Source organism: Amycolatopsis deserti (assembly GCF_014653945.1).
In the GTDB taxonomy this organism is placed as follows: domain Bacteria; phylum Actinomycetota; class Actinomycetes; order Mycobacteriales; family Pseudonocardiaceae; genus Amycolatopsis_E; species Amycolatopsis_E deserti.
Genome location: NZ_BNAU01000008.1, coordinates 280897 through 335802 on the forward strand (window position 1 = coordinate 280897; position 54906 = coordinate 335802).

56 protein-coding genes (1 of these 56 only partly in view) are annotated in these 54906 nt (G+C 72.7%); 32 read left to right on the top strand and 24 right to left on the bottom strand.

Annotation, left to right across the window (positions count from 1 at the left end; all coding sequences use genetic code 11):
- Positions 1-5 precede the first annotated feature (5 nt).
- Positions 6-437 carry a DUF6292 family protein gene (locus IE290_RS30575; RefSeq protein ID WP_191248171.1) on the bottom strand — a complete coding sequence of 144 codons (432 nt, stop codon included), beginning with the start codon at positions 435-437 and terminating at the stop codon, positions 6-8.
- A gap of 122 nt (positions 438-559) precedes the next feature.
- Between IE290_RS30575 and IE290_RS30580 the strand changes: the two genes are divergently transcribed.
- The 3 genes from IE290_RS30580 to IE290_RS30590 all read left to right on the top strand — a co-directional run bounded on the left by IE290_RS30580 (position 560) and on the right by IE290_RS30590 (position 1763).
- Positions 560-844: a helix-turn-helix domain-containing protein gene (locus IE290_RS30580; protein ID WP_191248259.1), complete on the top strand. Its 285-nt coding sequence runs from the start codon at positions 560-562 to the stop codon at positions 842-844.
- A gap of 3 nt (positions 845-847) precedes the next feature.
- On the top strand, positions 848-1264 hold the full coding sequence (locus IE290_RS30585) for a hypothetical protein (RefSeq protein WP_191248172.1): 417 nt from the start codon (positions 848-850) through the stop codon (positions 1262-1264).
- A 205-nt stretch (positions 1265-1469) separates the two neighbouring features.
- Positions 1470-1763 (top strand): hypothetical protein, encoded by a 294-nt coding sequence (locus IE290_RS30590; protein WP_191248173.1) that lies wholly within the window; start codon positions 1470-1472, stop codon positions 1761-1763.
- Here the strand turns inward: IE290_RS30590 and IE290_RS30595 are convergent.
- The 5 genes from IE290_RS30595 to IE290_RS30615 form a co-directional block, all read right to left on the bottom strand.
- Positions 1747-3033 carry an MFS transporter gene (locus tag IE290_RS30595; RefSeq protein WP_229874818.1) on the bottom strand — a complete coding sequence of 429 codons (1287 nt, stop codon included), beginning with the start codon at positions 3031-3033 and terminating at the stop codon, positions 1747-1749. The two genes, IE290_RS30590 and IE290_RS30595, sit on opposite strands and share 17 nt — an antisense overlap.
- Positions 3034-3239: 206 nt before the next feature.
- Positions 3240-3980, bottom strand: a complete 741-nt coding sequence (locus IE290_RS30600) for an IclR family transcriptional regulator (RefSeq protein WP_191248174.1) — start codon at positions 3978-3980, stop codon at positions 3240-3242.
- A 1-nt stretch (position 3981) separates the two neighbouring features.
- The gene (locus IE290_RS30605) at positions 3982-4353 is read right to left on the bottom strand and encodes a nuclear transport factor 2 family protein (RefSeq protein ID WP_229874819.1); all 372 of its coding nucleotides are present in this window, start codon (positions 4351-4353) and stop codon (positions 3982-3984) included.
- Positions 4350-5588 (bottom strand): DUF3500 domain-containing protein, encoded by a 1239-nt coding sequence (locus tag IE290_RS30610; RefSeq protein WP_229874820.1) that lies wholly within the window; start codon positions 5586-5588, stop codon positions 4350-4352. Before IE290_RS30610 ends, IE290_RS30605 begins: the two co-directional genes overlap by 4 nt.
- 9 nt (positions 5589-5597) lie before the next feature.
- A complete protein-coding gene (locus IE290_RS30615) occupies positions 5598-6269 on the bottom strand; it encodes a FadR/GntR family transcriptional regulator (protein ID WP_191248175.1) in 672 nt (223 codons plus the stop codon).
- 61 nt (positions 6270-6330) lie between these two features.
- Between IE290_RS30615 and IE290_RS30620 the strand changes: the two genes are divergently transcribed.
- Together IE290_RS30620 and mhpA are read left to right on the top strand one after the other, a co-directional pair.
- Positions 6331-7197 carry a fumarylacetoacetate hydrolase family protein gene (locus IE290_RS30620; protein ID WP_191248176.1) on the top strand — a complete coding sequence of 289 codons (867 nt, stop codon included), beginning with the start codon at positions 6331-6333 and terminating at the stop codon, positions 7195-7197.
- A gap of 55 nt (positions 7198-7252) precedes the next feature.
- Positions 7253-8782 (top strand): bifunctional 3-(3-hydroxy-phenyl)propionate/3-hydroxycinnamic acid hydroxylase MhpA, encoded by a 1530-nt coding sequence (gene mhpA, locus IE290_RS30625; protein ID WP_191248177.1) that lies wholly within the window; start codon positions 7253-7255, stop codon positions 8780-8782.
- On the opposite strand, the gene IE290_RS30630 is transcribed toward mhpA, so the two are convergent.
- Positions 8716-9483, bottom strand: a complete 768-nt coding sequence (locus tag IE290_RS30630) for an IclR family transcriptional regulator (RefSeq protein WP_191248178.1) — start codon at positions 9481-9483, stop codon at positions 8716-8718. The genes mhpA and IE290_RS30630 overlap by 67 nt on opposite strands.
- A 106-nt stretch (positions 9484-9589) precedes the next feature.
- Here IE290_RS30630 and IE290_RS30635 point away from each other — a divergent pair, with 106 nt between their 5' ends.
- From IE290_RS30635 to IE290_RS30645, 3 genes are all read left to right on the top strand, one after another.
- Complete coding sequence (locus IE290_RS30635; RefSeq protein ID WP_191248179.1) at positions 9590-10390, top strand: alpha/beta hydrolase; 801 nt, start codon at positions 9590-9592, stop codon at positions 10388-10390.
- Positions 10383-11987 carry an FAD-dependent monooxygenase gene (locus tag IE290_RS30640; protein WP_229874821.1) on the top strand — a complete coding sequence of 535 codons (1605 nt, stop codon included), beginning with the start codon at positions 10383-10385 and terminating at the stop codon, positions 11985-11987. Before IE290_RS30635 ends, IE290_RS30640 begins: the two co-directional genes overlap by 8 nt.
- Before the next feature lie 294 nt (positions 11988-12281).
- Entirely contained in the window at positions 12282-13670 is a 1389-nt protein-coding gene (locus IE290_RS30645) for an MFS transporter (RefSeq protein ID WP_191248181.1), read from the top strand.
- 5 nt (positions 13671-13675) lie between these two features.
- On the opposite strand, the gene IE290_RS30650 is transcribed toward IE290_RS30645, so the two are convergent.
- A complete protein-coding gene (locus IE290_RS30650; protein ID WP_191248182.1) occupies positions 13676-14104 on the bottom strand; it encodes a MarR family winged helix-turn-helix transcriptional regulator in 429 nt (142 codons plus the stop codon).
- Between the two features lie 53 nt (positions 14105-14157).
- Between IE290_RS30650 and IE290_RS30655 the strand changes: the two genes are divergently transcribed.
- The 6 genes from IE290_RS30655 (at position 14158) to IE290_RS30680 (ending at position 20677) form a co-directional block, all read left to right on the top strand.
- Positions 14158-14718, top strand: a complete 561-nt coding sequence (locus tag IE290_RS30655; protein WP_191248183.1) for a quercetin 2,3-dioxygenase — start codon at positions 14158-14160, stop codon at positions 14716-14718.
- 66 nt (positions 14719-14784) lie between these two features.
- Complete coding sequence (locus IE290_RS30660) at positions 14785-16593, top strand: helix-turn-helix domain-containing protein (protein WP_191248184.1); 1809 nt, start codon at positions 14785-14787, stop codon at positions 16591-16593.
- A gap of 60 nt (positions 16594-16653) precedes the next feature.
- A complete protein-coding gene (locus IE290_RS30665; protein ID WP_268246423.1) occupies positions 16654-17967 on the top strand; it encodes a hydroxymethylglutaryl-CoA reductase, degradative in 1314 nt (437 codons plus the stop codon).
- 1 nt (position 17968) lies between these two features.
- Entirely contained in the window at positions 17969-18889 is a 921-nt protein-coding gene (locus IE290_RS30670) for a hydroxymethylglutaryl-CoA lyase (RefSeq protein WP_191248186.1), read from the top strand.
- A gap of 19 nt (positions 18890-18908) precedes the next feature.
- Positions 18909-19313: a hypothetical protein gene (locus IE290_RS30675; protein WP_191248187.1), complete on the top strand. Its 405-nt coding sequence runs from the start codon at positions 18909-18911 to the stop codon at positions 19311-19313.
- Positions 19310-20677: a tripartite tricarboxylate transporter permease gene (locus IE290_RS30680; RefSeq protein WP_191248188.1), complete on the top strand. Its 1368-nt coding sequence runs from the start codon at positions 19310-19312 to the stop codon at positions 20675-20677. Before IE290_RS30675 ends, IE290_RS30680 begins: the two co-directional genes overlap by 4 nt.
- Positions 20678-20786: 109 nt before the next feature.
- On the opposite strand, the gene IE290_RS30685 is transcribed toward IE290_RS30680, so the two are convergent.
- The gene (locus IE290_RS30685; protein WP_191248189.1) at positions 20787-21011 is read right to left on the bottom strand and encodes a hypothetical protein; all 225 of its coding nucleotides are present in this window, start codon (positions 21009-21011) and stop codon (positions 20787-20789) included.
- A gap of 133 nt (positions 21012-21144) precedes the next feature.
- On the opposite strand from IE290_RS30685, the gene IE290_RS30690 reads away from it, so the two are divergent.
- Entirely contained in the window at positions 21145-22119 is a 975-nt protein-coding gene (locus IE290_RS30690) for an SDR family NAD(P)-dependent oxidoreductase (protein WP_191248190.1), read from the top strand.
- A gap of 338 nt (positions 22120-22457) precedes the next feature.
- Here the strand turns inward: IE290_RS30690 and IE290_RS30695 are convergent, their stop codons facing one another.
- On the bottom strand, positions 22458-24275 hold the full coding sequence (locus IE290_RS30695; protein WP_191248191.1) for an NAD(P)/FAD-dependent oxidoreductase: 1818 nt from the start codon (positions 24273-24275) through the stop codon (positions 22458-22460).
- 148 nt (positions 24276-24423) lie between these two features.
- Here IE290_RS30695 and IE290_RS30700 point away from each other — a divergent pair, with 148 nt between their 5' ends.
- From IE290_RS30700 to IE290_RS30720, 5 genes are read left to right on the top strand one after another with little or no spacing between them, the layout of a single operon-like run.
- A complete protein-coding gene (locus IE290_RS30700; RefSeq protein ID WP_191248192.1) occupies positions 24424-25590 on the top strand; it encodes a helix-turn-helix domain-containing protein in 1167 nt (388 codons plus the stop codon).
- A gap of 37 nt (positions 25591-25627) precedes the next feature.
- Positions 25628-26038, top strand: a complete 411-nt coding sequence (locus IE290_RS30705; protein WP_191248193.1) for a PPOX class F420-dependent oxidoreductase — start codon at positions 25628-25630, stop codon at positions 26036-26038.
- 1 nt (position 26039) lies between these two features.
- The gene (locus tag IE290_RS30710; protein WP_373300562.1) at positions 26040-27014 is read left to right on the top strand and encodes a sigma-70 family RNA polymerase sigma factor; all 975 of its coding nucleotides are present in this window, start codon (positions 26040-26042) and stop codon (positions 27012-27014) included.
- Between the two features lie 11 nt (positions 27015-27025).
- Entirely contained in the window at positions 27026-27826 is an 801-nt protein-coding gene (locus IE290_RS30715; protein ID WP_229874823.1) for an alpha/beta fold hydrolase, read from the top strand.
- Positions 27827-27863: 37 nt separating this feature from the next.
- The gene (locus tag IE290_RS30720; RefSeq protein ID WP_191248195.1) at positions 27864-28592 is read left to right on the top strand and encodes a class I SAM-dependent DNA methyltransferase; all 729 of its coding nucleotides are present in this window, start codon (positions 27864-27866) and stop codon (positions 28590-28592) included.
- Position 28593: 1 nt separating this feature from the next.
- Here the strand turns inward: IE290_RS30720 and IE290_RS30725 are convergent, their stop codons facing one another.
- Positions 28594-28818 carry a hypothetical protein gene (locus IE290_RS30725; RefSeq protein ID WP_191248196.1) on the bottom strand — a complete coding sequence of 75 codons (225 nt, stop codon included), beginning with the start codon at positions 28816-28818 and terminating at the stop codon, positions 28594-28596.
- A gap of 122 nt (positions 28819-28940) precedes the next feature.
- Here IE290_RS30725 and IE290_RS30730 point away from each other — a divergent pair, with 122 nt between their 5' ends.
- Positions 28941-29318 (top strand): VOC family protein, encoded by a 378-nt coding sequence (locus IE290_RS30730; protein WP_191248197.1) that lies wholly within the window; start codon positions 28941-28943, stop codon positions 29316-29318.
- Positions 29319-29589: 271 nt separating this feature from the next.
- Entirely contained in the window at positions 29590-30453 is an 864-nt protein-coding gene (locus IE290_RS30735; RefSeq protein ID WP_191248198.1) for an SMP-30/gluconolactonase/LRE family protein, read from the top strand.
- A 563-nt stretch (positions 30454-31016) separates the two neighbouring features.
- Here IE290_RS30735 and gudD read toward each other — a convergent pair.
- The 4 genes from gudD to IE290_RS30755 are packed head-to-tail and all read right to left on the bottom strand — an operon-like array spanning position 31017 to position 36163.
- Complete coding sequence (gudD, locus tag IE290_RS30740) at positions 31017-32336, bottom strand: glucarate dehydratase (protein ID WP_191248199.1); 1320 nt, start codon at positions 32334-32336, stop codon at positions 31017-31019.
- Between the two features lie 13 nt (positions 32337-32349).
- A complete protein-coding gene (locus IE290_RS30745) occupies positions 32350-33921 on the bottom strand; it encodes an aldehyde dehydrogenase (NADP(+)) (RefSeq protein WP_191248200.1) in 1572 nt (523 codons plus the stop codon).
- Positions 33915-34832: a 5-dehydro-4-deoxyglucarate dehydratase gene (gene kdgD / locus IE290_RS30750; RefSeq protein ID WP_191248201.1), complete on the bottom strand. Its 918-nt coding sequence runs from the start codon at positions 34830-34832 to the stop codon at positions 33915-33917. The genes IE290_RS30745 and kdgD overlap by 7 nt, the downstream gene beginning before the upstream one ends.
- Positions 34829-36163, bottom strand: a complete 1335-nt coding sequence (locus tag IE290_RS30755) for an MFS transporter (protein WP_191248202.1) — start codon at positions 36161-36163, stop codon at positions 34829-34831. The genes kdgD and IE290_RS30755 overlap by 4 nt, the downstream gene beginning before the upstream one ends.
- Positions 36164-36266: 103 nt before the next feature.
- Here IE290_RS30755 and IE290_RS30760 point away from each other — a divergent pair, with 103 nt between their 5' ends.
- The 3 genes from IE290_RS30760 (at position 36267) to IE290_RS30770 (ending at position 39757) form a co-directional block, all read left to right on the top strand.
- Positions 36267-37160, top strand: a complete 894-nt coding sequence (locus tag IE290_RS30760; protein ID WP_191248203.1) for a LysR family transcriptional regulator — start codon at positions 36267-36269, stop codon at positions 37158-37160.
- Positions 37161-37259: 99 nt separating this feature from the next.
- Entirely contained in the window at positions 37260-38633 is a 1374-nt protein-coding gene (locus tag IE290_RS30765) for an MFS transporter (RefSeq protein ID WP_229874824.1), read from the top strand.
- The gene (locus IE290_RS30770; protein ID WP_191248204.1) at positions 38630-39757 is read left to right on the top strand and encodes an L-talarate/galactarate dehydratase; all 1128 of its coding nucleotides are present in this window, start codon (positions 38630-38632) and stop codon (positions 39755-39757) included. The genes IE290_RS30765 and IE290_RS30770 overlap by 4 nt, the downstream gene beginning before the upstream one ends.
- On the opposite strand, the gene IE290_RS30775 is transcribed toward IE290_RS30770, so the two are convergent.
- From IE290_RS30775 to IE290_RS30785, 3 genes are read right to left on the bottom strand one after another with little or no spacing between them, the layout of a single operon-like run.
- On the bottom strand, positions 39754-40248 hold the full coding sequence (locus IE290_RS30775; protein WP_191248205.1) for a DUF4232 domain-containing protein: 495 nt from the start codon (positions 40246-40248) through the stop codon (positions 39754-39756). The two genes, IE290_RS30770 and IE290_RS30775, sit on opposite strands and share 4 nt — an antisense overlap.
- A gap of 10 nt (positions 40249-40258) precedes the next feature.
- Positions 40259-40954 (bottom strand): SDR family oxidoreductase, encoded by a 696-nt coding sequence (locus IE290_RS30780; RefSeq protein WP_191248206.1) that lies wholly within the window; start codon positions 40952-40954, stop codon positions 40259-40261.
- Between the two features lies 1 nt (position 40955).
- Positions 40956-42164 (bottom strand): thiolase family protein, encoded by a 1209-nt coding sequence (locus IE290_RS30785; protein WP_191248207.1) that lies wholly within the window; start codon positions 42162-42164, stop codon positions 40956-40958.
- A gap of 115 nt (positions 42165-42279) precedes the next feature.
- Between IE290_RS30785 and IE290_RS30790 the strand changes: the two genes are divergently transcribed.
- The gene (locus tag IE290_RS30790; RefSeq protein ID WP_191248208.1) at positions 42280-42864 is read left to right on the top strand and encodes a TetR/AcrR family transcriptional regulator; all 585 of its coding nucleotides are present in this window, start codon (positions 42280-42282) and stop codon (positions 42862-42864) included.
- A gap of 87 nt (positions 42865-42951) precedes the next feature.
- Here IE290_RS30790 and IE290_RS30795 read toward each other — a convergent pair whose 3' ends face one another.
- Both IE290_RS30795 and IE290_RS30800 read right to left on the bottom strand, forming a co-directional pair.
- Positions 42952-43365 carry an SRPBCC family protein gene (locus tag IE290_RS30795; protein WP_191248209.1) on the bottom strand — a complete coding sequence of 138 codons (414 nt, stop codon included), beginning with the start codon at positions 43363-43365 and terminating at the stop codon, positions 42952-42954.
- The gene (locus IE290_RS30800; RefSeq protein ID WP_191248210.1) at positions 43362-43748 is read right to left on the bottom strand and encodes a YchJ family protein; all 387 of its coding nucleotides are present in this window, start codon (positions 43746-43748) and stop codon (positions 43362-43364) included. The genes IE290_RS30795 and IE290_RS30800 overlap by 4 nt, the downstream gene beginning before the upstream one ends.
- An 81-nt stretch (positions 43749-43829) precedes the next feature.
- On the opposite strand from IE290_RS30800, the gene IE290_RS30805 reads away from it, so the two are divergent.
- The 6 genes from IE290_RS30805 (at position 43830) to IE290_RS30830 (ending at position 51108) form a co-directional block, all read left to right on the top strand.
- Positions 43830-44693, top strand: a complete 864-nt coding sequence (locus IE290_RS30805; RefSeq protein ID WP_191248211.1) for a p-hydroxycinnamoyl CoA hydratase/lyase — start codon at positions 43830-43832, stop codon at positions 44691-44693.
- A complete protein-coding gene (fcs, locus tag IE290_RS30810; protein WP_191248212.1) occupies positions 44693-46168 on the top strand; it encodes a feruloyl-CoA synthase in 1476 nt (491 codons plus the stop codon). The genes IE290_RS30805 and fcs overlap by 1 nt, the downstream gene beginning before the upstream one ends.
- Before the next feature lie 41 nt (positions 46169-46209).
- Entirely contained in the window at positions 46210-47019 is an 810-nt protein-coding gene (locus tag IE290_RS30815) for an alpha/beta fold hydrolase (protein ID WP_308431393.1), read from the top strand.
- Complete coding sequence (locus IE290_RS30820; RefSeq protein ID WP_191248213.1) at positions 47016-48185, top strand: PP2C family protein-serine/threonine phosphatase; 1170 nt, start codon at positions 47016-47018, stop codon at positions 48183-48185. The genes IE290_RS30815 and IE290_RS30820 overlap by 4 nt, the downstream gene beginning before the upstream one ends.
- Positions 48186-48673: 488 nt before the next feature.
- Positions 48674-49714 carry a tryptophan dimethylallyltransferase family protein gene (locus tag IE290_RS30825; RefSeq protein ID WP_191248214.1) on the top strand — a complete coding sequence of 347 codons (1041 nt, stop codon included), beginning with the start codon at positions 48674-48676 and terminating at the stop codon, positions 49712-49714.
- 20 nt (positions 49715-49734) lie between these two features.
- Entirely contained in the window at positions 49735-51108 is a 1374-nt protein-coding gene (locus IE290_RS30830; protein WP_191248215.1) for a tryptophanase, read from the top strand.
- A gap of 533 nt (positions 51109-51641) precedes the next feature.
- On the opposite strand, the gene IE290_RS30835 is transcribed toward IE290_RS30830, so the two are convergent.
- The 4 genes in view from IE290_RS30835 to IE290_RS30850 are tightly spaced (at most 21 nt apart) and all read right to left on the bottom strand, a layout consistent with a single transcriptional unit that may run on beyond the window.
- On the bottom strand, positions 51642-52244 hold the full coding sequence (locus tag IE290_RS30835; protein WP_191248216.1) for a GTP-binding protein: 603 nt from the start codon (positions 52242-52244) through the stop codon (positions 51642-51644).
- A complete protein-coding gene (locus IE290_RS30840) occupies positions 52225-52590 on the bottom strand; it encodes a DUF742 domain-containing protein (RefSeq protein ID WP_017983332.1) in 366 nt (121 codons plus the stop codon). The genes IE290_RS30835 and IE290_RS30840 overlap by 20 nt, the downstream gene beginning before the upstream one ends.
- Positions 52590-53015, bottom strand: coding sequence for a roadblock/LC7 domain-containing protein (locus IE290_RS30845; RefSeq protein WP_017983331.1), 426 nt, complete (start codon positions 53013-53015; stop codon positions 52590-52592). The genes IE290_RS30840 and IE290_RS30845 overlap by 1 nt, the downstream gene beginning before the upstream one ends.
- Positions 53016-53036: 21 nt before the next feature.
- On the bottom strand, positions 53037-54906 hold the 3' portion of the coding sequence (locus IE290_RS30850) for a sensor histidine kinase (protein ID WP_229874828.1). 464 nt of this gene lie beyond the right edge of the window; the window shows 1870 of its 2334 coding nt (coding positions 465-2334); its start codon lies off the right edge, out of view; its stop codon occupies positions 53037-53039.

The following is a 54906-nucleotide window of genomic DNA, read 5'->3' on the forward strand; positions in this document are numbered from 1 at the left end:
GGGCGCTAGCTCGCGGCCAGCAGCTCGGGCACCGGGGCGTAGGCGGCCAGCTCGTCGTGCAGGCCGGGCGCTTCCAGGACCTCCGGTTCGGGGCTGCCGGGCAGCTCACCGCCCAGCGCGCGCCGCACGAACGCGGCCACCACGCGGGGCGCGGGGACCACCTGGCCGCCCAGGTAACCGAGGACCAGCAGGTCCTCGCCGCAGCGGGCTTCCACCGCCACGGCCCAGCCGTAGCGTTCGTCCCACAGCAGCGCCACGTCGCGGTCGGGGAACGCGGGTACGTGCCCGTCGATCGCGATGTAGGCGCTCAGCGGCGCCTCCAGTTGCACGCAGGAGCCCTGCCCGCTCAAGCCGAGCATCTCCTCGATCAATCCGATGTACCGGCGCAGGCCCCGCGCCGTTCTGCTCTGCGGGTCGAGACCCGGGTTCGGGAACACCTGCCCTCACCTCCCGCGAATATCTATAGTGAGGACTGTAGATTGAGTCAAGCAGCGAAAGCAGATAGACTCGCCAAGTGGCTGTAGACAAGCTGGATGACGAGGACTACCCCGCCTGGACGATGGGTCAGGCGGCGGACGCGCTGGACGTGCAGCCGGCGTTCCTGCGCAGCCTCGACGCCGCCGAGGTCGTCCAGGCTCACCGCTCGTCGGGCGGCCACCGCCGCTACTCGCGCCGTCAGCTGCGGCTGGCCGCGCGGGTCCGCGAGCTGTTCGACGACGGGATGACCCTCGCGGCGGCGGAGCGGATCGTCCGGCTGGAGGACCAGCTGGCCGCCACGCGCGCCGAGAACGCGGAGCTGCGGCGCCGGCTGGGCGAGCAGAGCGAGACCGAACAGGAGGTTTGAGGGATGGCGCTGGAGAACGTCTGGATCCGCACGCTGGGCGACGGGCTGGTCCGGGCCGATCAGATCATCGGGATCTCCAACCACCGCACGCCCTCCGTGACGGGCAAACCCGGGCGCTGGCTGCTGACGGTGGCCCTGCCCGTGCCGACGGGCAGCGGGAGCGCCGACGGCTGGGGGCTGACGAACCTGCACCGCACGCTGGTGCAGACCGACCAGGAGGTGGCGGGCGCGCCGGACCGCCTGGCGCGGCTGCTGGCCCAGCTGGCCGCGGTCGACACGGCGGGCGTCATCACGGCGACCCCGTGCGGCCCCGACCGCAGCGACGTGCGGTTCGAGTTCAGCCGGTTCGACGCGGAGGTGCCCCCGGCGGCGGAGCCCCAGGCGGAGCAGGCCGTACCGGACGTGGTCGGCGTCCGCTGAGTCGTTCACCCGGACCACCGCGGCGCACTCGGCGTTCCGGATCGCCGCCGTGATCCCACGTACCCGCCGGGCGATGCCTGCTGCCCGGCGGGCGGTGCTCAGCGGCCCCGCCCGGCAGGGGGCCGCTGCTCGGTGGTGCCCGCTGCGCCGGCGCCCGGCCCGGCGGGCCGTGGTTCACCCGCCTCCGCGCGGGTAGCACTCGCCCATGGCGAGGAAACCACCGCCCGCTACCGCGGCCTCGAGCACCTGGACCGACGACGACAACGTCCGCCAGCCCGCCGGCGACGCCCACGCCTGGCTGCCCGGCACCAACCAGACCCTCTGCGGCCTCCCGCTGCACCGCGCCCGCCTGGGCCGCTTCCCCCACGTGCTGTGGATCGACACGCTCTGGCTCGCCGACACCTCGGCCCACCGGATCGCCCCGTGCCGCCGCTGCGTGGCCGCCGCGGGTGGACGCTCCGGGGCCCGCCGCTGGACGCGCGTCAACCCGCGTCCCTGAGCGCCTCCGCCACCGGCGGGTGGACGTTCAGAGCGGGCCCGTCACACCGCCGGGCGCGGGCCAAGCCGGCCAGCGCGGACACCGCCACCAGGCACACCCCGGCGGCGACGGCGAACGTCCCGAACACGGCGTGCGCACCGCCCGCCCCGATCGCCACGCCGCCCAGCGTCGGACCGAAGAACGCGCCGATGAACGACGTCCCGTTCGACCAGCCGAGCGCGGCGGCGCGGGCGGGCGCCGGGAACACCGACGACGCCGTGGTGTGCACCAGGTTCATCGTCGAGTGGCCGCCGATGCCCATCAGCGCGATGCACACCGCGGCGGTCACCGGCCCGGTCGGCAGGACGAGCATCCCGGCCAGGCCCGCGATCGTGCAGGTACCGGTGGCCACGGCGATCCGCGCGCTGCCGTGCCGGTCGGCGGCCCACGCGGTGACGAACGACCCGAGCACCGCCGCGCCGGTGAGCGCGAAGGTGAACAGAAGCGCGCTGCTGAGCGAGAACCCGAGGTCGATCATCGCCTGCGCGGCCCACACGTTGAGCCCCTGCCAGGCGACCATGTTCGCGATGACGGCGCCCGCGACGGCCAGCAGGATCCACTTGCGCCGCCCCGCGACCAGGGCCGCGAGCTTGCGCCGCCCGGTCCACGCCTGGCCGGCCGCGGCCCGCGCGGGGTCGGCCGGAACGTGGATCGGCGCCAGGACGGCGAAGATCAGCACGCTCAGCCCGGCGCCGGTGAAGAACAGCGCCCGCCAGCCGAACGCGGGCAGCACCGGGATCGCGAGCAGCGCGGCGACCACCCCGCCGAGCGGGATGCCGGCCATGGTGATGGTCACGACCAGCGAGGCCCGTCGCGCGGGGGCCTGGTCGCGGGCGATCGTCATCGCGGTGGTCAGCGCGGCGCCGACGCCGAGGCCGTTGAGCAGCCGGGCGAACGCGAGCATCGTGCCGCCCGTGGCGACGGCGAAGGCCAGTGAGCCGAGCCCGAAGACCACGATGCCGGTGGCCAGGGTGGTTTTCGCGGTGGTGCGCTCGGCCAGCGCCGGGGCCAGGAGGGCGCCGAGCACCGCGCCGAGGTAGACGACCCCGCCGATGAGGCCGGTCTGGCCGCCGGTGATGCCGAGGGCCGGGTCGGCGAGCAGCAACGGCACGACCGAGCCGTAGACGATGAGGTTGTAGCCCTCGATGACGGTGACGATCATGCAGACGGCGACGACGACGCGCCGGTGTGCCGCGGACGCCCCGGTGCGGGGCGGGTTGGCCAGCTTCATCGGTGTCCTCCGGGCGGGAGTGGTGGCCGTCCCAGGGTGCGGTGGCGGGGGCCGCGGCAGAACGGGTTCGTCCCGGTTCCCGGGACAGCTCCGGTGCCGGCGGTTCCACCGGTCGTGTCCGAGACGACCGGTCGCCCTTCTGTCCTTGATCTCCAGTGCGGGAGAAACCCATGTGGCGTGGGGCAACGGCGCCCCAACGACGCAACTCACCGTTCCAGCGCGGCCACCACGTCGATCTCCGGGTTGACGCGCCGCAGGCCGCGCACCGCGGTTTCGAACTTGGCCGCGAAGTCCTGGCTCGGCATCACCACGGCGACCGCCTGCCACATGCCGCCCGCGCCGAGCCGCGCCGTCGCCACCGCGGAGATCCCGCTGTCGTGCTCCTCCCGGTCCACCGCCACCCCGGCCCGGCGCACCCGCGCCAGCTCCGCCAGCAACGCGGCCCGCTCGGTCACCGTCGCCGGGGTGAACCGGTCCAGGCGCTCCGGCAGCAGCTCCGCCACCCGCGCGTCCGGCAGCTGCGCCAGCAGCACCTTGCCGATGCAGCTGGCGTGCAGCGAGAAGCTCTTGCCCACCTGCGTCACCCCGCGCAGCCGGGCCGGGGCGGCGATCTGGTCCACCACCACGACCTCCCGCCCGCTGAAGACGGCCAGCTCGACCCGCTCCCGCACCTCCCGCGCGAGCGCCACCAGATCGGGCCGGGTGGCGGCCAGCAGCCGCAGGTGGCTGTTCATCCCGAACTTCAGCAGCGCCGGCCCGAGCACGTACCCGGGCCGGTCCGGCTCCTGCGCCCGCACCACGTACAGCTCGCGCTCCAGGCTCCGCAGCACACGGTGCACGGTGGAGCGGGGGAGCCCGGTGCGCACCGCCAGCTCGGTGACGGTCAGCCCGCCCCGGCTCTCCGCCAGGGTGTCCAGCACCAGCGTCACGCGGGCGAGGTCGGCCATCTCACCGGGTCCAGGTCCGGGTCACGGTCAGCGCACGGACCCGCCACCCGTCCTCGGCCACGACCAGTGCGTACTCACCCAACGTGTGCAGCTCGGGATACGGCCGCAACACCCACCGGGTGTAGTGCGCACGCGCCGACCACAGCCCGTCACCCGCGGGTTCCACGATCAGATTGCTCACGTCGTGCCGGTGCGGCGCAGGATCCGTCCACAAGCGACCGAACAACTCCCGCGCGCCACCAGAACCGGCGCCCGGGAACACCACCCGCGCCGCGCCCAACAGCTCCACCACCGCGTCGACGTCCTTGCGGTCGGCGATCTCCACGTAGGTGTGCAGCACGTTGGCGACGTGGTGCCGGGCGGTCGCGCTCACGCCTGCCGGTCCTGCCAGGCCCGCACGTACGCGCGCCCGTAGTCGTTGCCGTGCGGCGTGCGCAGCACGGTGTGGATGTGGAACGGCTTCGGCGTGTCGTAGTCGAGGAAGACCCCGCAGTGGTGGTCCAGCTCGGCGATCACCACCGGTGACTGCACGCGGTAGTAGAACACGTCCCCCGGCTCGTGCCCGCCGATCCAGGAAAACCACGTCTCGTCCAGGAACGACCGCACCTCCCGCATCCGCGCCGCCCGCGGCCCCGTGGGCAGCAGCGACACGAACGACTCCACGATCGCCAGCACGATCTCCCGCGCCGCGGCCGGCATCTCCGCGACCCGGACGCCCTCGACCGGGATCACCCGGTTGTCCTGGAACGCGCCCGCCAGGTGCCGCTCGTCGCCGGGGTGCACGCGGCCGGGCGGCATCGCCGGGTCCACCATCCGCTCGTACACCACCGCGGCACGGCGCTGGTCGGCGGGGAGCGCGGCCATCAGGTCGGTGCCGAGCCGGATGCGGTCGGTGTAGGCGGTGGTGCCGACGTGCGGGCCCTCGTCGATCTCGTTCGGCTCGGCGCCGAGGAACACCGGGCTGACCACCATGCGTCCCGCCACCACCAGGCAGTTGACCGCGCAGTGGTGCCCGAACAGCTGCCAGCCCCACGGCTCCACCGGGTCCGGCTCGCCGTAGAGCGCGACGTTGTAGCTGAACTCGTTGAGGATGCTCTCCAGCCCCACGACCTCGCCGAGGAAGCCGTTGATGCGCATCATGTCGTGCACCAGCCGGAACCCCTCCGGGCTCAGCGACGCCCGCACCAGCTCCAGGGCGGCGCGCTGCACATCCGGCGGCTGGAACTCCAGCCGGATCCCGGTGTCGAACTGCATGAACTCCGGGTTGGCCCAGGTCTGCCACTCGACCGCGTCCACCGCGTACCGCAGCCGGCCGCGGCTCTCCTCGTCCAGCGCCGCCTCCAGCGCCCGGGCGGCGGCGATCATCGCCTCCACCGGCGCCTCCTCACCGGGCCGGGCGGGTTCGAACGGGTGGACGTCCGGGCGCAGCGTGCCGTCCTCGGTGACGCCGCGGAACTCCTGCAGCTGCAACGGTTTCCAGCCGCGGATCAGGCCGCCGGTGAAGGGGTCCTCCTTCGCGGCCTCGCGGTAGGCGTAGGCGTCCATCCCCTTGATGCCGGTGATGCGCGGGGAGCCCGGCGGGAACAGGTAACGGCGGAACTCGGCCACGGTGCCTCCTCAGTCTGTGGTGTTGTGCCGGGCGACGGCGGCGCGGACGGCCGCCTCGTCACCGGAAGCGATGGCGTCGACCAGGTCGACGTGGACCTGCAGCCGCCGCGCCCGGTAGGCCTCGGCGTCGGTGTCGCCCAGGTGCGGTGCGGTGCTGGACAGGTGCCCGAGCGTGCCCAGGTAGACCGCGCGGGCCATGGCGTTGGGGCACAGCGCGGCGATCTCCTCGTGCAGCGCCCAGTTCGCGCGGACGAACTCCTCCCACGTGGGCGCCGCGGCCATCGCGTCGAGGCGGGCGCGCGGGCGGGGGATGTCGTCCGGCGTGCGGCAGCGGGCCGCGCCGACGTCGATCAGCTCCTCGAGGTGGTTGCGCAGCTCGACGGCGTCGGCCACGGACGAGGGGTCCTCGCGGACGCCGAGCAGCGTGTGCCGCATCCGCACCACCGGGCCCTGGTCGGCGACGAACAACCCGCCGCCGCGGCCCGGCCGGATCGCCAGCACCCCGCGGTCGCGCAGGAGCCGGATGGCCTCGCTGACGGTGGCCCGCGCCAGCCCCGACTCCCGGCGGATCTCCTCGATCGTGCCCACCGGGTCGCCCGGCGCGAGCCCGCGGATCCGCTCCTCGAGCAGGGCGGCGAGCTGCTCGGCGCGGGTGCGCCCGAGTCCCGTCAGGTTCGTCATAGTGCTATTCAACCATAAAGGTTCTAACCTTTAGGAAGTTTTCTGGACCGAAGGAGCAACGATGCGGATCGTGGGAGTGGCGCGCGGCGCCGGTGTCGAGGTCGCGAGCCTGGCCGAGGACGGGTCGGTGACCGTGATCGCCGGGCTCGAGGAGTTCTGGTCCGACCCGGAGGGCTTCCTGGCGCGCCCGCCGTCCGGCGAGACGCTGACGGACGCGCGGTTCGTGCCGCCGGTGCTGCCTGGGGCGCGGGTGATCTGCATCGGGCTGAACTATCTCGAGCACGTCGCCGAGGGCTCCTACCGCGACGCCGAGCTGCCCGAGTACCCGACGCTGTTCGCGCGCTGGACCCAGTCGCTGACCGTGGACGGCGCGGAGATCCCGGTCCCGGCGGACGAGGACGGGCTGGACTGGGAGGGGGAGATCGTCGCGTGGGTCGGCCGGCCGCTGGTCGACGCCTCGCCGGAGGAGGCGCTCGCCGCGGTGGTCGGGTACTCGGCGTTCAACGACGTCACCGCGCGGCGCGCGCAGAAGCTGACCTCGCAGTGGATCCTCGGCAAGAACGCCGACTCCTCCGGGCCACTCGGCCCGATGGTGCCGGCCGCGGAGGTCGGCGACCTGCGCGACGGGCTGCGGGTGCGCACGCGGGTCAACGGCGAGACCGTGCAGGACGGCAACACCACCGAGATGGTCTACACCGTCGGTGAGACCCTGGCGCACATCTCACGGACGTTCACCGTCCGGCCCGGCGACCTGCTCGCCACCGGCACGCCGTCGGGCGTCGGCTACGCGCGCACGCCGCGATGGCTGCTCCAGCCGGGTGACGTGGTCGAGGTCGAGGTCGACCGGCTGGGCGTCCTGCGCAACACGATCGTGGACGGCAAGCAGCGGCTGCTGTCCCGGGAACCGGGACGCGAAGGGGCCGCTTGACCCGGTCCCGCACCTATCTTCGCCCGGTCAGGTCAGAAGAGACCGGGAGGTCGACGTGGACTTCGACGTCGCAGTCATCGGCTACGGGCCGGTGGGCAAGCTGCTGGCGATCCAGCTGGGCCGGCGCGGGCACCGGGTGGTCGTCCTCGACCGCAACGAGGCCGACTACCCGCTGCCCCGCGCGGTGACGCACTGCTCGGACTTCGCGCGGATCCTGCAGTCGGTGGGGCTGCCGCCGTCGGCGATCCCGGACATCACCGAGCCCTACGACGACCTGTACGTGTGGCGCAACGGCGACGGCGAGACGCTGGTCGAGGTCGACTGGAGCGGGCGCGGCGAATCCGGCTGGTACAACACGTACTTCTTCAGCCAGCCCGCGCTGGAGGCCCGGCTGGACTCGATCATCCGCGGCCTGCCGTCGGTGCGCGTGCTGCGCGGCTGGGAGGCGACCGGCGTGGACGCGGCCACCGGGGTGGTTTCGGCGTGCCGGGGGAGCGAGCGGCTCGTGGTGTCGGCGTCCTGGGTGGTCGGCGCGGACGGGGCGAACAGCCGCGTCCGCGGGTGGGCCGGGATCGGCTGGCACGACGAGGGGTACTTCCACGACTGGCTGGTGGTCGACGTCAAACCCCGGCCGGAGCTGCGTTTCCCGCACATCGCCACGCAGTCCTGCGACGTGCGGCGGCCCTCGACGATGGTGCCGGGCGGGCCCGGGCGGCGGCGGTGGGAATTCATGCGGCTGCCGCACGAGTCCAAACAGGACCTGAACTGCGTGGAGAAGGCGTGGGAACTGCTCGCGCCGCACGGGATCACGCCCGAGAACGCCGAGCTGGACCGGCACTCGACCTACACCTTCCAGGCCGGCTGGGCGCGGCGGTGGCGGGCCGGCCGGGTGCTGCTGGCCGGGGACGCGGCGCACCTGATGCCGCCGTTCGCCGGGCAGGGGCTCGGCGCGGGGGTGCGGGACGTGATGAACCTCGGGTGGAAGCTGGACCTGGTGCTGCGCGGCCTGGCGGGGGCGGAGCTGCTGGACACCTACGGCAGTGAGCGTCTGCACCACGCACGGGCGTTCGTGCGGTTCTCGGTGGAGCTGGGGAAGGTCATCTGCATCGCCGACCCGGCGGAGGCCGCGGAACGGGACCGCCGGATGATCGCGTCCCGCGCGGCGGGCGGCAAGCCCCCGGCGCCCCCGCGGCCGGGGCTGGGGCCGGGCGTGCACACCGGCCCCGCGGGCGGCGGCCTGGCGCTGCAGGGCCGCGTGTCGGTGGGTGGCAGATCCGGCCTGTTCGACGACGTCTTCGGCGGCCCGGGAGCGCTGATCACCCGTGAACCGTGTGTGGTGGACGGCTTGGCGGAGCTGGACATCCCGGTGGTCGCGTTGAGCGAGGTGACCGATGTGGACGGCACCTACACCCGCTGGCTGTCCGAACTGGACGCTCCTGCGGTGCTGATCCGGCCGGACTTCCACGTCTTCGGCACCGGCGAACCGGAGTGGCTCGCCGCGGAGTTCGTCGCGGCGGTTCAGGGTCGCCGCAGGCCCATGCCCCGCGAGATCGCCAGCGCCGTCGCGCGCACGACCTGCTCGTAGGCCCGCGGCCGCGCCGCCCCGGCCGGCACCACCACCGACACCGCCGCGACGAGCGTGCCCGTGTGGTCGTGGATCGGCGCGGCCACCGACGACACCGGCGCCGGCTTGCGGCGGTCGAAGATCGCCATGCCCTGGCGCCGCGTGTCGGCCAGGCGACGGCGCAACTTGACGCCCTCCGCGGCGGACAGCTCCGCGAACCGCTCCTCCAGAAGCTCCGGCGGCGCGCCCGACAGCAGCACGATCCCGACCCCCGTGTCGTGCAAGGGAAGCCGCCCGCCAACCCGGTACGCGATCTCCACCGCGCCACGCGTCGACAGCCGCTCCACCAGCAGCGCCTCGGCGCCGTCCCGCACCGCGAGCAGCACGTGCTGCCGCGTCACCTCGTGCAGGTCCTCCAGGTAGGGCAGCGCGACCTCCCGCAACCCGTGACTGCGCGGCGCCAGCGACGCGATCTCGAACAGCCGCAGGCCCACCACGTACCGGCCGCGCTCGTCCCGTTCCAGCGCGCCCCACTCCCGCAACCGCGCCGCCAGCCGCACCGCGGTGCTGCGCGGCACGCCCGCCCGGCGGCTCAGGTCCGCCAGGCCCAGCGCGCGGTGCTCCTCGTCGAACGCGGCCAGCAGCGACAGCGCCCGGTCCACCACCGGCGCGCCGCTCTTCGGCCGCTTGCCACGTCGCGCGACCGGGGGTTCGCCATCCATCCGTCGAGTCTGACAGACCCAACCAATGGAACGCGCGCTGTCCCGCCGGAACCGACCGCCCGATACTGGGGCGCACCGGACCACCGCCGATCCGAACGAGGTGATCATGACCCGCCGCACACTCGAGTACGCCGCGGTCCCGGGGTTCCGGCCGCTGCTGCTGGACCTCCACCGCGGGCAGACACCGGGGCCGGCGCCCCTCGTGGTGTTCGTGCACGGCGGCGGCTGGCGCGTCGGCAGCCGGGAGAGCTTCGGCCCGATGTTCGCGGACTGGTCGCCCAGCCCGTTCGAGCGGCTCGCCGACGCCGGGTTCGCCGTGGCGAGCGTGGACTACCGGCTCACCGGCGAGGCGCCGTTCCCCGCCCAGCTCGACGACGTGTCCGCCGCCTTCGCCTGGCTACGCGACCACGCCGGCGAACTGGACCTGGACACCGACCGGATCGTCGTGTGGGGCGAGTCAGCCGGCGGGCACCTCGCCGCGCTGGCCGGGCTGCGAGAGCCGGGCGTGGTCGCGGTCGTCGACTGGTACGGCCCCGCCGACCTGACCGCGCTGGAGGCGGACCTGGCCGAGGCCGGACTGGTCGCCCAGCCCGCGCCGGGATCCATCGAGACCCGCGAGGCACTGCTGCTCCGCGACGCCTCCCCGGCCGACGCCAGCCCGGTCACGCACGTCCACACCGGAGCACCGCCTTTCCTGCTTCTGCACGGGAAATCCGACCGGTTCGTCCCGTGCGCCCAGTCGCGGCGGCTGGCCGAGGCGCTCACCGCGGCCGGCTCCGAAGTGGACCTTCGGCTGTTCGACGGCGCCGACCACATGTGGCTCGGCAATGCCGATCTCGCCGCCACCGCCTTCGACCTCTCACTCGAATTCGCCCGTACTCACTGCTTTGGGGGACACGTTGCCTGATCACTTTCCGGTTCTCATCGCGGGCGGCGGCCCCAGCGGGCTCGCCGTCGCGATCGAGCTGGGCCGCGCGGACATCCCGTGCCTGCTGGTCGAACCCCGCGAGACCGTCACCGGCGACCGGCCGCGCGCCAAGACGACCAGCGCCCGCACGATGGAGCTGCTGCGCCGCTGGGGACTGGCCGACCGGGTCCGCGCGGCCGCGCCGCTGCCCGTGTCGCACGCGCAGGACGTGGTGTTCTGCACCAGCCTCACCGGGCACGAGATCACCCGGTTCCCCAACGCGTTCGCGATGCACGCGGGGCGGCGGGACGAGTTCGCCGAGTGCGGCCAGCAGATCCCGCAGCCGATCGTGGAGCAGGTGCTGCGCGAGGCGGTCGCGGAACTGCCGTCGGTGCGGACCCGCTTCGGCTGGCGGCTGGTGTCCGCCGAGGACGGTGCCGCCGGGGTCCGGGCGTCGATCGCCGGGCCGGACGGCGCGGTCCGCGAGGTGACGGCCGACTACCTGATCGGCTGCGACGGGGCCGGCGGCATCACGCGGGACGTGATCGGCGCGCGGTACTCCGGCGGGAGCGGTGAGCTGCCCAACCTGAACATCACCTTCCGCGCGCCCGCCCTGACCGACGAGACGGTGTGCGCACGGGCGGTCCACTACTGGGTGCTCGGCGCCGAGCTCGGCGGGATCGTCGGGCGGATGGACACCGACGGCACGTGGTGGGCGATCGCGCAGGGCGTGGACGTTCGGGACGGCGACGTCGACCCGGCCGCTCTGGTGCGGCGGCTCATCGGGGCGGAGGTCGAGGTCGAGGTGCAGGCGACCGATCCCTGGGTGGCGCGGATGCTGCTGGTGGACCGGTATCGCGGGGAGCGCACGTTCCTGGTCGGCGACGCGGCGCACCTGAACCCGCCGTGGGGCGGGCACGGGTACAACACGTGCGTCGGGGACGCGGTGAACCTGGCGTGGAAGCTGGTCGCGGTGCTGCGCGGCTGGGCCGGACCGGCGCTGCTGGACAGCTACGAGCCGGAGCGGCGCCCGGTGGCGCGGCAGACGATCGCGGACGCGGCGGCGCAGGAGAACCACCTGGCGCGGGCGTTCGCGCACCCCGACATCGACGCCGCGACCCCGGCGGGCGCGGCGCGGCGGGCTCGCGTCGCCGAGGCGCTGTCCGCCAAACGCGGCGAGTTCCACAGCCTCGGCCTGGTGCTCGGCTACCACTACGCCGGCTCGCCGATCGTCGTGGACGACGGCTCGCCGGTGCCCGCGCACGAACCGCTGACCTACCACGGCTCGGCGCGCCCGGGAACGCGCCTGCCGCACCGGTGGCTGCCGGACGGTTCGTCGCTGTTCGACCACCTCGGACCGGGCTTCACCCTCCTGCGTCTGGATCCGGTGCCGGTGGAGTCCTTTGTGGAGTCGGCCCGTGCCCGTGGCCTGCCGCTGACGGTGCTGGACCTGCCCGGGCTGCCCGGCAAGGACTCCTACGGCGCCCCGCTGCTACTGATCCGCCCCGACCAGCACATAGCCTGGCGCGGCACCACCCCGACCGCCGAGGTCCTCGACATCGCCCGCGGCGCGCACGCCGCTGTGCTCAGCCGCTGATCTTCCCCCGCTCCCCGTCTCAGTGTGGAGGCACCTTGAGCATCGAACCCACCGCCGCGCGCGCAGCCTTCGGGGGCGGCTCTTTTCGTCCGGGTGCGCGCGGGCGAGATGGGCGTTCCCTGCGAGGCCGCATAGTCACGATCGCCAAGGGATGTGGGCGTTACCGCCGCACCTGCCACCCATGACGCGGCTCCGCTCGCCTGGGCCCGGCCGGCTGCGCCGCTTGCCAACCGCGCCACGTGCTTGCTCCCTCCATCCCCTCCTGTCCGCTCCCCGTCTCAGTGTGGAGGCACCTTGAGCATCGAACCCACGGCCGCGCGCGCCACCGACGCCGCGGCCCTCCTCGCCCGCGTCGAGCGGATTCCGCTGACCCGCTACCACCTCCGGGTGGCCTCGATACTGGGCGTCGGCACGTTCTTCGACTCCTTCGACGCCCTCATCCTGTCCGTCGCGCTCACCGCGGTCCTCACCACGCTCGGCGCGCCGCTCTCGGTCGCCGGGACGCTCATCGCCGTCGGGTACGTCGGCCAGATCGCCGGCGCCATCCTCTTCGGCGTCATCAGCGAACGCTACGGCCGCAAGACCGCCTTCGTCGCCGCCTCCGCCCTGTTCGGCCTCCTCGCGCTGGCCTCGGCCATCGCCTGGAACGTCGAAAGCCTGATGGCCTTCCGCCTCATCCAGGGCATCGGCCTGGGCGCCGAAGTGCCCGTCGCCGCGACGATCTTCAACGAGTTCGTCCGCGCCCGCGCCCGCGGCCGGATCGTGCTCGTCTACGAAAGCCTCTTCGTGTGGGGCATCCTCGGCGCCACGCTCGTCGGCGCGCTGTTCCTGTCCGTGTTCCCGCCCGAGGACGCCTGGCGCTGGCTGTTCGTGATCTCCGGCGTCCCGGTGCTCACCGCGGTGTGGGCGCACTTCCGCCTGCCCGAGTCGCCGCGCCACCTCATCCACCGCGGCGACCTGGCAGCCGCCACCGAGATCGTCGAGGCGATGGAGGCCAGCGCCCGCCGCGGCGGCCGCATCCTGGAAGAACCGCACAAACCCGCCGACGTGCGGCCCGAGCCGCCCACCCGCTTCGGTGAGCTGTTCTCCCGCGACTACCGCGGCCGCACGCTCACCCTGTGGTGCATCTGGTTCACCACGTTCCTGCCGCTGGGCGGGTTCACGTCCTGGATGCCGACGCTGCTGGTCCGCGTCGGCCACCTCACCCCGGCCGTCGCGTCCCTGCTCACCGGCGGCATCGTGGTCGGCAACCTCATCGCCCTCTACGTCAGCGCGTCCTCTTTGGACAAGCTGGGCCGCCGGTTCTGGTTCGCCGCCGGGTACGGGCTGGCCCTGGCCGGCAGCGTCGGCGGCGTGCTGCTCGGCTCGACCGGCTGGGTGGCGCTGTTCGTGTGCGGCGCGCTGGTGCTGTTCGGCGTGAACATCAACGCGCCACTGGCCTACCTCTACACCGCCGAGCTCTACCCGACGCGGATGCGCGCCTGGGCCACGATGGTCGGCAGCACGATGCGCAACCTCGCGTCGGTCATCGCGCCGATCACCATCGGCCTGCTGCTCGGCGCCGCCACCGGAGTCGTGTGGAGCTTCGCGCTGACCGCCGCCGTGCTGTTGATCGGGCTGCTGGTCGTGCTCCGCTTCGGCATCGAGACCAAGCAGCGGCGGCTGGAGGAGCTGGCGCGATGACCCGGTCAGGAGGGCGGGCGGTCCCAGTCGGCGTGCAGCGCCGCGCGCAGGGCCCGCACCGGTTCACGCCCGATCCGGCGCGCCAGCGCCGCCTCGGCCCGGCGCAGGATGCCGACCGCGGTCCGGTGCGTCCGCTCGCCCTCCGCGGTGCGCCGCACCAGGCGCTGCCGTCCGGACGAGGGGTCCGGCACCTGTTCCAGCAGCCCGAGCCGGGTCAGCGCCTGGACGGCCTGGTGCGCCGTCTGCCGGGTCACGCCCATGCGGCGGGCCAGTTCGGACACCGTCGTGCCGCCCGCGTCGAGCACCGCGAACAGCCCGACCTGGGTGCCCGACACCGGCGCCGCGCCCGCCCGGGCCAGCCCGGCGATCAGGGCCTCGTCGAACCACCGCCGTGCCTCGCCGAGCGACTGGGCGAGTGTGGGTTCTTGTTGCACCACAACAGGATATATGTCAGGCTGCCTGACGAAAGCACCGACCGGGAGACATCATGACGGCAGAGTTCGCCACCCCCTACCGCCGCGCGTCGCGCATCCCCGCCGAGCCGGGCAAGCCGTACTTCATCGAAAAGGGCGAGGGCGACCGCGCCCACCTCTTCGGCGACCTGTTCACCATCTACGCGGGCGGCGAGCAGACCGAGGGCACGTTCAACTTCTTCACCTGCGAGGGCCCGAAGGGCGACATCATCCCGGCCCACCTGCACCCCGACACCTACGAGGTGTTCTACGTGACGGCCGGCGCGGTGCGGCTGTTCGTCGAAGACACCGAGGGCAACCAGCAGGAGAAGCTGCTCACCCCCGGCGACTTCGGGTTCGTGCCGAAGAACTGCCCGCACGCCTACCAGATGGAACGGCACCACAGCATGGTCGTCGGCGTGGCCGCCGGTCCGGGCGGGACGTTCGAGCGGTTCTTCGAAAACCTCGGCGTCCCGGCCGAGGAACTGGGGCTGCCGAAGGTGCCCGCGGTGCCGGAGCCGCACAAGTTCGGCACCGTGCCGCAGCGCTACGACGTGAAGTTCCTCCCGGAGCACCGCTGGCACACCACGCCCTGACGGCGCCTGTACCGTGGGCCCATCCCGCGCCCGCTGCGGGTGGTCGTCCGGTCCACGAGGTGATGCATGACCCTGCCCGTCGCCGCCGTCGTCGGCCTGCTCGAAGCAGCCGAGCAGGACACCGACGTCGCTGAGCTGCTGGCCGGCCTCGACCACGCCGACGCCGAGCGGATCGCCTCCGGGATCCGGCGCCTGCGGGCCACTTCGGACCGCCTGCGGCGCCGTGGGCAGGAACTCGCCGCCCTGTTCTCCTCCGCGCGGGAGCTGGCCGAGCTGCGGGACGTCGACGAGCTGCTGGCCCGGCTGGTGGAGCGGGCCCACGACCTGGTCGGCACCGACGTCACCTACCTGTCGGAGTTCGACGTCGGCAGCCGGGAGCTGCGGGTGCGCACGACGCTGGGCACGGTCGCGCCGTCGTTCCCGGGCCTGCGCGTGCCGCCGGGGATGGGCCTGGCCAGCCAGGTGGTCGAAAGCCGCCGCCCGTGCTGGACCGCCCGCTACGACGCGATGACCCAGGCGCCGCACGACGACCGGATCGACGAGACCGTCGCCGCGGAGGGGCTCGTCTCACTGCTCGGGGTGCCGCTGCTGGCCGGGGACGAGGTCATCGGGGTGCTGTTCGCCGCCAACCGCGTCGAGCACGCGTTCTCCCCGGAGGAGATTTCGCTGCTGTCGGCGTTCGCCGACCACGCCGCCGTCGTGCTGCAGACCGCCCGGCTGCTGGCCCGCGCCAACACCGCGGCCGACGAGACCCGCCGCGCCTACGGTGAGCTGGCCCGGCACGTGGAGGCGATGGAACGCGCCAGCGAGGTGCACGGCGACCTCACCACGCTCGTCCTCCAGGGCGGCGACGCCACCGAGGTGGCCGGGGCCCTCGGCCGGGCCCTGCGCTGCCGCGTCGCGCTGCTGGACACCGATCACCTCGACGGCGGCGTGCGGGAGGCCGTCGAGCAGAGCCGCCGCAGCGGACGTTGTGTGCCGGCGGGCGAAGGCGCCTTCGTGGTCGCCGTCGTGGCGGGGCCGACGCTGCTCGGCGCGCTGCTGCTGGAACAGGGCGCCGTCGAGTTCGGACCGGTGGAGTTCCGCACCGCCGAGCGCGCCGCCCAGATCACGGCGCTGCTCAGCCTCAAACAGGACGCCCTGATCGAGGCCGAGCAGCGCGTGCGCGGGGATCTGCTCGCCGACTTGCTCTCCGCCGACGCCGACCGGCGCGCGGGTGCCGCCACCCGCGCCCGGGCCCGCGGCATCCGGCTGGACGGCCCGCGTTCGGTCGTGGTCGTCGCGGTCCCCGCCGATCTGCGCCACCAGGCGGCCCGCGCGCTGCGCCGGACCGGGGACCTGGTCGGTGAGCACGCGGACCACATCGTCGTCCTGACCCCGGCGGAGGACCCCGCCGCCGCGGCCCGGGCCGTGCACACCGCCGTCGCGCGCTCACTGGCCGCCCCGGTCCTGGCCGTCGGCGCCGCGGCCGAGGACGACCTGCGGGAACCCGTCGAGCAGGCCACCGCGTGCGTGCGCATCCTGCCCGCGCTGGGCGTGTCCGACGCGGCGGCCACCACCGACGAGTACCTGCCCTACACGGCGCTGTTCGGGCCGGGCGAGGCCCGCGTGTCCGCGTTCGTGCGCCGGGTCCTCGGGCCGGTCCTGGACTGGGACGCCGAGCACGCCGGCACCCTGCTGCCCACGCTCGCCTCCTATCTGGACAACCGCATGAGCCCGGTCGCCACCGCCCGAGCCCTGCACGTGCACAAGAACACCGTGCTGCAGCGGCTGGACCGCGCCGCCGAGCTGCTCGGGGAGGGCTGGCAGGACCCGGACCGGCTGTTCCGGCTGACCGTCGCGGTCCGGCTGACCCGCCTGGCCGAACGTCCATAACCGCGGCCCCTCGGATAGACGATCGGTCCATTCCGGCGACGAAGTGCGCGAGCTAGCGTCCTGGTCGTCACGCAGCCACACGGAAGTGGAAGGGGCGCTATGGCGCGCACCAGTCGTATCCAGGGACTCCGGGATCTGCCCGTCGAGGCCCGGCGCAAGGCCGTCGCCGAGGCGGCCGGGCTCGACCCGGCGCTGGTCGCGGCGTTCGATCCGGCCCACGGGCTCGACACCGGCGCGGCCGACCACATGATCGAGAACGTGGTCGGCATCCTCGGCGTGCCGCTGGGGGTGGCCACCAACTTCGTGGTCAACGGCGCCGAGGTGCTGGTCCCGATGGCGACCGAGGAGGCCTCGGTGGTCGCCGCCGCCAGCAACCCCGCCAAGATCGCCCGCGTCCGCGGCGGGTTCCGCACGTCCTCGACCGCGCCGATCATGCAGGCGCAGGTGCAGATCGTCGGCGTGCGCGACCCGGAGGCGGGCCGCGTCCGCCTGCTGGAGGCCCGCGACGAGCTGATCGAGCTGGCCAACGCGCAGGACGAGAAGCTCGTCGAGTTCGGCGGCGGCGTCCGGGACATCTCGGTGCGGCTGGTGCCGTCCCGCGCGGGGACCTACGTCGTCGCGCACCTGCAGGTCGACGTGCGCGACGCCATGGGCGCCAACGCGGTGAACACCATGGCCGAGGCGGTCGCCGCGCGCGCCGGGGAGATCGCCGGCGGCCGCGCGCTGCTGCGGATCCTGACCAACAAGGCCGATCTGCGGCTGTCCCGGGCCCGCGCGGTGTTCGACGCCGGATCCCTGGGCGGCCCGGCAGTCGTGGACGACATCGTGCACGCCGCCGCGTTCGCGGAGGCCGATCCCTACCGCGCCGCGACCCACAACAAGGGGATCATGAACGGCATCAGCGCGGTCGTGCTCGCCACCGGCAACGACACCCGCGCGGTCGAGGCCGGCGCCCACTCGCACGCCGTCTCCGCGCAAGGCCGGTACACGTCCTTGTCCCGCTTCGAAAAGGACGCCGACGGCAACGTGGTCGGCACGCTGGAACTGCCGATGCCGGTCGGGCTCGTCGGCGGTGCCACGCGCGTCCACCCCGTGGCGCAGGCCGCGGTCGCCCTGCTCGGCGTGCGGACCGCGACCGAGCTGGCGGAGATCATCACCGCGGTCGGGCTCGCGCAGAACTTCGCCGCCGTGCGGGCGCTGGCGACCGAGGGCATCCAGCGCGGGCACATGTCGCTGCACGCCCGCAACATCGCCACGACCGTGGGCGCGACCGCCGCAGAGGTCCCGGCGGTCGTCGCGCGGCTGGTCGCCGACCGGAAGGTCCGCGCCGACCACGCCGAGAAGGTCCTCGCCGAGCTGCGGGCGCGGGGCTGACGTGACCGCCGATCAGCTGCCCGGTCTGCCGTCCGCGGTGACGATCTGCGAGGTCGGCCCGCGCGACGGGCTGCAGAACGAATCCGCGCTCGTGCCGGCCGCGGTGAAGGTCGAGCTGGTGGAGCGGCTCGCCGACGCCGGGCACACCGTGATCGAGACGACCAGCCTGGTCCACCCGGACCGGGTGCCGCAGCTGGCCGACGCCGAGGAGGTCCTGCGCCGCCTCGACCGCCGTCCCGGCGTGCGCTACCCGGTGCTGGTGCCCAACCAGCGCGGCCTGGCGCGGGCACTGGACCTCGGCGTCACCGACATCGCCGTGTTCGCCTCGGCCACCGAGAGCTTCGCCAGGGCCAACCTCGGCCGGTCCGTCGGCGAGTCGCTGGAGATGTTCGCGCCCGTGGTGGCCCGGGCCCGCGAAGCCGGGCTCGGCGTGCGCGGCTACCTGTCGATGTGCTGGGGCGACCCGGAGGAGGGCGTGGTCCCGCTGTCGCGGGTGATCGCGGTCGCCACCCGGCTGTTCGGACTCGGCTGCACCGAACTGAGCCTCGGCGACACGATCGGCGTCGCCACCCCCGGCCGCGTCGTCGCGCTGCTCGATGGGCTCGTCGCCGCGGGCGTCCCGATCGGACGGATCGCGGTGCACTTCCACGACACCTACGGTCAGGCCCTGGCGAACACCCTCGCCGCCCTGCAGCGCGGTGTCACCACTGTCGACGCCTCCGCGGGCGGGCTGGGCGGCTGCCCGTTCGCCAACAGCGCCACCGGCAACCTCGCCACCGAAGACCTGCTGTGGCAGCTCGACGGGCTCGGCATCCACACCGGTGTCGACCTGACCAAACTCGCCGAGACCAGCGTGTGGCTGGCCGGGCACCTGGGACGGCCCAGCCCGTCCCGCGCCCTGCGCGCGCTCACCGGCGCCTGACCCCCAACGGAGGAAAACCATGGCACTCAACGAAGAGCAGCCCTACGTCGTCGTCTGGAACGACGCCGTCGACCTGCGGCACCTGGCCGCGTCGGTCGTCATCTGCGTGGCCGCCGGCCTGCCGGTCTTCCTCGGCGCGAAGGCGCTGTTCGGATCACTGGTCGACACGCCGTCGCTGGCCGGAGGCTACGCGCTGCTGGCCGGACTGGCCGCGTGCGTGCTCGCCGCCGCCGTCTGCGCCCGCCTGTTCCGTCCGAAGCGGACGTTCGGCGCCGAGCAGGCCGCGGACCGGGAGGCCGCGCTCGCAGAACTGGAACGGATGGGCGGCACCGCCGAGACCTTCGCCGAGCTGCCGCCGCGCGTGCGGGCCGAGATGACCGAGCTGGGCCTGGTCCGCGAGACCGCGCCGGAGGTGCGCGCATGACCCCGGATCTGCTGTGGGCCCTGGGCATGGGCCTGCTCGGCGCGGTCGTGTTCGCCGCGATCGGCCTGGTCTCCGGCACCGACGAGACCTCCACGCTCGCCCCGGTCACCCTGCTCGTCGTGCTGCTGGGCGTGCCGCCGGCCGGGGTGCTGACGTTCTTCATCGCCGGTGCCGTCAGCAAGCACATGACCCACGCGATCCCCACCACGCTGCTGGGCATCCCGGGCGACACGACCGCGGTGCCGCTGCTCGACGACGCGACCGCGTTGCGCCGCCTCGGCGCCCCGCACATCGCGCTGCGCAAGGCACTGGCCGGCGGGCTGGTCGCCGCGTTCATCGCGGTGCCGGTCGCGGTCGGCGTGGCGTCCCTGCTCGCCCCGCTGGCCGGGCCGATCAAGACCGTGGCGCCGTTCGTGTTCGGCGCGGCCGCGATCTTCGTCGGCTACTTCTCGCCCGGCCGGTGGGCCAGCATCGCCGCGATCGTGCCGTTCGCGTTGCTGGTGACCGGGCTCAACACGGTCGCCACCGACCAGCTGGACAAGAGCCTGTCGATCAGCTTCTTCCTCGGCATCGCGATCGGGCCGCTCGTGGTGGACCTGCTCATCGCCTCGTCCCGGAACGGGCGGCGCACCCTGGAGCGCACTGGGCCGCGCCCGTTCTGGCTCGCCCCGGACAGCGGCGCGGGACGGCGCTGGATCCCGAACCCGCTGCGGATCCTCGACCGCGGGCAGGCGGCCGCGACCGCCGCCGCGGCCGGGGTCACCTCGACGACGTTCATGCTCAGCCCGGTCGCCGCGACGGTGCTCGCGGGGGAGATCACCGGGTCCCGGATCAGGCACCCGTACCGCAGGCTGACCACGTTGATGGCGGTCAAGAACGGCACCACGGAGTCGACCTACCTGGCCGAGACGCTCATCCCGCTCGTCGCGTTCGGGTTGCCGTTGAGCCCGGTCGCCGCCGGTCCCGCCGCGGCGCTGTTCAACGCGCCGCCGGTCTACACCGTCAAGGGACCGGACGGGGGCGTGCACAACCTGCACACCCTGCTCAGCTCCTGGCAGTTCCTGGTGTTCAGCCTGATCGGGGTGGCGATCGCCGGGCTGGTGGTGTACCCGTTCGCGATGCGCTACGCGCGCGCCGCCAGTGGCTGGGTCGCGCGGCGGATCAGCCACGAGGCGCTGATCGGCGCGTTCGTGGCGCTGATCGCGGTGGTGGCGTGGTACGAGGGCGGGCCGCTCGCGCTCGCGGTGAGCCTGACCGTCGGCGCCGTCGGCGGCCTGGCGAACCGGATGCTCGGCATGACCTCCGGCGTGCAGTTCATGGCCTACTACGTGGCCGTGCTGCTGGTGCCGCTCGTCCTCGGCTGAGACGTGGAAAGCCCCGCCGCAGGGGCGGCGGGGCTCAGGAAGAGATCGCGGATGTTCCGGGAAACGATCGTTCGCGCATGTCCTCCTTTCGTCGTGGGCCACGGTTCGTTCACGCGCGCGGAGGCGAGCGCTGACGCCGCCACAGCTGGGTCACCCGCTCCGGGCCGCGTGGCCGCCCGGCGGGCTCGGGGAGTGGGATTCGCGGCGGCTGCGGTCGCGGACGCTCCGCTTCGCCGAAGTTGGCGTCGATGATCGCGGCGAACTCGTCCCGCAGCCAGTCCGGGTCGTCGCACACCAGGTCGGCGAACCCGAGCTGCTCCAGCACGTCCGGCATCGCGAATCACTCCCGGGGGAGGTCCTGCGTTCCACACCGCTGACATCGATATTTGTAGCTCGCACTGTAGATTCAGTCAAGTCCGGGAAGCAGGTTTGACCTGGAGCGCGCTCGAGCACCTAGCGTCGCCGCCATGACCACGGCACAGCACAGCATCGGATCCGGTTTCGGCGCGTCGACCACCGCCGCCGAGGTCCTGCGCGGCATCGACCTGACTGGCAAGCTCGCGATCGTCACCGGCGGCTACTCCGGCCTCGGCCTGGAAACCACGCGGGCACTGGCCGTCGCCGGCGCGCACGTCGTCGTCCCGGCCCGGCGGCCGGACGCGGCCAAGGCGGCCCTGGGCGACCTGGCCGAGGTGGACGAGCTGGACCTGGGGGACCTGGACAGCGTGCGGGCCTTCGCCGAGCGGTTCCTGGCGTCGGGGCGGCGCATCGACATCGTCATCGGCAGCGCCGCGATCATGGCCTGCCCGGAGACGCGGGTCGGGCCCGGCTGGGAGGCCCAGTTCGCGACCAACCACCTGGGCCACTTCGCGCTGGTGAACCGCCTGTGGCCGGCGATCGCGCCCGGCGCCCGGGTGGTGTCGGTGTCCTCGCGCGGCCACCACTTCTCCGGCATCCGCTGGGACGACCTGTGGTTCGAGCGCGGCTACGACAAGTGGCAGGCCTACGGCCAGGCCAAGACGGCGAACGCGTTGTTCGCGGTGCAGCTGGACAAGCTGGGGGAGCCGTCCGGGGTGCGGGCGTTCTCGGTGCACCCGGGCAGCATCCTGACCCCGTTGCAGCGGCACGTCCCGCTGGAGGAGCAGATCGCGAACGGCTGGGTGAACGAGAACGGCGAGCCGATCGCGGACTGGTTCAAGAGCCCCGAACAGGGCGCGGCGACGCAGGTGTGGGCCGCGACCTCGCCGCGGCTGGCCGGAATGGGCGGCGTGTACTGCGAGGACTGCGACATCGCCGAGCCGGCCTCCGGCGACCCGCTCCCGTCGGGCCCCGGCCGCCCGGCGATGTTCCTGGGCGTCCGCGACTGGGCGAGCGACCCGGCCCAGGCGGAACGACTGTGGACGCTGTCGGCGGAACTGACCGGGGTGAACGCGTTCGCATAGCTGGAACCCGGGTCCCGGCCGCCCCCTGATGGCCGGGCCCCGGGAGCCGAGCCAGTGGCGTGCCGCGCAGCGCCAGCCGTGGGCCGTCATCGCCAAAGTCGCGGAGCCGCGCGACCCGCCGGAGAAGACCGGCGCCTAGCGAGCGCCTCCACCCCGGTCTGTCGGCCGCGGCATCGGCCACCGGCCACGCGGGTGCAGCGCCGGTTCACCTCGGCGGAACCCGCGGCCCGGCCGCCCCCGCGCGACCGGGCCCCGGAAGCCGCGCCACGCGGAGCGGCGGTTCGCGTAGCTGGAACCCGGGTCCCGGCCGCCCCGTCGACGGCCGGGACCCGGAAGCCTCACGACAGGTGGTGCACCTCCTGCAGCCCGTACACCGGCGTCGGGATCCCCTCGTACCGCGCCTTCAGCTGCAGCGCCAGGTACAGCGAGTAGTGCCGCGACTGGTGCAGGTTCCCGCCGTGGAACCACAACCCGGGTTGCCGCGTGGGCTTCCACATGTTCCGCTGCTCGCCCTCCCACGGGCCGGGGTCCTTCGTCGTCCCCGAGCCCAGGCCCCAGCACTTGCCGACGCGGTCGGCCATCTCCTGCCCGGCGATGTCGGCGACCCACCCGTTCATCGACCCGTACCCGGTCGCGTACACCACCAGGTCGGCCTTCAGCTCCGTGCCGTCGGAGAGCACCACGGCGTCCCGCGTCAGGTGGTCGACCTGCCCGCGCACCAGCTTGATGTCACCATTGGCGACCAGCTCGGACGCGCCGACGTCGATGTAGTAGCCGGACCCGCGCCGCAGGTACTTCATGAACAGCCCGGACCCGTCGTCGCCCCAGTCGTGCAGGAAACCGGCCTTCTCCAGGCGGTCGTAGAAGTCCGCGTCACGCTGCTTGATCCGCTCGTACACCGGGATCTGGAACTGGTGCATGATCCGGTAGGGCAGCGACGCGAACACCATGTCGGCCTTGTCGGTGGTCATCCCGTTCGCCACCGCGCGCTCGGAGTACAGGTCGCCCAGGCCGATCTCCATCAGCGAGTCCGACTTCACCACGTGCGTCGAGGACCGCTGCACCATCGTCACGTCCGCGCCGTGCTCCCACAGCGCCGCGCAGATGTCGTGGGCCGAGTTGTTCGACCCGATCACCACGGCCTTCTTGCCGGCGTAGGCGTCCGGCCCCGGGTGTTGCGAAGAGTGGTGCTGGTCGCCTTCGAAGACATCCATCCCGGGGAACGACGGGATGTTCGGTTTGCCCGACATGCCGGTGGCGAACACGAGCTGTTTCGGCGTCAGCACCACGGTTTCACCCGCACGGTCGACGGTGACCGTCCACTGTGCCGTCTCCTCGTCGTAGGACGCCGACTTCACCTCCGACCGCGTCCAGTACGGCACGTCCATCACCCGGGTGTACATCTCCAGCCAGTCCGCGATCTTGTCCTTCGGCGCGAACACCGGCCAGTTGTCCGGGAACGGCAGGTAGGGCAGGTGGTCGTACCACACCGGGTCGTGCAGGCACAGGCTCTTGTACCGCTTGCGCCACTGGTCGCCGGGACGCTCGTGCCGGTCCAGCACCAGCGCCGGCACCCCGAGCTGCCGCAGCCGCGCGCCGAGCGCGATGCCGCCCTGCCCGCCGCCGATCACCACCACGTAGGGCTGGCGCTCGTAGCCCAATTCGGTGTTCTCCAGCTCGCGTTCCTCGGCCCACGACCGGCGGCCCCGGATGACACCGTGCCGCACGCCCTTCTGCCGGCGTTCGCGCTGCGGCTCCTCGAAGCCCTTCAGCTCACGCAGGCTCGTCAGGAACGTCCAGGCCCCCTCGTCGGTGAGCCGCAGGTGGCCCTTGCCGCGGCCGGTGGCGGTCTCGAACTCCAGCCACGCCTCGACGACACCGTCGGCCTCGGTGGGGGTTTCGGTGGTGCGGAAGCCCGACGGATCGGTGCCGTCCAGGCAGGCGGACAGCATGTCGGCGACGCCCTCGCGGCCCTCGACGGTCTTGATGTTCCAGGTGAACGCCACCAGGTCACGCCAGAAGCTGTCGACCGCGAACAGGCCGGCCGCCGCTTCGACGTCGCGGGCCGCGAGCGCGGCCTCGAACCGCTCCAGCCAGGCGTCGACGCGCGCCTGCGGTGACCGCGCCGGCGCCTCCCGGTCGATCGTCTGTGTCATCGCCACTCCTCCTCGCCGTTGGGGATGTAACACCGATCACAGCCGTCCGGCGGGGTGGCCGGCAACGGTTGCAGCGAATTGCACGTCTTGGCGCGGGCGTGAGCGGGACCTATGCTCGATCGTCGACGCAGTGGTGCGGAGGTGGAGCGTGAGCGTGCCCGGCGCAGTCCCGCCGGGCTGTAGCCTGCCCGCCTACGCCCGCGACCTGATCCGCATGCACGACGCCGTCATCGCCGGCGGCCGCCCGCCGCTGCGCCCGCGCGACGTCGTCTCCCGGTCCTGGTCGCGCGTGATCGGGCTCGGGCTGAAGGCCGACGGCCTCAACGCGCGCGACTGGCTGAGCGAGGACGAGCTGGCCCGGCGGCGGGAGAACTCGCCGCTGCGCGACGCGGTCGGCGACCTCAAGCAGGTGCTCGGCGCGATGCCGCACGTGCTGCTGGTGGTCACCGACGCCGACGGCGTCATCCTGTGGCGCGAGGGCACGCCGGGTGTGCGGCGCCGCGCCGACGAGCTGGGGTTCTTCGAGGGCGCGGAGTGGACCGAGGAGCGCGTCGGCACCAACGCGATCGGCACCGCGCTGGCCGAGGCCGCCCCGGTCGAACTGCTCGCGGGCGAGCACTTCGAGCAGAACCAGCACCCGTGGTACTGCACCGCGTCCCCGGTGCACGACCCGCGCACCGGCGAACTGCTCGGCGTGATCGACGTCAGCGGCCCCGCGCTCACCCTGCACCCGGCGATCGGGGCGCTGGTGGAGACCGGACGGCGGCTCGCCGAGGCGCAGATCTGGCGCTGGCACCAGCGGCGGCTCGACCGGTTGCGCCAGGTGGGTGAACCGCTGCTGGCCACCGGCCCCGCGCTGCTGGTCGACGACGACGGCTGGGTCGCGGCCGGAGCGGGTGTGTCGGTGGGTGACCGCATCGCCGCGCCGTCGGCGGGGGAGCCGATCGCGGTGCCCGGGCTCGGCGCGTGCCTGCCCGAGCGGCTGGCCGAGGGCTGGCTGATCCGCCCGGCCGGGCCGGACCGGCGCGTGACGCTCGACCTGGACCTGACGCACACGCCGCTGCTGACGCTGCAGGGCGGCGACACGGGCTGGCGGCGCAAGGTGACGCGCCGCCACACGGAAATCCTGGTGCTGCTGCACCGCGCCGGCCCCGCCGGGCTGTCGGCGGAGGCGCTGAGCCGCGCGCTGTACGGCGACGCCGAGCACGTCGTCACGGTGCGCGCGGAGGTCTCCCGCCTGCGGCGGCTGCTTGGCGCGCTGGTGGACACGCGCCCGTACCGGCTGGCCGAGGGCGTGCGGATGACGGTGCGCTGACCGATTCCTTTCCGGCTCCCCGCGAGTCGGTACCGGTATGAGATTGCCCGAAACCATCCACCACCTCGTCGGCGAGCCGCACTTCGCGATCGTCGCGACCAGCAACCCCGACGGCCACCCCCAGTCGTCCGTCGTCTTCGTCAAGTGCGACGACGATGACACGATCGTGTTCAGCACGGTCCGCGGGCGCCGGAAGACCCGCAACCTCGAGCGCGACCCGCGGCTGAGCCTCCTCGTCGTGTCCAGGGTGACCGGCCACTACGCCGAGATCCGCGGCCGTGTGGAGATCACCGCCGACCCTGGCAAGGAGCTGCCGGTGGTCATGTACCGGCTCTACATGGACGGTCGGCAACCGCCGCCGGAACCGGACGCCGAGCGCGTGATCGTGCGGATCTTCCCGGACAAGGTGACCGTGTTCCCGCCTGCCGTGGTGAGGCAGAGTGCTTGAGGTGGACCCGACCGGCGACTTCGCCCGGATGGCCGAGCCGTTCCGCGCCGAGCTGCTGGCGCACTGCTACCGGATGCTCGGCTCGCGCGACGACGCCGAGGACCTGGTGCAGGAAACGTACCTGCGCGCGTGGCGGTCCTTCGGCGCGTTCGAGGGGCGGGCGTCGGTGCGGACGTGGCTGTACCGGATCGCCACGAACGCGTGCCTGACGGCGTTGCGGGGCCGCGCTCGCCGGGTCTTGCCGTCCGGGCTGGCCCCGCCGTCGGACGACCCGGCCGGGCCGATCGGCGAGGCCCCGGGAGTGGAGTGGCTCCAGCCGTTCCCGGCCGACCCCGCTGCCGTGGCCGAGTCGCGGGCGGGGATGCGGCTGGCGCTGATCGCGAGCCTGCAGGTGCTGCCGCCGCGGCAGCGGGCGGTGCTGATCCTGCGGGACGTGCTGGCGTTTCCGGCCGCCGAGGTCGCCGGGATGCTCGACCTGAGCGTCGCGGCGGTGAAGAGCGCACTGCAGCGCGCGCGGGCGAGCCTGGCCGATCTGGACGCGCACGACGAGCTGGTGGAACCGTCCGCGCCGGAGGCCCGCGCGCTGCTGGAGCAGTACATGACGGCGTTCGAGAACGCCGACACGGCCCTGCTGGAACGCGTGCTGCGCCAGGACGCCGCCCTGGAGATGGTGGGCACGCCGACGTGGTTCGCCGGGATCCGCACCTGCCTGCCGTTCATCGCGACCCCCGCGGTGATCGGCAACCCCGGCGAGTGGCGCATGCTGGCGACGACCGCGAACAACCAGCCGGCGGCCGTGGCGTACCGGCTGGCCGGGGGCGCGTACCGCGCGTTCGGCCTCGCGGTCCTCACGGTGACCGCCACGGGCATCGCGAAGATCACCGTCTTCGGTGAACCGTCCCTGGTGCGGCGCTTCGGCTTCCCGGACGTCCTCCCGCCGAGGCCCGTTCCCCGGCACACTGGGAGCCCTCGGTGAAGGAGGACGGCATGCGGACAGTGACCTCGGCGGACGGCACGACCATCGCCTACGAACGAGACGGCAGCGGGCCGCTCGTGGTGTTCCTCGGCGGTGCCTTCAACGACCGGACGGCGTGCGCGCCGGTCGCGGAGGCGTTGCGGGACCGGTACACCGTGGTGTGCGTGGACCGGCGCGGGCGCGGCGACAGCGGCGATGCCATCCCGCCGCACGAGGCCGGGGCCTACCAGGTCCAGCGTGAGGTCGCGGACCTGGACGCGGTGATCGCGGCCGAGGGCGGGCCGGCCGCGGTGTTCGGCTTCTCCTCCGGCGGCATCCTCGCGCTGCACGCCGCCGTCGCCGGATCGGCGGTCACCCGGCTCGCGCTGTACGAACCGCCGTTCGCGCTCGGCGGGCTGGCCGGCTCGGCCAAGGACCTGCCGGGGAAGCTCGCCGCCCTGGTCGCCGAGGGCAGGCGCGGGGACGCGGTGGCGACGATGCAGATCGAGGGCATCGGGCTGCCGCCGGAGTCGGTCGAGCAGATCCGGCGCTCCCCGATGTGGCCGGGGCTGGAGGCGGTCGCGCAGAGCCTGGTCTACGACGCGAAGCTGACCGCCGCGCCCAACCTGCCCACGGACGCCATGCGCGCGCTCGACCGGGAGGTGCTCGTCCTCAGCGGCAGCGAGACCTGGCCGGGCCTGCGTTCCGCCGCCCAGGCTTTGCCCGCCCAGCTCGCCCGGGCCAGGTACGCCGAGGTGCCGGGCGGCGCCGGCCACGGCATCCCCGCGGAGGCGACGGCGAAGGTGCTCGACGAGTTCTTCGGCGGAAAATGACGGGCACGGCCGCGGCGCCGCACGCTACCGTCCGGCCATGGACGACGGCTACTTCGGCGAGGACGTCGCCGCGACCTACGACGAGTCGGAGGCGTCCGAGTTCGAGCCCGCCGTGGTGGAATCGACCGTCGGGTTCCTCGCCGGGCTGGCCGGCGACGGTGCGGCCCTCGAGCTCGGCATCGGCACCGGCCGGATCGCGTTGCCGCTGGCGGCCCGCGGCGTGCCGGTGCACGGCATCGACCTCTCCCGCGCCATGGTGGCCCGGCTGCGTGCCAAACCGGGCGGCGACGCGATCGGCGTGACCATCGGCGACTTCGCGACGACCACCGTGCCGGGGAAGTTCACGGTCGCCTACCTGGTGTTCAACACGATCATGAACCTGACCACCCAGGCGGAGCAGGTCGCGTGCTTCCGCAACGCCGCCGCGCACCTCGAACCCGGCGGGTGTTTCGTCGTCGAGGTCGGGGTGCCCGCGCTGCGGCAGCTCCCGCCGGGCCAGACCGTCGTGCCGTTCCGCGTCGGCGCGACGAGCTGGGCCTACGACGTCTACGACGTGGCCACGCAGGCGATGAGCTCGAACTACGTGGACGTCACCGGCGGCCGCGGCGCGTTCCGGTCGATCCCGTTCCGCTACGTGTGGCCCTCCGAGCTGGACCTGATGGCCGAGCTGGCCGGGATGCGGCTGCGGGAGCGGTGGGCGGGCTGGGCGCGCGAGCCGTTCACCGGGGAGAGCCGCAAGCACGTCTCGGTATGGCAGAAGCCGTGACTCACTCGCCGCGCATCGAGCGGCGGATCTCCTCCAGCTTGTCCCGCGCGGCGCGGTCCCGGTCGGCCAGCTTCTCCTCGAACTCCGCCGCCTCCGGGGTCTCGCCCGCCAGCTCGGTCGACCCGAGCGCCGTGGCGAAGCGGTTTTCGATGCGGTCGCGCACGAAGTCGAAGCTCGGCACGCCGGATTCGGTGTAGTCGCCCTCGGGCGTGGTCTCGTCGGACATGGTGTCCCCTCTCGTCGGTCTCCCCATTGTGCGCTCGATCGGCCGGCGGCGGGGCTGCGTCTACTGTGGACCTGCCCGGTCCGGGGCCGGAAATTGTCGGTGGTGCCGGTTAGCCTTCCCGCATGCTGGATCATCTTGGAGTTCAGGTGGCCGACGTCGAGGCGTCCGCCGCCCTGTATCAGCGTGTGTTCGCCCCGATCGGGTTGCGGGAGGCGATGCGGTTCCCGGCGGGGGACGATGTGGTGGTGGGCATGGCCGGGCCGGAGGGGCAGCCGGAGTTCTGGCTCAGTTCCGCCCGCGGCGGTGAGACACGCGAACTGCACGTGGCCTTCCGGGCACCCGACCGGGACGCGGTGGACGCCGTGCACGCCGCGGCGGTCGACGCGGGTGTCGAGGTGCTGCACGAGCCGCGCGAGTGGCCGGAGTACCACCCGGGCTACTACGCGGTGTTCCTGCGCGACCCCGACGGCCACAACGTGGAGGCGGTGCACCACGGCTGAGGTTCACCCGGTCATCGCCACGCCTCCAGGGTCGTGCACCAGGCCCGCCATCGGGCCGTGCGGGACGTTGCTGCTCGTGGCCTGCGAACTCGCCTCGCGCCAACGGCGAACCTGCCGCTGGGTACTGATCGGTTCGTCCACAGTGGACTGGTCAGGGCCACCTCGAGGTCGGCGTGCGGAGCAGGGGCCCGTGGCCCGGTTCAGGGGCTAGCGCAATTCGGAGATTGGGATATGCTCTTCGGCTAGTGAAACCCAATGAAGTCGAGGTCTCATGATCGGTTCCGAGCGCAGCCCGGTGCTGTGCCAGGCGGAGTGCGTGAGCACCGCCGTCAGCGAACTCGGCGAGTCGCCGCTGTGGGATCCCGCCGGGGTCCTGTACTGGGTCGACATTCCCGGCCTGCGGTTGCACAACGTGACGCCGTCGGGGTCGGGGATCTCGGTCGGCCTGGACACCCGGGTCAGCGCGGTCGAACTAGGGCCCGGCGACCTGCTGGCGGTCACCGAACGCGGTCTGGCGTGGCTCGACCCGCGTTCGGGCCGGACGTCGCCGATCATCGAGTTGCCGCTCGAGGCGGGCGCGCGCATGAACGACGCCGCGATCGACCCGCGCGGGCGGTGCTGGGCCGGCTCGGCCACCCACGACGGCCGCCGGATCGGGGCGCTGTTCTGCGTCGCCGGGCGCAGTGTCGCGGTGGCGGTGCGGGGGCTGGGGATGTCGAACGGGCTGGACTGGTCACCCGACGGGGACGTGCTCTACCACGTCGACACGGCGGCGGGGGAAATCGCGGCGTGGCGCTACCGCCCGGCGACCGGCGAGGTGTCGGGACGGCGGGTGCTGCGGCGCGTGTCGCCGCGGGTGGGGCTGCCGGACGGGTTGACCGTGGACGCGCAGGGATGCTTGTGGGTGGCGATCTGGGGCGCCGGGCAGGTCTGGCGCTTGGACCCGGTGTCGGGCGACCGCCTCACGACGGTCGACGTGCCTGCGGCCTGCCCGACGAGCTGCGCCTTCGGCGGGCCGGACCTGGACGAGCTGTACGTGACGAGCGCCAGGCAGGACGGCGAGGGCGGCCTGTTGTACCGAGCGGAGGTCGGCGTCCGGGGGCTGCCGCCGCGCCGTTTCGTGGAGGGCTTCTGACAGGAGGATCGCTGCGCGCCAGCGGCGGGGGACGGTTTCTGACGGGAGGATTCCCGCGGCCCGGCGGCGGGGACGGTTTCTGACGGGAGGTGGGCCGGAAGAATTCCCGCGGCCCGGCGGCGGGGATGGCCGCCGGGTGGTGGGGCCGGGAGGATTCCCGCGGCCCGGTGGCGGGGATGGCCGCCGGGTGGTGGGGCCGGAGGCTGGTGCGGCGACGGCAGCCGAGGGGGCTGCCGCCCCCGCCGTCGAGGCTTCTCCGGGCTGGTGGCGCGGACCGGCCCGGAGAAGCCCGCGCGCGGACAACCGCGCTGACGGTACCCCGGCAGCACCCGGGCGCGGCGGCGTAGCCCGCGCGGGAATCCGGCCGTGGGCGGCTGCTCACGTCGGGGGAGCACCTGCCCGGGAGGCGCCGTGCGAAGTCCGCTCGCGCTCAGGGGGGCGAGGAAGCCCCTGACGGGACCCAGCCCGGAAAGCCCCTGACGGGACCCAGCCCGGGGGAGACTCCGCACGCCTGGGAAGCCCCCGGCGAAGCCCACGCAGCCCCGCCCAAGGCCGGCCGCCTCCTACCTCTCCAGGCAGGGCCGCTTCGGGTCGAAGGTCCAGCCCTCGATCAGGTACTGCATCGCCGCGGCGTCGTCGCGTGTGCTCAGGCCCTCGCGCTCGTACAGCTCGTGCGCCTGCTCCACCTGGTCCCAGTCCAGCTCCACCCCGAGGCCCGGCCGCCGCGGCACCTCGATCTCCCCGTCCTCGATCCGCAGCGGCTCGACCGTCAGGCGCTGGCCGTCCTGCCAGATCCAGTGCGTGTCGATCGCCGTGATGTCGCCCGGCGCGGCCGCCGCGACGTGCGTGAACATCGCCAGCGACACGTCGAAGTGGTTGTTCGAGTGCGAACCCCACGTCAGCCCCCACGCGTCGCACAACTGCGCGACCCGCACCGAACCCGCCATCGTCCAGAAGTGCGGGTCCGCCAGCGGGATGTCCACCGCATCCATCCGCACCGCGTGCCCGAGCTGCCGCCAGTCGGTCGCGATCATGTTCGTCGCCGTCCGCAGCCCCGTCGCGCGCCGGAACTCCGCCATCGTCTCCCGGCCCGAGTACCCGCCCTCCGCGCCGCACGGGTCCTCCGCGTACGACAACACGTCCCGCAACGACCGGCCCACCCGGATCGCCTCGTCCAGGAGCCACCCGCCGTTCGGGTCCAGCGTGATCCGCGCCGACGGGAACCGCGCGGCCAGCGCCCGCACCGCCTCCGCCTCCTCCTCGGCCGGCAGCACCCCGCCCTTCAGCTTGAAGTCGCAGAACCCGTACCGCGCGTGCGCCGCCTCCGCCAGCCGCACCACGGCCTCCGGCGTCAGCGCCTCCTCGTCGCGCACCCGGAACCACCCGTCACCGGACCCGCCCCGGTACGGCAGGTCCGTCCGCGTCCGGTCACCCACGTAGAACAGGTACCCCAGCACCGGCACCCGGTCCCGCTGCCGCCCCTCGCCCAGCAGATCCGCCACCGGCACCTCGAGGTGCTGCCCGAGCAGGTCGAGCAGCGCGGCCTCGAGCGCGGTCACCGCGTGGATCGTCACCCGCAGGTCGAACGTCTGCGCGCCGCGGCCGGCCGCGTCCCGGTCGGCGAACCGGCGCCGCACCTCGTCCAGCACCGCGTGGTACCGGCTCACCGGCCGCCCCACCACCAGTGAGCGCGAATCCTCCAAAGTGGACCGGATCGGCTCCCCGCCGGGCACCTCGCCGACCCCGGTGCGGCCCTCGGAATCGGTGAGCACCACCAGGTTCCGTGTGAAGAACGGCGCGTGCGCACCGCTGAGGTTGAGCAGCATGCTGTCCTGACCCGCGACGGGCACCACCCGCATCTCGGTCACCACAGGAACGGTCATCTCGAAAAGCCTTTCAGTCGCGGGAGAGCTCGCCGTCGATCCTGCGCCACACGCCTTCCGGATTGCCGTCGCGCAGCACCGGGGGCAGCAGCGCGGCCGGCACGTCCTGGTAGGCCACCGGCCGCAGGAACCGCTCGATCGCGAGCGAGCCGACCGACGTCGTGCGGGAATCGGAGGTGGCCGGGAACGGGCCGCCGTGCACCATCGCGTGCCCGACCTCGACCCCGGTGGGCCAGCCGTTGAACAGGATCCGCCCCGCCTTGCGCTCCAGCACCGGCAGCAGCGCGGCGGCCAGCGGCTCATCGGCTTCCGAGGCGTGCACGGTCGCCGTCAGCTGCCCCTCCAGCGCACGCACCACGCCGAGCAGCTCAGCCTGGTCGGCGCACCGCACCACCAGCGAGGTCGCGCCGAACACCTCCTCCTGCAGCTCGGCGGTGAACCGCGACCCGTCGACCGTCAGCAGCGCCGCGCCACCACAGGCCGCCGCCGACCCGGCCTCGCCGCGCGCCAGTTCGGTAACCCCAGGCCGTCCGGCCAGCCGGTCCTGGCCGCTCGCGTACGCGCCGGCGATGCCCAGCGTCAGCATCGTCCCGCCCTGGTCCGCCCGCACCGCCTCCGCCGCCGCGAACAAGAACTCGTCCAGGCCAGGCCCCTCGACCGCCAGCACCAGACCCGGGTTCGTGCAGAACTGGCCCGCCCCCAGCGTCAGCGAGGCGACGAACGCCGCGCCCAGATCGGCACCGCGCGAAGCGAGCGCGTCCGGCAGCAGCACCACCGGGTTCACGCTGCTCATCTCGGCGTACACCGGGATCGGCTGGGGCCGGGAGGCCGCCGCGGAAGCCAGCGCCAGCCCCGCCCGGCGCGACCCGGTGAACCCGGCCGCCTGGATCCGCGGATCGGTCACCAGCCGCGTGCCCAGCTCCGGCCCGTCCCCTACGAGCAACGAGAACACGCCCTCGGGCAGCCCGCACGCCACCACTGCGGCCCGCACCGCGGACGCGACCAGCTCGGACGTGCCCAGGTGCGCGTCGTGCGCCTTCACCACGACCGGGCAGCCCGCCGCCAGGGCGGAGGCTGTGTCCCCGCCCGCGACGGAGAACGCCAGCGGGAAGTTGCTCGCGCCGAACACCGCGACCGGCCCGAGCGGCACCCGCCGCTGCCGGATGTCCGCACGCGGCAGGGGAGTGCGGTCCGGCTGGGCCGGGTCGATGCGTGCGCCGTGCCAGCTGCCCTCGCGCAGCGTCGCGGCGAACAGCCGCAGCTGCCCGGTGGTGCGGCCGACCTCGCCGGTCAGCCGTGCTTGCGGCAGGCCCGTCTCCAGCACCGCCCGCTCGACGATCGGCTCGGCCAGCGCACCGATCTCGTCCGCGATCCGCTCCAGGAACGCCGCCCGGGTCTCCGAGTCGGTGGCGCGGTAGACGTCGAACGCCTCCTCGGCCAGCGAAGCGGCCCGTGCGACCTCCGCCGCGCCGCCGTAGCGGTAGCCGGGCTCCAGCTCCTCGCCGGTGCGCGGGTCACGCGAGCGGACCTCCTTGCCGGAGCCGCTCACCCGCGCCGCCCCGACGAACATCTCCCCGGTCAGCATCCGGCCACCGTCTCGATCAGCGTGGTCAGCGCGGCCAGCTCGTCCGGCGTGAGGTCGGTCAGCGGCGGGCGGACCGGCCCGGCGGGGTGGCCGGTGGCGGTCATGCCGGCCTTGACGATGCTCACGGCGTATCCGGCCTTCCGGTTGCGGATCTCCACGTACGGCAGCACGAACTCCTTCAGCATGCGCCGCACCTCGTCCCGCTGCCCGGCCCGCACCGCGGCGTAGAAGGCCAGCGCGAACTCCGGCACGAAGTTGAAGATCGCCGACGAGTAGGTGGTGACGCCCAGCTCCAGGTAGGGCAGCGCGAACGTCTCGGCGGTGGGCAGGCCACCGATGTAGGTGAGGCGGTCGCCGAGCCGCGCGTGGATCTTGGTGATCGCCTCGACGTCGCCCACGCCGTCCTTGTACCCGACGAGGTTCGGGCAGTCCTCGGCCAGCGCGTCCACGGTTTCGGCGGTGTACTTGGCGTTGGCGCGGCTGTAGACGATCACGCCGAGCGAGGTGGCCGCGCACACCGCGCGCACGTGCTCGGCCAGGCCGTCCTGGGGCGCTTCGGTGAGGTAGGGCGGGAACAGCAGGATGCCGTCCGCGCCCGCCCGCTCGGCCGCGCGGGCGAACTCGACCGCCGCCGCCGTGCTCTGCCCGGCCGGGGCGACGATCGGCGTGCCCTCGGGGGCGCTGTCCACCGCGGCCCGCACCACGCGGTCCACTTCGGACGGGGTGAGCGAGAAGAACTCCCCGGTCCCGCCCGCGGCGAACAGCCCGGCCACCTCGTACTTGCCCAGCCGGGCGATGTTGTCGCGGTAGGCGGGCTCGTCGAAGTTCAGCTCGCGGTCGAAGTGCGTGACCGGGAACGACAGCAGGCCGGAGCCCAGCCGCCGGGCGAGCTCGGTCGGGGTGAACGTCATGACTTCTCTCCAACGGTCTCTCGGAGGGTTACCGGGGGCGCCACGACCCGGTCGCGGCGCAGGAACAGCACGAGGACGGCGGCGACCAGGCACGCGGCGGCCAGGGCGTACAGGCCCCAGGTCACCTCGCCGGTCGCCTCCTTGATCAGGCCGAAGCCGTAGGGCGCGACGAACCCGCCGAGGTTGCCCAGCGAGTTGATGATCGCCACCGCGGACGCCAGGGCCAGCGGGTGCACGCTGCCCTGCGGGATTGTCCAGAACAGCGGGCTGGCGCTCTTGAAGCCCATCGCCGCGACGCACAGGAACACCAGCGCGAGCACCGGCGAGACCACCGCCGCGAGGTAGGTGCCGGCCGCGGCGACGACGAGCGCGCCGATCAGCAGCGGCTTGCTGCGCCCCAGCTTGTCCGACGCGCGCCCGGTGAAGTACATCGCGACCACCGCGCAGATCCACGGCAGCGACGACAGCAGGCCGACGGTGATGTCGTTCGTGCCCTCGATGCGGCGGATGATGTTCGGCAGCCAGAACGTGTTCGCGTAGATGGACAGCTGGATCGCGAAGTAGATGACGCAGAAGACCAGGATCTGCGGCTGCACCAGCAGGCGCCAGCGCGACACCGACCCGCTCGCGGCGGTGAACCGGCGGGCCTCGTCCTCCTGCTCGATGGCCGCGACCAGGGCGTTCTGCTCGGGCCCGCTCAGCCACTTCGCGTCGGCGATCCGGCTGTCCAGCCGCGTGTAGGCGATCAGGCCGACCACGACCGACAGCAGGCCCTCCAGGCCGAACAGCCACTGCCAGCCGGCCGCGCCGAGGAAGCCGTGCAGCGACAGCAGCGGCCCGGACAGCGGGCCGGACACCGCGGCGGCGATCGAGGAGCCCGCGACGAACAGCGCGGTCGCCCGGCCGCGGTGCGACGAGGGCAGCCAGCGCGAGAAGAAGTAGATGATCGCCGGGAAGAACCCGGCCTCGGCGGCGCCGAGCAGGAACCGCAGCACGTAGAACGACGTGGGCCCCTGCACGAACGCCATCGCGGCGGACACCAGGCCCCAGCTGACCATGATGCGGGTCAGCCAGATCTTCGGCCCGTAGCGCTCCATCAGCATGTTGCTGGGCAGTTCGAAGATCGCGTAGGCGATGAAGAACAGGCCGGCGCCCAGGCCGTAGGCGGCCGCGCCGATGCCGACGTCGGCTTCCAGGTGCTCCTGGGCGTACCCGATGTTGGAGCGGTTGAGCTGGTTGCAGATCAGCATCACGACGAACAGCGGGACGACGCGGCGGAAGACCTTGCCGACCGCGGCGTCGAGCGGCCCGGCGGTGGGGAGGGAGGACATCGGTGACCTCTCGATGGACTGGGGATGTTCGGCTTCCCGACCGTAGGTGCCACCGGCGATACCAGTCCAACACCGTTGTTGCATCCGATGATACCTTCTCGGCATGGAGTTCTCGTTCGGCCAGCTCGAGGGCTTCGTCGCCGTCGCCGAGGAACGTCATTTCGGCCGCGCCGCCGAGCGCCTTTCCATGACCCAGCCGCCGCTGAGCAGGCAGATCCAGAAGCTGGAGCGGTCGGTCGGCGCGCAGCTGCTGGACCGCGACAGCCGCGGCGTGCGGCTCACCGCGGCCGGTGAGGCGTTCCTGGTCGACGCGCGGCGGCTGCTCGCGCTCGCCGGGCGCGCCCCCGACCTCGCGCGGCGCATCGCGGCGGGCGAGGCCGGCTCGATCCGCATCGGCTTCACCGGCGCTTCGGCCTTCGGGGTGCTCGGCCGGGTCCTCAACACGGTCGGCGGCCGGCTGCCGGACCTGCGCGTGGAACTGTCCGAAATGGTCACCGGCGAACAGGTCGCCGCGCTGGCCAACGGCGAGATCGACCTGGGCCTGGCGCGCCCGCCGTTCGACACCGAGACCTTCGCCTCCCGCCCGGTGCACCGGGAACGGCTCGTGCTGTGCGTGCCGGCGGGGCACCGGCTCGCCGGCGGCGGGCCGGTCGCCCCGGAGGACCTGGCGAACGAGCCGCTGATCATGCACTCGGCGGTCAAGGCGCGCTACTTCTACGACCTGGTGGTCGGGCTGGTGCCGATCGCGCACCGCAACGTGGTCCACGCGGTGAGCCAGATCCAGACGATGATCTGGCTGGTCGCCGCCGGCCGGGGCATCGCGTTCGTGCCCGAGTCGGCGACGCGGATGCGGATCGACGGGGTGGCCTGGCCCGAGCTCGGCGGGCTGCCGGACCGGCCGGTGGAGCTGCACCTGTTGTGGGCACGCGAGTCGGCGAACCCGGCACTGTCCACTGTGCTCACCGCGCTGGAGCCGCTCACCGCCGAGCTGACGTGAGCGATGCCGTGCCGGTATCACGCGATGTCCAAACAGTCTTGGACGGGAATCGATCCACCGCCCTAACCTCCTGACACACTCCAACGCAGGAGGACCACGATGTCGGAAACCGAGACGGCGCAGGCCGTGGCGCGCCCCGCGACCGGCCGCCGCCGCGTCCCCACCCGGTACCTCGTTCTCGCCCTGATCTTCATCATCACCGCGATCAACTACGCCGACCGCAGCAGCCTGTCGATCACCGGCAGCAGCCTGCAGGCCGACCTCGGCTTCAGCACCGTCCAGCTGGGTTACATCTTCTCCGCGTTCAGCTGGGCCTACGTGGTCGGGCAGCTGCCCGGCGGGATGCTGCTGGACCGCTTCGGCGCGCGCAAGATCTACGCGCTGAGCCTCGCGCTGTGGACCGTGGTCACCGCCGCGATCAGCCTGGTCGGCCTGATCACCACGCCCGTCCTGGTGGCCGTGACGATCGTGTTCGCGCTCCGGCTGCTGCTGGGCGTGTTCGAGTCACCGGCGTTCCCGGCCAACGCGCGCGTGGCGACCACCTGGTTCCCCACCGCCGAACGCGGCCGCGCCACCGCGGTGTTCAACTCCGCCCAGTACTTCGCCACCGCGTTGTTCGCCCCCGTGATGGGCTGGATCACGCACGAGTTCGGCTGGCGCTGGGTGTTCGTCATGCTCGGCGTGCTCGGGCTGACGCTCGCCGTCGTGTGGCTGCGCTGGATGGACTCGCCGCGCCGCCACCCGCGGGTGACTGAGGCCGAGCTGGAGACCATGACCACCGGCGGCGCCCTGGTCGACCTGGACGACGCGCGCACCCGCGCCGAACAGCGCGCCCCATTGGACCGCCGCACGATCGCGCGGATCTTCTCCACCCGCCCGCTGTGGGGCGTCTACCTGTCGCAGTACGCGGTCAACGCGCTGACCTACTTCTTCATCACGTGGTTCCCGGTCTACCTGGTCAAGGGCCGCGGGTTGTCGTTGCTGGAGGTCGGGTTCGTGGCCGCGCTGCCCGCGCTGTGCGGGTTCGCCGGCGGGCTGGTCGGCGGGTTCGCCTCGGACGCCTTGCTGCGCCGGGGCAAGTCGCTGACCGCGGCACGCAAGATCCCGTCGGTGATCGGCATGGTGCTGGCGACCAGCATCGCGTTGTGCAGCCTGACCGACAGCAGCGCGCTGATCATCGCGATCATGACGCTGGCGTTCTTCGGCAAGGGCGTCGGTTCGCTGGGCTGGGCCATCACCACCGACATCGCGCCGCCGCAGGCGACCAGTTTCGTCAGCTCGACGATGAACGCGTTCGGCAACGCGGCCGGGATCGTCACGCCCATCGTCATCGGCTACACCGTGCAGGCCACGGGTTCGTTCAACACCGCGCTGTGGTTCGTCGCCGCGCACGGCGTGCTGGCCCTCGTCGGGCTCGCCGTGATGGGGAAGATCCGCCGCATCGAGTTCGACACCAGGGAGCAGACCGCATGAGCGCGACCCTCGACCGCATCACCCGCGTCCGGATCTCGTCGGTGACGCTGCCGCTGGCGACCCCGGTCAGCGACGCGAAAGTCCTCACCGGACGGCAGAAACCGATGACCGAGGTGGCGATGCTGTTCGCCGAGATCACCACCGAGAACGGGCTGGAGGGCGTCGGGTTCAGCTACTCGAAACGGGCCGGCGGGCCGGGCCAGTTCGCGCACGCCCGCGAGATCGCGCCGGTGCTGCTCGGCGAGGATCCCAGCGACATCGCCAAGATCTGGGACAAGCTGGTGTGGGCCGGTGCGTCGGTGGGACGCAGTGGCTTGCCGGTGCAGGCGATCGCGGCGTTCGACGTGGCGCTGTGGGACCTCAAGGCGAAGCGGGCCGGGCTGCCGCTCGCGAAACTGCTGGGCGCGCACCGGGATTCGGTGCGCTGCTACAACACTTCCGGCGGGTTCCTGCACTCGCCGATCGAGGAGGTGGTCGACCGCGCGGCCGCGGCCGTCGAGCGGGGCATCGGCGGGATCAAGATCAAGGTGGGCCACCCGTCGCACGAGGTCGACCTGGCCCGCGTGACGGCGGTGCGGGACAAGATCGGCGACGTCCCGCTGATGGTCGACGCGAACCAGCAGTGGGACCGCGCCGCGGCGCGCCGCATGTGCCGCGCGCTGGAGCCGCTGGACCTGGTGTGGATCGAGGAGCCGCTGGACGCCTACGACTTCGAGGGGCACGCCCAGCTGTCGGCGGCGTTCGACACCCCGATCGCGACGGGCGAGATGCTCGCGAGCGCGGGGGAGCACGCCGAGCTGATCCGGGCCCGTGGCGCGGACATCGTGCAGCCGGACGCGCCGCGCGTCGGGGGCATCACGCAGTTCCTGAAGGTCATGGCCCTGGCCGACCACGCGCACCTGGGGCTGGCGCCGCACTTCGCGATGGAGATCCACATCCACCTGGCGGCTGCCTATCCGCGCGAGCCGTGGGTCGAGCACTTCGAATGGCTGGACCCGCTGTTCGACGAGCACCTGGAAATCGCGGACGGCCGCATGCACCTGTCCGGACGCCCCGGCCTGGGCGTGACGATCAGCGAGCAGGCCCGAGCCTGGACGGTGGCCCGCGACGAGGTGCACGCTTAGCGCGCCAGCTCCTCGGCCCAGGCGGTCACCGTGATCTCACCCGTCGTGCCGAGGTCGGTCTCCACCGGCAGGCGCTGCGGCGCCTCCCCGGGCCTGGAGGCGACACCGAGCGCCGAGCCGGTCAGCACCTCGCCGTCGGTCACCGTGTTCGCCCAGGACACCACCGAGACCAGGGACTTCCCCGGTGCCAGCGTGAAGGTCCCGGGGCCGGGGTCGATCGCCATGTAGGACGTGCCCCGCTCCACCGGGACGTCCAGCCCCCGGCCCTCCGGGCCGAGGACCTGGACGTCCGGGTAGCCGGACACCGCGCGGGTGGCGGTCCCGCAGTTGGTGAGCGTGAGCACGAACCCTCGGTGCCCCAGCGCCGCGTCGACCGGGCCCGCGTCGTAGTGGGCGCACTCCGCGGGCGGCGGTGGCGGAGGCTGCGGCGCGGGCGCCGAACACGCCGCGACGCACACCAGAACGGGCAGCACGAACCGGAATCCCCCCATGCGGGCCAGGTTACCGCTCGAACGCGGCCACCGGTCCGGCGAGGCCCGCCTTCACCCCGCGGCTCAGCTCGTCGCCCAGCACCTCCTCCTGCCCGCTCTCCACCGCGTCCAGGATCTGCCGCGCGAGGTCCTCCGGCGCCACCTTCGGGCCGTTCACGTGCGCGGCCATGTCGGTGTCCAGGTAGCCCACGTGCACGCCGACCACCAGCGTGCCCTGGCCGCGCAGCTCCCACCGGGCCGAGTTGGTGAACGACCACGCGGCCGCCTTCGCCGCGCTGTAGTCCGCGGTGATCGGCGGCGCGAGCCAGGACAGCACCGACAGCACGTTGACCAGCGCGCCCCCGCCGTTGCGGCCGAGGACCGGTGCGAACGCGCGGGACACGTGGACCGGGCCGAAGAAGTTGGTCTCCAGCACCGCCCGGGCCGCGTCCAGGTCCGGCGCGGTGAGCAGCGAACCGTTGCTGCCGATGCCCGCGTTGTTGACCACCAGCGTGGCGTCGGAAGCCAGCTCCGCCGCCGCGGCGACCGACGCGGGATCGGTGACGTCGAGCCGGACCGGTGTCAGGCGGGGATCGGTGATGCTCCGTGGATCCCGGGCCCCGGCGTAGACGGTTTTCGCGCCGCGGTCGAGCAAGGCGGTGGCGAGCACGCGGCCGAGGCCGCGGTTGGCGCCCGTCACGAGCGCGATCGAACCGGTGATGTCCACGTCAGAGCCTTTCGATGATGGTGGCGTTGGCCGTGCCGCCCGCCTCGCACATGGTCTGCAGACCGAACCGGCCGCCGGTGCGCTCCAGCACGCCGAGCAGGGTGGTGGCCAGCCGCGCGCCGCTCGCGCCCAGCGGGTGGCCGATGGCGATCGCGCCCCCGTCGACGTTGACCTTCGCCGGGTCGGCGCCGGTCTCGGCGAGCCAGGCGAGCACGACCGAGGAGAACGCCTCGTTCACCTCGAACGCGTCTATGTCTGAAATGGACAGTCCGGCGCGGGCGAGTACCTTCGCGGTGGCCGGGATGATCCCGGTCAGCATGTAGACGGGATCGTCGCCGGTGACCGTCGCGGTGTGGATCCGCGCCCGGGGCCGCCACCCGCGCTGCCGCGCGATCTCGCTGGTGGTGAGCACGAGCGCGGCCGCGCCGTCGTTGACCGGGCTGGAGTTGCCCGCGGTCACCTTCCAGTCGATCTCGCCGAACCGCTCGGTCCAGTGGTCGTGCGCGAACGCCGGACGCAACCCGGCCAGCACCTCGAGGGTGGTGCCGGGCCGGATCGTCTCGTCGGCGTCGAGCTGGGTGACCGTGCCGTCGGCGGCGGTCACCTTCAGCGGCGCGACCTGGCCGGCGAAGTGCCCGTCGCGCCACGCGGCGGCCGCCCGCTGGTGGCTGGTGACGGCGAACTCGTCGAGCTGGGTGCGGGACAGGTTCCACTTGCGGGCGATCAGCTCGGCGGCCACCCCCTGCGGGATGAGCCCGCCGGGGTAGCGCCGGTCGACCGACGGGCCCCAGACGTCGGCGCGGACGCCGTCGACGTTGGCCGAGCTGCCGATCGGCACGTGGCTCATCGACTCGACGCCGGAGGCGAGGACGATGTCGTAGGCGCCGGCGACGATCCCCTGCGCGGCGAAGCTGATCGCCTGCTGGCTGCTGCCGCACTGCCGGTCGACGGTGACGCCGGCGACCGACTCGGGGAAGCCCGCGGCCAGCGCCGCGAACCGGGTGGTGTTGCCGCTCTGCTCGCCGACCTGGCCGACGGCGCCGCCGATGACGTCGTCGATCTCGGCCGGGTCGAGGCCCGGCACGCGTTCCACGGCGCTGCGCAGCACGTGCGCGTGCAGCTCGACGGGGTGCACCGCGGCGTACGCGCCGGTCGGCTTGCCCTTGGCGACGGGGGTGCGGACGGCCTCGACGATGACGGCGTCCCTCATTGGCGTGCTCCCTTCTGGCGGACCGATCGGTCCCGGACCGATCGGTCCGAGCATGCGCCGCTGATCACACGGCTGTCAACAGCGGGCGGACCGATCGGTCCGTTATCCTCGACACATGGCACGCACGGCAGCACCGGGAACGCGCGAGCGGATCCTCGACGTCGCGGGCGCGCTCTTCTACACCGAAGGGGTCCGCGCGGTCGGGATGAGCCGGATCATCGGCGAGGTCGGCTGCGGGAAGAACCTGCTCTACGCGCACTTCCCGAGCAAGACCGACCTGGTCGCGGCCTACCTCGGCCGGTTCCGCGAGCGACGGGACCGCGCCGAGGCGCAAGCGCTGCGCGAAGCGGGCGACGATCCGGGCGAGCAGTTGGTGGCGCTGGTGGCCGAGATCGCCGGACGGCTGCGGCGGCCGGACTTCCGCGGCTGCCCGTTCCGCAACCTGCTGACCGAGTTCCCGGCCGGGGACGAGCTGCCGGAGCGGATGGCGCGCGAGTACCTGGCCCAGACCCGCGAGCTGGTCGGACGCCTGGCGGGGGAGACCGGTGTGCCCGACCGGGAGGGGCTGGCGGACCGGATCTGGCTGATCATCGACGGCCTCTACGCGAGCGAGTTCCGGGAGCGCGCCGCGGAAGTGGCACCGGCGATGGTCCGGGAGGCGATCACGGCCGCGCGGGATGCCCGCACGCCGACCGTATAACGACCTATACCCGGCGCCTCAGGAGCGCGCGGTGGTCGCCGGCCTGGTGTCCGATGTGGAGGGCGTGCAGGTGCTCAACGGCGACGTTCACCCCGCCGACACCAGGTTCGCCAGCTTGTCCAGCGACTCGTCCAGTCGCCGTTCGACGTCTTCGGCCGCCTGGCCGCCGTGGTTGGCCGGCTGGTCGCCGTGGAAGGACAGGTGCAGGGTGGCGTAGCTGGACCCGCCCTCGGCCGAAGACACCTGCAGCCACCCGCTGTAGTCCGCGCTGCCGCGGCGGCCCCACTCCAGCCGCAGCTGCTCGCGGCGCGCGCCCAGCACCCCGGGCGCCTCGTACTCGCCGGCCGGGTCGTGCACGTCCACGTCCAAGCCCTCCGGCTCGGCCGGGTGGACGGTGATCACGCCGGGCAGCCACTCGTCGAGCCGGTTCACGTCGGCGGCCACGGTGAACACCCGCTCCGCCGGGGCCGGCATGGCGCGTTCGCGTTCGAACTCGGTCATGTCCCGCGGGCTACCCGGCGCGGCCCGGTGTACACCCAGCGGCCGTCCACGCGGGTGAACTCGCTGTCCTCGTGCAGCGAACCCGGCCCCGCGGCGTCCCGGTAGTGGGCGCGGAACTCGACGGTCCCGTGCGTGTGGAACGGGCTGCCGCCGGTGGTGGCGAGCACCTCCAGCCGCGTCCACCGCTGGCCCGGGTCGAGCCGGATCGTGGCCGGGCGCGTGTCCGGGTGCCAGCTGGCGAGCAGGTAGTCCACCTCGCCGACGGCGAACGCGCTGAACCGCGAGCGCATCAGCCGCTCGGCGGTCGGCGCCGCCGACTCGCGGCGGTGCAGTGGCGCGCAGCAGTTCTCGTACGTCTCACCCAGTCCGCAGGGACACCTCATGCCCGCGGATTGTCCTCGCTTGACGTGCGTCGGCGGCGCCTGGTACTCCTATATCAGAACTACTGATATAGAGGAGTCTTGATGAGCACAGCGGTCGGCAACGGGCGGGTCCGGACGGAACCCTGGGGCGACACGGTTCTGGTGGAGTTCGACGAGGGCATCGCCTGGGTCACGCTCAACCGGCCGGACAAGCGCAACGCCATGAACCCCACGCTGAACGACGAGATGGTGCGGGTGCTCGACCACCTGGAGGGCGACGACCGCTGCCGGGTCCTGGTCCTCACCGGCGCCGGCGAGTCGTTCTCGGCGGGCATGGACCTCAAGGAGTACTTCCGCGAGGTCGACGCGACCGGCAGCACGGCGGTGCAGATCCGGGTGCGCCGGGCCAGCGCGGAGTGGCAGTGGAAGCGGCTGGCGAACTGGAGCAAGCCGACGATCGCGATGGTCAACGGCTGGTGCTTCGGCGGTGCGTTCACCCCGCTGGTGGCCTGCGACCTGGCCTTCGCCGACGAGGACGCCCAGTTCGGGCTGTCCGAGGTCAACTGGGGCATCCCGCCGGGCGGCGTGGTCTCCCGTGCGCTCGCGGCGACCGTCCCGCAGCGCGACGCCCTGTACCACATCATGACCGGCGAGCCGTTCGACGGCCGTCGCGCCGCGGAGATGCGGCTGGTCAACGAGGCGGTGCCGGCCGACCGGCTGCGAGAGCGCACCCGCGAGGTGGCGCTGAAGCTGGCGTCGATGAACCAGGTGATCCTGCACGCGGCCAAGACCGGGTACAAGATCGCCCAGGAGATGCCGTGGGAGCAGGCCGAGGACTACCTCTACGCCAAGCTCGACCAGTCGCAGTTCGCGGACAAGGCCGGCGCCCGCGCCAAGGGCCTGACGCAGTTCCTCGACCAGAAGTCCTACCGCCCCGGCCTGAGCGCCTTCGACCCGGAGAAGTAGTGCGCAACCAGGGCCTGGGCTCGTGGCCGGTGCGCCGCGCCAGGATGAGCCCGCACGCGATCGCCGTCCGGCACGGGGGGACGGAGCTGACCTACGGCGAGCTGTCCCGCCGCGTCGCGCGGCTGGCCCGGGGGCTGCGAGGCGCCGGGGTCCGCCCCGGCGACCGGGTGGCCTTCCTCGGGCCCAACCACCCGGCCTACCTGGAGACCCTGTTCGCGTGCGGGCAGGCCGGCGCGGTGTTCGTGCCGCTGAACTTCCGGCTGACCGTGGCGGAACTGGACCACGCGCTGGCCGACTCCGGGTCGACGGTGCTGATCCACACGCCGGAGTACGCGGACACGGTCGCCGCGCTGGCCGGCGACCGGCTGCTGCGCGTGCCCGCCGGCGAGCTGGACGCCGAAGGCGACGAGCCGCTCGACCTGCCCGTCGGCCTGGACGACGTGTGCCTGCTGATGTACACCTCGGGCAGCACCGGACGGCCCAAGGCGGCGATGCTCACCCACGGCAACCTCACCTGGAACTGCGTCAACGTCCTGGTGGAGACCGATCTGGCGACCGGCGAGCGGGCCCTGGTCGCCGCGCCGCTGTTCCACGCCGCCGCCCTGGGCATGGTGTGCCTGCCCACCCTGCTCAAGGGCGGGACGGTGATCCTGCACTCGGCGTTCGACCCCGGTGCGGTGCTGTCCACAGTGGAACGGGACCGGGTCACGCTGATGTTCGGCGTGCCCACGATGTACCAGGCGATGGCCGCGCACGTCCGGTGGGACACCACCGACCTGTCCAGCGTGCGGACCCTGCTGTGCGGCGGCGCGCCGGTGCCGGCCGACCTGATCCGCCGGTACCTCGACCGCGGACTGGCCTTCGTGCAGGGCTACGGGATGACCGAGGCCGCGCCGGGCGCGCTGGTCCTGGACCGCGAGCACGTCGAGGAGAAGGTCGGCTCCGCGGGCGTGCCGTCGTTCTTCACCGACGTCCGGCTGGCCGGCCCGGCCGGGGAGCCGGTGCGGCCCGGGGAGAAGGGCGAGATCGTGGTCAGCGGGCCGAACGTGATGAAGGGCTACTGGAGCCGCCCGGACGCGACGGCGGAGGTGCTGCGCGACGGCTGGTTCCACTCCGGCGACGTGGCGACCGTGGACGGTGACGGCTACTTCCACGTGGTCGACCGGCTCAAGGACGTGATCATCTCGGGCGGCGAGAACATCTACCCGGCCGAGGTGGAGAACGAGCTGTACGGCTACCCCGGGGTGGAGGCGTGCGCGGTGATCGGGGTGCCGGACCCGCGCTGGGGCGAGGTGGGCAAGGCGGTCGTCGTGCCCGCACCCGGCAGCCGGATCGACCCCGGCGAGCTGCTGACCTGGCTGCGCACGCGCCTGGCCGGGTACAAGGTGCCCAAATCGGTCGAGTTCACCGATGCGCTGCCCACGACCGGTTCCGGCAAGATCCGCAAGGCCGAGGTCCGCCGCCGGTTCGGCTGATCGGGCGGCCGTCCCGGCGCGGGGCGGCTACGCTGGCGGCGGTGGACATCCGGGCGAGGAACGCGGTGACCGTGGCCGGACGGCCGGGCGGGCAGCCGATGCTGTTCGCCCACGGTTTCGGCTGCGACCAGGCGATGTGGCGGCTGATCACCCCCGCCTTCGAGCCGGACTACCAGCTGGTGCTGTTCGACCACGTCGGCGCGGGCGAATCCGACCTGGGCGCGTGGCGGCCCGAGCGCTACTGGACGCTGGACGGCTACGCCGACGACGTGCTGGAGATCTGCGCCGAGCTGGACCTCGAGGACGTGGTGTTCGTCGGCCATTCGGTCAGCTCGATGATCGGTGTGCTGGCCGCGGCCCGCGAGCCGGCCCGCTTCGCCGGCCTGGTCATGGTGTGCCCGTCGCCGTGCTACATCGACGACGACGGCTACACCGGCGGCTTCAGCCGGGCCGACATCGACGAGCTGCTGGAGTCCCTGGACAGCAACTACCTCGGCTGGTCGGCGGCGATGGCGCCGGTCATCATGGGCAACCCGGACCGCCCCGCGCTCGGCGCGGAGCTGACCAACAGCTTCTGCCGCACCGACCCGCTCATCGCCCGCGAGTTCGCGCGCGTCACGTTTCTGTCCGACAACCGGGACGACCTCGCGCGGGTGACCGTGCCCAGCCTCGTGCTGCAGAGCAGGCACGACGCGATCGCGCCGCTGCCGGTCGGGCAGTACGTGCACGACCGGCTGCCGGACAGCGAGCTGGTGGTGCTGGAGGTCAACGGGCACTGCCCGCACCTGAGCGATCCGGACCTGACGACGGCGGCGATCGGGGCGTTCCTGACCGGCCGCGGGACGCGGTGACCGAGCCGGAGGCACCGGCGCTGACCGGGGCCGACGCCGAGGACCTGTGGGACAACGCGCCCTGCGGGTACCTCTCGGCCCGGCCGGACGGGACGATCGTGCGGGTCAATGCGACCCTGCTCGGCTGGCTCGGCTACCGGGCGGGCGAGCTGGTCGGGCGCCGGTTCAGCGACCTGCTCACCGCGGGCGGGCGGCTCTACCACGAGACGCACTACGCGCCGCTGCTGCGGATGCAGTCCGAGGTGCGGGAGATCGCCCTCGACCTGGTCGCGGCCGACGGCTCGCGGCTGCCGGTGCTGGTCAACTCGACGTTGCGCGCCGGCCCGGACGGGGTCACCGGGATCCGGACCACGGTGTTCGACGCCCGCAACCGGCGGGCCTACGAGCGCGAGCTGCTCCGGGCTCGGCAGGAGGCCGACACCGAGCGCGAGCGGCTGGCCCGGTTGTCCCGGACCCTCCAGGAGACCCTGCTGCCGCCGGGCCTGCCCGAGGTGCCCGGGCTGCGCGCCGCCGGGTACTACCGGGCCGCGCCGACGCAGATGATCGGGGGCGACTTCTACGACCTGTTCCCGCTGAGCGCGGACCGGTGGGCGTTCTTCATCGGCGACGTCTGCGGCAAGGGCCCCGAGGCGGCCGTGCTCACCTCGCTCGCGCGCTACACGCTCCGGGCGGCCGCGGCGCGCGAGTCCGACCCGCGTGCGGTGCTGCACACGCTCAACGCCGTGCTGCTGCAGGACTACCGGGCACCCGCCGGCCGCTTCTGCACCGTCCTGTTCGGACTGATCGAACCGGACGGGGACGGGTTCCGGGTGGAGCTGGCCGGTGGTGGGCACCCGCCCGCGCTGCGGATCGCGGCGGACGCCTCGGTGCGCGCCCTGGACACGCCGGGCGGCCAGCTGATGGGTGTGCTGCCGGACGCCTCCGTGACGGCTGTCGGCACCCGGCTCGGGCCGGGGGACGCGCTGTTCCTCTACACCGACGGGCTGACCGAGGCCCGCGACCGGCGCGGCGCGCTCGTCGGCGAGGGCCGGCTGGCGTGCGCGGCGGCCGGGTTCGCCGGCCTGGACGCGGACGCGATCGTCGACCGACTCGGGCAGCTGTTGTCGGAGCTGGACGACGGGGTCGCCGACGACACGGCCGCGCTGGTGCTCACCGTGCCGCGCTGACCGCGACCGGCCGCCCACCAGGCCCGATTGTGGCTCATCGGGGCCGGTCGTGACACTCCGCTGATCAGGTGAACAGTGTTCTAGACACCCGAAGGTTTCCGGCTCCCGCCGAACGGCGGCTCGCACGTTGCTCCGGTCGGTCCTTTGTGGACGGCACGGCGGAAAGTGGCGCAGATCGCATCCAGAAAGCGTTTTCGCAGTTAGCGCCGGTGTGAACCGGTTGCTGCGAAGCGGTTCCGGGCGTGCGATCAGCGAAAAACCGGTGTCGTGGCAGCGAACCAGGATGACAGCGTCCGGTAGTGACTGACCGTGCGGCCAAGATCACTCCTCCAGCGGTACGTCTCGCCGGAAAGATGACGTTATGTTGGTCGGCGGTCTGTACCCCGCCTAGTCGAGCAGTCGCTCGCCAGACCGTCGGAGTGAGTGTGAACGTCGCCCCTGTGACCCTATTCGACCACGCCAGTAGACAGCTCGGAGAACTCTGCAGGGTGGCAGGCTTTCCGGACCACGACGGCGATCCCGTCGACGTCCTGCGGGAACTCCTCGGGGTCGCGGGCGCTCGCCCGCTGACCGAGCCCCCGCTGTGGCCTTCGGACGTCGCCGACGACGCGACCCCCGTGGAGTTCTCCGTCGCGTTCGACGCCGGCGGCGAGCGCGCCGTGCGGATCCTCGGTGAAACGATCCCGGAGAACCCCGGCCACGTGGCGAACATCCATGCCGCGAAGCGCTTTCTCACCCACATGGCGCAACGGTTCGATCTCCGGCTGGACCGGTTCGAAGCGGTCGAAGACCTGTTCCTCACCGAGCGGCCGCAGGGGAAGTTCACGCTCTGGTTCTCGGTGATCCTGCGTCCCGGCCGCGCCCCGGCGCTCAAGGTCTACTTCAACCCGCAGGTGCGCGGACAGTGCGCGGCCCCCGGGGTCGTCGCGGAAGGGCTGCGGCGCCTGGGGTTGAGCGACGCCTACGACACGGTCGCCGAGCACGCGCTGCGGCGTGGCGCCGCCGACCAGTTCTCGTTCTTCGCGCTCGACCTCGACGACGGCCCGCTGTCCCGGGTCAAGCTCTACATTTCACACGATTCGGCGGAATCGAGCACCGTGGAGCACGCGGCGCAGGCGGTCGAGGGCGTGGACCCGTTGCTGGTGCGGGAGTTCCTGACCAACGCCGGCGGCGGCACCGGCCCGTACGCCGGGCGCCCGCTGATCTCCAGCTACTCCTTCGTGGAGGCCGACTCGGGCCGCCCCGGCAACTACAGCCTCTACCTCCCGATCCGCGACTACGTCCCGGACGACGCGGCGGCGCGTGAGCAGGTGCTCGCCCACTTCGCGCGGGCCGGGCTGCCCGCCGCGGAGCTGGACCGGGCGATCGCGGCGGTCACCGACCGCCCGATGGCCGCGGGGGTGGGCCTGATCGCGCACGTCTCCCTGCGTCTCGGCCGGTTCGGCACCGGAACGACGGTATATCTTTCGTCGGAGGCCTACGCCGTGAACGCGCCCCGCACGCGGGTCGGCGCCACGGCCACGTTGTGAACTGGGAGGAAGAAGTCAGCATGAAGTCGTTCCCGCCGTACCGGGTCCAGGTTGTCAAGGAGATCCCGATCACGACCCGGCAGGAGCGGGAGGAGGCGCTGGCCCGCGCCGGCTACAACATGTTCGATCTGCCGGCGAACATGGTCACGATCGACCTGCTGACCGACTCCGGCACCGGCGCGGTGTCGGCCGCGCAGGAGGCCGGCGCCGCGGCGGCCGACCGGTCCTACGCCGGTTCGGACTCGTGGTTCCGGTTCAAGTCGGCGCTGGAGGACCTGACGTCGTTCCCGCACCTGTTCCCGGTCCACCAGGGCCGGGCGGCGGAGCGGATCCTGTTCTCCACCGCGCTGAAGCCGGGGCAGATCTCGCTGTCCAACACGCATTTCGACACCACGCGGGCGAACGTGGAGCTGGCCGGCGCGCAGGCACGCGACCTGCCGTGCCCGGAGGCGGCCGACCTGGACAGCCGGGATCCGTTCAAGGGCAACATCGACCTCGGCGCGCTCGAGGAAACGCTGTCCGGCCCGGATGGTTCCCGCGTCGGCCAGGTGCTCATCACGATCACCAACAACGGCGGCGGCGGGCAGCCGGTGTCGATGGCGAACCTGAAGGCCGTGCGCGCGCTGTGCGACCGGTTCGGGGTGCCGTTCTTCCTGGACGCGGCGCGGTTCGCGGAGAACTCGTGGCTGATCACCCAGCGCGAGGAGGGTTACGCGGGCAAGACGCCGAAGGAGGTCGCGCAGGAGACCTTCGCCCTCGCCGACGGTTTCGTCGCCAGCCTGAAGAAGGACGCGATCGCGCCGATGGGCGCGGCGATCGGCGTGCGGGATGAGAATCTGGCCAAGCAGTGCGAGGCGATCCTCATCGCGACCGAGGGTTTCCGCACCTACGGCGGCCTGGGCGGGCACGACCTGGAGCGGGTGGCGCAGGGGCTGCGGGAGGTCGTGGACCCGAACTACCTGCGCAACCGTGCCGAGGAGACCGCGCACTTCGCCCGGCTGATCAACGAGGCCGGGGTGGACATCGTGCAGCCGGCCGGGGTGCACGGCCTGTACCTCAACGCCGGGCGGCTGCTGCAGCACATGCCGCCGCACGGCTTCCCCGGGCACGCGCTGGCGTGCGAGCTGTACCTGGCGGGCGGCATCCGGTGCGCCGAACTGGGCTCGCTGTACCTGGGCACCTTCGACGACGAGCACAACCTGATCACCCCGGCGCCGTTCGAGCTGGTCCGGCTGGCCATCCCGCGGCGGACCTACACGCTCGCGCACCTGGAGTACGTGGCCGACGTCCTGGCGACGATCGCGAAGAACCCGGAGTCGGTGCCGGAGTACCGGGTCACGCACGCGCCGCAGTTGTTGCGGCACTTCAACTTGAAGTTGCGGCAGGTTTCGTAGCCGCTACGCGGGTTTTTGCGCTGCGCGCGGCTGGAAGCGCCGGCTTCGCTTCGCTACGCCCCGATTGAGGCCGCCGCCCCGATTTTTCATTGTTTCAACGGCCGAGCAGGGGTTGTCAAGGCGGGAAAGAGTACCTTGACAACCCCTGATCGGCCGCAGAACTGGGCTGTGGATCGGGAGCGGGGGAGGGCTGGTCGGCAAGGTGGTTGCTTTTCGTTGCCGGCTTGCGGACAGGCAGCCGGCAACGAAAAAACAACCACCCCACGAGCCACCCCTCTCCCGCAACCCGATCCCCAGCCAAATCGGTTGCCGAGCAGTCGGGTCAAGGTACTCTTTCCAGCCTTGACGCGACTTCTCGGCAACCGAACAATTGAAGATCGGGTTCGGGAGGGGCAGATCCGGGCGTAGCGAAGCGAAGCCGGCGCCTTCAGCCGCGCGCAGCGCAACCACGCGCGTAGAGCAAACGCGCGTAGCGCAAAAAGGCCACCCCCTCACCAAGAAGGGGTGGCCTTTCCACGTCCCGGACCGAAACCTCAGGCGCGCGCCAGCTCCGCGGACTCGGCGGGCAACCGGCTCATCGCGTACCGCACCAACCGGATCAGCGCCAGCTTGCTCGACTCCCGCGACCGCGCGTCGAAGAACATCACCGGCACCCCGGGGGCGATCGCCAGCGCCTTGCGGATCTCGTCCTCTTCGTAGTCGTCCGCGTCCTCGAAGCAGTTGACCGCCACGATGAACGGGATCTTGCGCCGTTCGAAGAAGTCGATCGCCGCGAAGCTGGAGTCCAGCCGCCGCGTGTCGACCAGCACCACGGTGCCGATGGCGCCCAGCGCGAGCTCGTCCCACATGAACCAGAACCGGTCCTGCCCGGGCGTGCCGAACAGGTACAGCACGGTCTGCGGGGAGATGGTGATGCGGCCGAAGTCCAGCGCGACCGTGGTCGTGGTCTTGCGTTCGACACCGGTGAGGTCGTCGACGCCCGTGCTGGCCTCCGTCATCACCTCCTCGGTGGACAGCGGGACGATCTCGCTCACCGACGCGACCATGGTGGTCTTGCCGGCGCCGAAACCACCCGCGATGACGATCTTCACCGGCGTCGGGATGACGCCGCCTTCTTCAGAGCTTGTTGAGGCCATCGAGCACCGCCTGGAGTAGTTCGCGATCGGGGGCCTTGGCGGGCTGCGACGGCGAACGGACGATCACGGCGCCCCGTTCGATCAGATCGCTGCACAACACCTTGACCACGGCGAGGGGGACCTTGACGTACACGGCAATTTCAGCGACCGACAACGGCCGCTGGCACAACTCGAGGATCGTCAGGTGTTCCGGGGTCAACCCGATCGGGTCGTGGTTGCCCCGGATGGCCATCACCTGCGTCGCCACGTCGAGCTTGATGTCGACGGACGGGATCCGGCCCCGGGTGATGGCGTAGGGCCGGATCAGCGGTCCGGCCGCTTCGTCGTACCACTGGTCGTCCGCCATCAGTTGTGCTCCGGAACGAACCTCGCGGCATCCCGGGGAGCCGACGTCATGTAGTCGCCGACGCGCTTGACGAGGCGGCTCATCTCGTAGGCGATCATCTCGACGTCCACCGTCTCCTCGGCGAGGATCGCCAGGCACGCGCCCTGACCGGCCGCGCACACGAAGAGGTAGCCCTCGGCCATCTCGATGAGGGTCTGCAGCACCGGGCCGCGCTGGAAGTGCTTGCTGGCGCCCTTGGCGAGGCTCTGCAGGCTGGAGGCGATCGCCGACAGCTGGTCGGAGTCGTCCTTGGACAGGTTCGCGGACTTGCCCATGAGCAGCCCGTCGGCCGAGAGGACCACGGCGTGCTGCGCCCCGACGACACGGTCGACCATGTCGTCGAGCAGCCAGTTCAGGTCGACCTTGGAGTTCTCGTTCTCGTTCATCGATGAGGTTCGACTTCCCTCTCAGTCAATGGTGGCCCGGGGGTCTTCCGGTGCGTCTGCGTCGCGCCCGCGGCGGGTTCCCTTGTGGAACGCCGAGAGCGTGTTGCGGGTCCGCCCGGAGAACTCGTGGTAATCGGTGGCGTCCGACTCCGGGTCGTCACGGAGCTGGGCGACGAGGTTGCGCTGCGGCTCGCGCTGCGGCAGCGGAGCCCGGGAGCGCTTGGGACGCGGCGAGGGGGTCGGCGACGGCGCGGGCTCCGGCTCGAACACCGAGATCGTCCGCACACCGGTGGTCTCGCCCGCCTTCTCCGGTTCCGGCTCGGCGTGCCGTCCCGAGGGGAGCTCCGCAGGGACCCGCCGAGCGGGCTCGGGGGCGCCGTTGTTCTCGTGTCGTCCCATACCGTTCGCTCCGGCCGGCACGCCGGTCTCCTCCTGCTCGTACGAGTCGGGCCCGGCGGTCGCCGGGGCGCCGCGGAACTCCGGATCGGCGTTCTCGGCGACCTGGTCGCCGTTGGCGAGCAGTGCCGACGGGATCAGGATCGTGGCGCGGGTGCCACCGTAGCGCGAGGAGTCGAACATGACCTTGAGGCCGAGCCGGGCCGCGAGCCGGGCGACGACGAAAAGGCCCAGGCTGGAGTCGGCTTTCAGGGCCATCGCGTCGAACTCGGGCGGTTCCGACATCATCCGGTTGGCCCATTCCCGGACGTCGTCCTTCATGCCCAGGCCCTGGTCGGCCACGTCCACCACGACGCCGCGCGCGACCAGCGTGGAGGTCATGTGGACCTGCGACCCGGGCGGGGAGAACGTGGTGGCGTTGTCGACCAGCTCGGCGACCAGGTGGATGGTGTCGGCCACCGCGGACCCGATGATCGCGACCTGCGGGACGTTCTCCACCTCGACGCGCGAGTAGTGCTCGGTCTCCGACACCGCGGCCCGCAGCACGTCCATCAGCCACACCGGCTTGCGCCAGCGGCGGCCCGGCTGCTTGCCGCCGAGGATGATCAGGTTCTCGGTGGTGCGGCGGGCGCGGGTGGCCAGGTGGTCGAGCTGGAACAGGCCCTTGAGCTGCTCCGGGTTCTCCTCGCGGCTTTCCATCCGGTCCAGGATCTGCAGCTGGCGGTGCACCAGGCCCTGGTTGCGGTGGGCGATGCCGAGGAACACGTTGTTGACACCGCTGCGCGCCTTGGCCTCGCTGGCCGCGGCCTGGACGGCGGTCAGCTGGGCGATGTTGAACGCCTCGGCCACCTGACCGATCTCGTCCTTGCCGTGGTCCAGCCGGGGCAGCTCGGCGCTGACGTCGACCGACTCGCCCTCCTTGAGCCGGTTCACGATGCTCGGCAGGCGGGTGCGGGCCAGCTCCAGCGAGTCGGTGCGCAGGCGCTCCAGGCGCGTCATCAGGGTCCTGTCGACCAGCGTGCGGGACACCCGGATGGCGACCCAGATCGAGGCGACCGCCGCGAGCAGGGCGGCGACGCTGCCGATGATCACCGTCCACAGGTTGACGTTGCCCTTGTCCAGCGCGGCGCCGGAGGCCAGCTCCGACTGCTCGACGGTCAGGTTGATCAGCCGCCCCGACACCTGCGTGGTGAGGTCGCGCCAGTCGTTCTCCCGCACGGTCAGGCCGCCGACGTTCTCGCGGAACGCGCCCGGCCCGTGCGTGATGATCGAGTTCTCCGCGGCGGCGAGGCGCTGCCACTCGTCGCTGGAGGTCAGTTCGCGGTAGCGCTGCCCGGCCTCGGGGGCCATGTAGCCGGCGATCTTCGCCAGCTGGGCGCGGTAGCTGCCGACGAGCTGGGCGAACTGCAGGTGGTCGGCCGGGGCGAACTGGCCGGAGGCGAACGCGCTGGAGGCCAGCGACGCGGCGCGCGACATCTGGTCCGAGGCGCGGAAG

Excerpts from the sequence above, each read along its gene's own strand:
- IE290_RS30580 (WP_191248259.1), top strand. The coding sequence starts at position 560 with ATGGGTCAGGCGGCGGACGCGCTGGACGTGCAGCCGGCGTTCCTGCGC.
- IE290_RS30585 (WP_191248172.1), top strand. The coding sequence starts at position 848 with ATGGCGCTGGAGAACGTCTGGATCCGCACGCTGGGCGACGGGCTGGTC.
- IE290_RS30590 (WP_191248173.1), top strand. The coding sequence starts at position 1,470 with ATGGCGAGGAAACCACCGCCCGCTACCGCGGCCTCGAGCACCTGGACC.
- IE290_RS30595 (WP_229874818.1), bottom strand. The coding sequence starts at position 3,033 with ATGAAGCTGGCCAACCCGCCCCGCACCGGGGCGTCCGCGGCACACCGG.
- IE290_RS30600 (WP_191248174.1), bottom strand. The coding sequence starts at position 3,980 with ATGGCCGACCTCGCCCGCGTGACGCTGGTGCTGGACACCCTGGCGGAG.
- IE290_RS30615 (WP_191248175.1), bottom strand. The coding sequence starts at position 6,269 with ATGACGAACCTGACGGGACTCGGGCGCACCCGCGCCGAGCAGCTCGCC.
- IE290_RS30620 (WP_191248176.1), top strand. The coding sequence starts at position 6,331 with ATGCGGATCGTGGGAGTGGCGCGCGGCGCCGGTGTCGAGGTCGCGAGC.
- IE290_RS30630 (WP_191248178.1), bottom strand. The coding sequence starts at position 9,483 with ATGGATGGCGAACCCCCGGTCGCGCGACGTGGCAAGCGGCCGAAGAGC.
- IE290_RS30635 (WP_191248179.1), top strand. The coding sequence starts at position 9,590 with ATGACCCGCCGCACACTCGAGTACGCCGCGGTCCCGGGGTTCCGGCCG.
- IE290_RS30655 (WP_191248183.1), top strand. The coding sequence starts at position 14,158 with ATGACGGCAGAGTTCGCCACCCCCTACCGCCGCGCGTCGCGCATCCCC.
- IE290_RS30660 (WP_191248184.1), top strand. The coding sequence starts at position 14,785 with ATGACCCTGCCCGTCGCCGCCGTCGTCGGCCTGCTCGAAGCAGCCGAG.
- IE290_RS30675 (WP_191248187.1), top strand. The coding sequence starts at position 18,909 with ATGGCACTCAACGAAGAGCAGCCCTACGTCGTCGTCTGGAACGACGCC.
- IE290_RS30680 (WP_191248188.1), top strand. The coding sequence starts at position 19,310 with ATGACCCCGGATCTGCTGTGGGCCCTGGGCATGGGCCTGCTCGGCGCG.
- IE290_RS30685 (WP_191248189.1), bottom strand. The coding sequence starts at position 21,011 with ATGCCGGACGTGCTGGAGCAGCTCGGGTTCGCCGACCTGGTGTGCGAC.
- IE290_RS30690 (WP_191248190.1), top strand. The coding sequence starts at position 21,145 with ATGACCACGGCACAGCACAGCATCGGATCCGGTTTCGGCGCGTCGACC.
- IE290_RS30695 (WP_191248191.1), bottom strand. The coding sequence starts at position 24,275 with ATGACACAGACGATCGACCGGGAGGCGCCGGCGCGGTCACCGCAGGCG.
- IE290_RS30705 (WP_191248193.1), top strand. The coding sequence starts at position 25,628 with ATGAGATTGCCCGAAACCATCCACCACCTCGTCGGCGAGCCGCACTTC.
- IE290_RS30715 (WP_229874823.1), top strand. The coding sequence starts at position 27,026 with ATGCGGACAGTGACCTCGGCGGACGGCACGACCATCGCCTACGAACGA.
- IE290_RS30720 (WP_191248195.1), top strand. The coding sequence starts at position 27,864 with ATGGACGACGGCTACTTCGGCGAGGACGTCGCCGCGACCTACGACGAG.
- IE290_RS30725 (WP_191248196.1), bottom strand. The coding sequence starts at position 28,818 with ATGTCCGACGAGACCACGCCCGAGGGCGACTACACCGAATCCGGCGTG.
- IE290_RS30730 (WP_191248197.1), top strand. The coding sequence starts at position 28,941 with ATGCTGGATCATCTTGGAGTTCAGGTGGCCGACGTCGAGGCGTCCGCC.
- IE290_RS30735 (WP_191248198.1), top strand. The coding sequence starts at position 29,590 with ATGATCGGTTCCGAGCGCAGCCCGGTGCTGTGCCAGGCGGAGTGCGTG.
- gudD (WP_191248199.1), bottom strand. The coding sequence starts at position 32,336 with ATGACCGTTCCTGTGGTGACCGAGATGCGGGTGGTGCCCGTCGCGGGT.
- IE290_RS30745 (WP_191248200.1), bottom strand. The coding sequence starts at position 33,921 with ATGCTGACCGGGGAGATGTTCGTCGGGGCGGCGCGGGTGAGCGGCTCC.
- kdgD (WP_191248201.1), bottom strand. The coding sequence starts at position 34,832 with ATGACGTTCACCCCGACCGAGCTCGCCCGGCGGCTGGGCTCCGGCCTG.
- IE290_RS30755 (WP_191248202.1), bottom strand. The coding sequence starts at position 36,163 with ATGTCCTCCCTCCCCACCGCCGGGCCGCTCGACGCCGCGGTCGGCAAG.
- IE290_RS30760 (WP_191248203.1), top strand. The coding sequence starts at position 36,267 with ATGGAGTTCTCGTTCGGCCAGCTCGAGGGCTTCGTCGCCGTCGCCGAG.
- IE290_RS30765 (WP_229874824.1), top strand. The coding sequence starts at position 37,260 with ATGTCGGAAACCGAGACGGCGCAGGCCGTGGCGCGCCCCGCGACCGGC.
- IE290_RS30770 (WP_191248204.1), top strand. The coding sequence starts at position 38,630 with ATGAGCGCGACCCTCGACCGCATCACCCGCGTCCGGATCTCGTCGGTG.
- IE290_RS30775 (WP_191248205.1), bottom strand. The coding sequence starts at position 40,248 with ATGGGGGGATTCCGGTTCGTGCTGCCCGTTCTGGTGTGCGTCGCGGCG.
- IE290_RS30785 (WP_191248207.1), bottom strand. The coding sequence starts at position 42,164 with ATGAGGGACGCCGTCATCGTCGAGGCCGTCCGCACCCCCGTCGCCAAG.
- IE290_RS30790 (WP_191248208.1), top strand. The coding sequence starts at position 42,280 with ATGGCACGCACGGCAGCACCGGGAACGCGCGAGCGGATCCTCGACGTC.
- IE290_RS30795 (WP_191248209.1), bottom strand. The coding sequence starts at position 43,365 with ATGACCGAGTTCGAACGCGAACGCGCCATGCCGGCCCCGGCGGAGCGG.
- IE290_RS30800 (WP_191248210.1), bottom strand. The coding sequence starts at position 43,748 with ATGAGGTGTCCCTGCGGACTGGGTGAGACGTACGAGAACTGCTGCGCG.
- IE290_RS30805 (WP_191248211.1), top strand. The coding sequence starts at position 43,830 with ATGAGCACAGCGGTCGGCAACGGGCGGGTCCGGACGGAACCCTGGGGC.
- IE290_RS30830 (WP_191248215.1), top strand. The coding sequence starts at position 49,735 with ATGAAGTCGTTCCCGCCGTACCGGGTCCAGGTTGTCAAGGAGATCCCG.
- IE290_RS30835 (WP_191248216.1), bottom strand. The coding sequence starts at position 52,244 with ATGGCCTCAACAAGCTCTGAAGAAGGCGGCGTCATCCCGACGCCGGTG.
- IE290_RS30840 (WP_017983332.1), bottom strand. The coding sequence starts at position 52,590 with ATGGCGGACGACCAGTGGTACGACGAAGCGGCCGGACCGCTGATCCGG.
- IE290_RS30845 (WP_017983331.1), bottom strand. The coding sequence starts at position 53,015 with ATGAACGAGAACGAGAACTCCAAGGTCGACCTGAACTGGCTGCTCGAC.